Origin of the sequence: Nocardiopsis ansamitocini (assembly GCF_030268225.1) — a bacterium.
Classification (GTDB): domain Bacteria; phylum Actinomycetota; class Actinomycetes; order Streptosporangiales; family Streptosporangiaceae; genus Nocardiopsis_D; species Nocardiopsis_D ansamitocini.
Genome location: NZ_BSQG01000001.1, coordinates 1,400,990 through 1,458,660, shown reverse-complemented (window position 1 = coordinate 1,458,660; position 57,671 = coordinate 1,400,990). Strand labels below are relative to the sequence as shown.

Here is a 57,671-nt window from a genome sequence, read left to right as displayed (position 1 = left end):
CGCACCGCCCATCAGTTCGACGGTGTTCCTGGACCGCTTCCTGCGTGGCGTGGGTTTGAGGTCCACCGCGTTACCGGAGAACCAGCCCAGGTAACTGGCGAAGTAACCGGCTGCCGTCCCCTTGAAGTTGGCCTGGAGCGGATGGCAGAACATCGACGGCGGTTCGGGGACGTCCACCAGGTCGAACAGTTCGTCGGGGCTCGCGCCGGCCAGGATGTGGCGCACCGACTGGTCGTGGCTGTAGTCGATGGCGTCGAGGTAGGCGTCGAACTGCTCGCGGATCATGACCGCGCCCCGGGCCGGCGCGAAACGTGTGCCGACCAGGTGCTCGATGTCCATGCTCTGCAGGGAGTGGATCATCGTGCGCCATTCCCGGGTGGTCTGTTCCGGCGGTCCCTGTACACCGATCAGGTTGTCGAGGCCGGCGCACATGTCCGTGGACAGGACCGCCAGCCGGCTCTCGGCCAGGTACAGGCCGATTCCGCCCGCCTGGTCCTTGGTCGCGAAGAAGCGGATGCGCATCCCCGCCAGTTTGAGCTCCTGGCCGGGGCGCACGGTGACGGTCGGCTGCACGAGGGAGCCGCTGAACTCGCCGCGCAGGGTGCGGCTGAGTTCGGAGCCGCGGGTGGCGGTCTCCCGCAGGGAGGTCCCGTACTGCATGGCCGCGCGCAGCGCCAGTACCGGGGCCACCGCCCGCGCGTGCGTCGGAGTGGCCTCGTCCCATCCGCTGGGCGCGATGACCAGGACGTTGCTGGTCGGCAGTTCCGCCATCACCCCGTTGGTGCCCGAGCACTGGTCCTCGTGGCGCTCGCCGTAGATGATCGCCTTGACCGGCTTGCCGATCTCCTCGGCGACCGCCCGCGCGATCGATCGCCCCTGCCGGTGGCTTTCCCCGGTGCCGTAGAGCACCACGCCACTGGGCCCCTCCAACACGACGCACTTGAGCATCGGACCGTCGCCGATGCGCAGCATCCGGGCGGGGGTGTCGGCCACCGGTGCCATGCTCGGTTTCTCGCCGTCGTGCGGCGCCGTGGTCTCAAGGGCGCTGCGCACGGGCTCCGGGTAGGACAAGGGATAAGACAAGATTGCTCCCTGGCATTTTTCTGGTACCGCACGTCTCATTCGGTTCGACCCAACGGCTCTCCGGTTTGCCGGCGGCGGCCATGAACCATGACGGCCTGCGAAATCGTACGTGACTTACCATGCTGCGCGCTCAATGGTCACACGTGGCTCAAGTGCGGACAATGAATTTATAAATGGTTTGTCTGATCCGGTGCGGTTCCTTGTCGAATGTGGGGTTTCCGTATTCATTGATTGTTCTATTGAATTCGGAACAGCTGTCTTTTTGTGGCGGATCGGCCGTTGCGGCGCACCGGTGCCGGGGACGCGCCGCGGTTGCTTCCGAGGCGGGGCCACGGTTGCTCGGGCCCACTCGCGTGTCGGCCGGAAACAGCGGACAAGAGCACGGCGGCCGCCCTCGGCATCACTGGCGACAGCGGCGGCGGTGATCACCCGAGTCCTGCTCTGATGGCCGTCAGCAGTGCGCGCGACGCGGGGACGGACAGGGCCGCGCCTCGCAGGTCCTCGAACAGGCGCGTGTAATGGCTCACACTGTCCGGGTGGTCCACCGGTCCGCCGGAGAGCCGTGTCTCCAGATACAGGACTTCGCCGCGATCGGGGATGGTGAAGATCTTGAACCCCTCCGACAGCGCCGGATGCTGTTCGGTGTCCATGGGGATGATCTGGAGCACCACGTTGGATCGCGCGGACAGCCCTAGCAGGTGGTCCAGTTGACGGGCCATGACCGCACGGCCGCCGATGGGGCGCCGCAGCGCGTTCTCGTCCAGGACCAGGAGGTAACGCGTGCCCGGTTCGGTGAACAGGATGCTCTGGCGGTCCATCCGGACCCTCAGTTGCTCCGCGAGTTCCCTCTTCTGTCGGTCGGGGTACTCGGCGCGCAGGGTGACCAGGGCGTAGTCCTCGATCTGCGCCAGCCCGGCGACGGTCGAGAGCTGGTACTCCCGAATCTCCGAGGCGGCCTGCTCCAGCGTCAGCGAGCTGAGGGTCCAGCGCTGGGCCGCGGGCTGGGAGTGCAGCGCACCCCATAGCCGCAACAGCCGGCCATTGGTTATGAGCACGTCATCGATTCGCGCCAGGTGTTCCTTCTTAACGCCTTTCCTGCCCCGCTCGATATCGCTCATCATGGCCTGGGAGAGCGGGATCTCCCGGGCGAGCTGGGACTGGGTGAATCCGGCCAGCAGTCTGGCGCGCCGAACTTCGAGGCCGAGCTTCCGCTGGTTGGCGCGGGAAAGGATAGCCATAAAATCGCCTTTTGGTTGTAGGAGATCGCCTTTTCGGGGTTACAAAAAAGCCGCTCTGCTAATCGGCTTTTTCTATGGCGTAATCCTAAATGGGATTGGCAGTATCGAGGCGGAAAGAATTCTTGGTGGGGGTCGGGGTGGTCACGTTCGAGTGGTTCGTCGCCGCGATATCGGAGCCGTCCCGGCGGGGCGCTGCGGCCTTCGGCGCCGAAGCCCTTGCGAACACCGGTGCAGCGAATCCCGACCCGACACCCCGTCCTGCTTCCGCCCCCGAACCGTCGGTCCCGGGGGCGGCCCTACCACCGGCCCGGCATGGAGAACCGAAAAAGTGCTCGCCCAGTTCATCGGACTCGCCATCGTCCTGCCCGCTCTGCTGTGGCTCCTGGCCGCCGACACCGTCGAGCCAGGTCGGCCCGCACGCGCGCCGCAGCCGTCCAGACCGTCAGATACGGACCGCCCCGGGCCACGGCCGGGAGGCCGCGCCGCCGTTGCGGTTCCGGTGGCCGGGGCCGTCCCGAACGGTTCGGCGGCGGCTCTGCGAGCGCAGATCTACGCCTACACCGATTTCTCCAGTGGGCCCCGCCCCGGCCGGTGCTGGCGGCTCAGCTATACCGACACCCCGCAGCCGTTCACCCCCGAGCAGCGCCGCGCCCTGCCGGCAGCGGCCGGTGCGGGCCTCGACCGCTCAGCCGCAATTCCCGTTGCCGTCGGTTCGTGGCCCGACACCCCGGGGCCGATCGCCCGCCCGTTCCTGGTCACGGCCGGCGAAGAGGCGGCCTGACCCATGGCAGTTTTCTCAGCCCCTGTTCGAGCGCCTCGGTCTTTTGCCGGTCGCACGCAGGGTGTGGCCGGTATGGGGCAGTGGAGATTGGCCGTTTCGCCCGAGGGGTATTACGCATGTCGAAATCTTGACGTCAAGGGAAAAGGTTTCGGGGTGGAAGAAGACGAGAACGCCACCGACCCGGAGCCGTGCGGACAGAACACCAACACCGCGACCGGGAATTCCTTCGAGACGCTGGTCCAGGCGGGTACGGTCCACGGCGGCGTGCACTTTCACGCGGTCCCCGCAGGCGGATCCGGCTGGCTCCCCCCGCACCAACTACCCCTGGCGCCCCGCAGGTTCACCGACCGCTCCAGCGAACTCGACCAGTTGGTCGGTCGTCTCGCCGAGCGGACGGGCACCACCACCATCGTCGTCCTCGTCGGACCGGGCGGGATCGGCAAGACCTCCCTGGCCGTCCGCTTCCTGGACCGGGTGAGCGCCAGCCACCCCGACGGCGAACTGTACGCGGACCTCGCCCTCACCGAGGACCCCTCGCCCGTCCTCGACGGATTCCTGCGCGCCCTCGACGTCCCCCCTGACCGCATCCCCGTAGAGTTCGGGCAGCGCGCCGCGGACTTCCGCTCCCGTACCCGGTCCCGCAGCCTCGCCATCCTCGTCGAGAACGCCTCGTCGGCGGCCCAGGTCCGCGCGCTGCTGCCCGGTGAGGGGGCGCACCTCGTGGTCGTGGCCACCCGGTACAACCTCACCGGCCTTGCCGTGGACGGTGCGCACGTCCTGGACGTCCGCCCCCTCGACACCGAACACGCCGTCGAACTCCTGCGCGCCATGGCGGGCGGCACCTGGTCGCCCTCCGACGAGATGTTCGCGGCCGAGATCGCCGCCCTGTGCGGGAACCTCCCATTGGCGTTGGCAGCCGCCGCCGGGCACCTGCACCGCCGGAGATCCCCGGGCAGGGTCGCCCGCGAACTCGCCGACGAGCAGCGCCGCCTCTCCCACCTCAGCGTCCAGGAGGACCTGTCCGTGCGTAGCATCCTCGACACCTCCTACCGTGGCCTCCCCGAGCGGAGCGCACGCACCCTGCGCCTCCTCGGGCTGCACCCGGGCCCCGACTTCGACGTTCCGGCCGTAGCCGCCCTCATCGACACCGACCATTACACCGCCCAGGACGAGGTCGACCTCCTCGCCGGGGCGAGCCTGCTCCAGGAGGCCCCCGGCACCGACCGCTTCCGCCTCCACGACCTCGTCCGCCTCTTCGCCCGCGAGAAGACCGCCGCCGACCCCACCGAACGCGACGCCGCCCTGGACCGGATGTTCGCCCACTACCTGCACGCGGCTGCCGCTGCCGACCTGGCCCTGAACCCGGAGCGGTGGCACGTCGGTCCGGTCTACCGAGAATCCAGCCGCCTTTTCGCCGACTACCCCTACGATCACGCCTCCGCTCTCGATTGGTTCGACGCCGAGCTGTCCAACCTGGCCGCGATCATCCGATCCGCCCATGCCGGTGGTCGGCACTCGACCACCTGGCAGCTCTGCGAGACCCTGTGGGCTTTCTGCACACTGCGCAGGCCTTACGGAGTCTGGATCGAGACCCATGAAAGAGGTCTTGTGTCCGCTCAGGCTGCGGGGGACGCGCTCGGGGAGGCCCGAATGTATGGAGCCCTCACCGCCGCGCACGCCGGTCGGTACGAGTTCGCCGAAGCGGAGGACTACGCCCTCCGCGCTCTTGGCCTCTGGGAGGCCAACGCCCATGCACTCGGGACTGCTGCGGCCTGCGAACAACTTTCCACCATCCGACTCGTTCAAGGAGAGCCTCACCAAGCAGTCGAACTCTTGAAACGCGCCGAAGCGATTCAGACGGACAAGGGCAGCCCCTACGGAGTCGCCCTCATCCACCGCTACCTTGCCGAGGCACATGCGCGAACCGGTGACCACGAGACATCCTTGCGTCTCTTCGCGCGGTCCCTCGCCTATTTCCAGGACAGCGGCGACAATCCCTATCAGCACAGCCGGACCCTCAGCCGAATGGCGACCATACTGCTGGAAGTCGATCGGCCCGAGGCCGCCGACAGCGCTGCCCGGTCGGCATTGACCCAGGCTGTGCGAGCCGGCGCTGAGCAGCAACGAGCAGAAGCCCTTACGCTTCGCGGGCGCAGCGCCCTTGCGATGGGGGACGAGAGCCGGGCACGCGGCTACCTCGCAGAGGCGCTGGAACTGCTGGTCCGGCTTCTCGCACCCCAACGCGATGAGGTGCAGCGGCTAATCGAAAGCCTTGGACCTGAGCCGAGCCCGCCGCAGGACCGCCGACGTCAGTGAGAGGGAATCCATTCCCGCCACCTTTTCCCCGGCCACCAGTTGTTCATGGACCAAGAGTGCGGCGGACAGATGAAGTGCGCTGGGAAGCACAAGAAGAATCTCGCCTCCCGATCTCACCACAACACGGCACGTTCGCCCGAGGGAGAAGACCAGCAGCAGGCATCCGGGGTAGAGGGCGAAAAGCTCGTCGTGCACCGCGTGGGTCCGGATCAGGACCACGTCTGCGGAATTGAGCTCGCGGACGGTCGATTCATCCAGGACCGCCGTGCTGGTCAAAGGGTTCACGAGGGAATGCCTTCCTCTTCGGTGAGCGGGGGCAAGGGAACCGGCAGTGGGACGGCGGACGTGCGGGGAGCGGATCGCGGCTCCGGAAAATCCATCAACTCGTACATCGCCGAGCGCAGCAGGCGGATCGACTCTCCGGGGGCGGACGTCACCAGGGCCGAGAGCCGAGTGGGGAGGGAAGACGTCTTTTTCGTCAACGCGTTCACGACCTGTTCGCGGAGCGGAATATCGTCGCGCAGAGCGGGGGAGTGGTCGGCCAGCAGTTCGGGAGCAGAGCCGGGGAGGACGCGATCGCGGGGAAACGTTGCGGAGAGCACCCGTCTGCCTATCGCGCCGGCATAGACAGGAACAGATCCGTGGTCGGCGACGACCAGATCGGCGGCTATGACTGCACCGCGCCACCCCTCCTCAGAAGGGATGAGAAGCAGTCCGTCGCGTTGGGCGTCGGAGTGCCACGCGGTCAACTGACGTCTTCCATGCCAGGCGACGGCCCCGGAGTGTGTCACCAGCGCGATTCGGTAGCGATCGTGGGGCAGGTTCGCCAACAGCTGCGCGGGCAGGTCCGGACGGGACCCCAGAAGCGACGATCGTCGCAGGGTGGAGGACACGACGATCAGGCGCTGTCCTTCCGCCACGTCCAGAGCCCGACGGTATGCGACCCGGTGGGGCCGGCTTGCCACCAGCCGGTCCAGACAGGGGTCACCGACGACCCGGCAGAGTGGCCCGGCCTCAGGTACTTCGCGCTCGATGATCGCGCGGTGACGTTCGTGGGCGATCCCGATCAGCGAGGGGATCACTCTGCCTCCACTGGTGAGGTCGGCCCGGGTCGTCCCGTACACCGACGGCTCTACCAGCGGCCCAACGCCGCTGGGGCGTTCCTGGAGTTTTCCCGGACCATGCCCGTGCCCCACGACGAGGACCGGTGCGTGCAGCCGCTCCAATCCGCCTTTGCTTGCCGCCACCGCGAGGTCGAAGCGGAAAGCTTGTGCCTCGTTCCAAGGGATCGTGCGGGCACCGAGCCCGGCCAGGAGATCGCTGCCCGATTGCGCATATGCCGAGACAGGGGGGACGGTCCAGACGACCTGAACCCGATGGTCTTTTTCCACCGAGCCGATGAAGTCCAGAAGCCTGGTGCCTGCCGTTTGGTGGTGGACGACGGCCAGCACCAGACGCTGTGTGGGAAACGTGGACTGCGTATGCGCGTCCAGGGTGTTGTGAGGGCCGTTCTGCCATGAGGTTTCCACTGGTTGTCTCCTGGGTGTGAGATGCCCTTGGCCCGGTCCGCAGTGTCATCGCTTGGGGCCGGTGCCCGGTGTCCTGCCCTGTGGTCTGCCGTAGTCAAGGGCGGCAGGGAACACCCGAAGTGGAGTCGAAGGGAGACCGTGCCGGCAGGGAAGCCGTGGAGGCGTTTCTTACCAGTCGCGGCAGAGGTGCCTGCGCGACCACAGCGGGCCCGGGCGGCTCCGGGAGCGACATCAGGCGGTAGGCGGCCGCGCGGAGCAGCCCTGCGGACGCTCCGGGGGCGGACGTGAGTGCGGCAGCGTACCTGCCTGCCAGACAGGGGTCGTGGTTCTCGATCGCGGAGTCGATCTGCCTCTCCAACGCGACCTCCGTCCGAAGCCGTGGCGCGTTGTCGGCGACCAGGGTCGGCAGCGACCCCGGCATCAGTTCGTCGTCGGGAAAGGCTCCCAGGACCACCGGGCACCCCACAGACGCTCCGTAGACGGTCACGCTGCTGTGGTCGGCGATCATGACGTCGGCGGCGATCAGCGCCGCGTGCCAGCCCTGTTCGGCCGGCAGCAGCCCAAGGCCCGCGCGGCGGGCCGGGGCCAGCCATGCCAGGGTCTGCCGGTCGCCGTGAAATCCGCCGATCGCCGGGTGTTGAAGGGCGATCACCCGGTAGCGGTCACCGGGGAGTTCGGCGACCACCCTGCGGGGAAGCTCCGGATCGGTTCCGTACAGGCTGCGCCGCCCCCACGTGCTGGACACGACCACGAGCCGCCTGCCCGTACCCGCGCCGAGCGCGAGCCGGTAGTCATCGCGGCGTTCGAGGCTCGCCTGAAGCCGGTCGAAGACGGGGTCGCCGACGATGCGGGTCACGGCGGCGGCATCGGGAACCGCCTGGGCGATCAGTGCTCTCGAACGCTCGTGGGCCACCCCGATCAGGGCGGGAACGACACGTCCGGCGCTGGTGAGGGTGGAAGGGGTGGCTCCGTACAGCTCCCGCGGGGCATCGGGCCCGCGGTCGGCCCCGCCGATGCGTCGAACCATCTTGGCCGGACCGTGGCCGTGGTCGAGGGCGATGACGGGGGCGTTGACCTGTTCCAGTGAGCCGAGAGCCGCTGCGATCGCCACGTCGAACCTGGTCGCCTTGGCGATCGCCCAGGGGACGGTGCGCGCGCCGATCCGCCAGAGGAAGTCCAGGGCGGCCCGTGTCGATGCGCCTCCGGAAGGCACGGTCCACACGGTCTGCACGCGGTGGTCCTCCTCGATGATCGGTGCCACGTCGAGCAGCCGGGTGATCGCGGTCGGGTGGTGTGCCACGAAGAGCACTACACGCTCGGTCGGGAAGGTAGCGCGCAAGTCCAGAGTGGGGCCGTACGGGCCGGGGTCCCAGTTCTCCATCGAGTCCTCCAACGCTTCGCGGGGTTCGATACGAGGTTCGGCGAAGGCACATGCCAGGAGGCTTGCGTATGGCTTGGACCGGCTTGCAAGCCGCTTCGTGCCGGGTGCGCGCAATGCGCGTCCTGCTCAGGCGTCTGCTGGAACCCGGCGGTTGCCTGAGCAGGACGATGACCCGATGGAGGAGCCCGTATAGGTACTCGCCGCGTCTCTCAAGGAGCGGGTCCGGGCGCGCTCGATCAAAGACCTCGACGGATCGGAGGCGAACTCGTCGTCGGCCCCGGTCGCGATAAAATCGCGCTGGAGATGGGTGAGCACGGACAGCGTCGCGGACATGGCGCGGTCGCGGTGGAGGTGCCGATGCCGGACGGCTTGCCGAGAACTGGTTACCCGGCCCACCGATTCAGAGGGCGGGCTTCAGACGCCGACTGGATTCTCGCCCGGCACGGCTGCGGTGTCCGTCAGAGGAAAACGCCCGGGATCAAAAAAGGCCGCTCTTCAGGTCACGGAGGAAGGATATCCATGCCGTGAGCGGGTACTCGATGTGTCCGAGTCCGCGGTTCTGGGTGTCGCGCACCAAGACGGTTTCTCCCTCGGCTACCTCGGCACAGCTTCCGTTGGCCGTGCTGTAGCTGCTCTTGTGCCACTTCCGGTCACGCTGCATAGTCATCGAGTTTTTCCTTGACCTTCCTGATCAAATCTCGGCTCCCGCGAGTCGAAAACGCTGGTGAACACACTCACCGAACTTTCCGGTGTGCGCTGTCCCGAGCAGGTGGACGTCAAGCACGCGCAACAACGCTGGTCCGCCGTCCCCGACAACCCGGACCTGTTCGCAGGCGAGCACACGCTGCATACTGACCACTCTCACCCTCTCCGGTCGCTTTTGTCCGCCGTGGCCGACCTCAGGCGCCTTCCGCAAGCTCCGACGCCCGTGCTTGAACGACGGTAAGCGGAGGCGTGGACGAGGAGGCGGAGCCAGCGCCTTGATCATGGATGAGAGGCGACCGCATTCGCCTGTATCGCCTCTATTCGCCCTCTCTTTCGTTGGCTGAGCAGGGTATTCGTGTTCAATACCCGAAATATTCGTGGTTGGTGAGCGATGTGGGATCGCGCTCCGGCTATGGTGAACGATGGTGGATTTGCTCAAATGGGAAGGCTTTTTCAAGAAAAATTGCAGGTCAAGGTGATTGAGTGGCTGCTGGGTCCGGATGGGTTGCTGTGATTTTTGGTGATGATGGAGTTTCTAGGGAAAAAACTCGCTGATGGGGGTAAGATTTCAAAAATCACCCACCGGAAGGTCTTAAAATTATCCTGCCCATGTGGCAGTATTGGCCTCGGATGCTTCTGGTGCTTCTTGTGATAAAAATTGAAAAGGCTCACAATTTCTGTGAGCCCAGTCTATTTGAAATTACAGATTTCCCTTTTTGCGCCAGACCGTTCCGCTTCCCCCGAAGTCAGCGGGTGTATTTCCGATTTGATGCAGGGGTGAAAAAAAATCCATTTCGTTCCTTACTCGTATTAAGGACCGGAGTGGTAGGGGGCGTGGTGGTTGCCGTCACCGCGTCCCCGCTCCTAGTGTACAGCCGTTCGATGTGTAAACCGGCGGCAAGCGGATAATACCAGCTAAGGCTTCACCGGGCGCGAAAAGCCGTCAAATAGGAATCTTCTCTTCGCTATTTCGGCTTTTGGGGTGTTTTGTCACCGCTGGGATTTATGCTAGTGGCGCTGTAGGCTCAGTGAATCCTTGAGGAGGCGAAGTGTCCGTGCCTCCGGGAAGTTCAGCCCTTCACAGATCCTTGTTCCTTCTTCGATCAGGGATCGGGCCCGTTGCGTCTCGTCCCGTCCGATGAGAAAAAGACAGAACTCCAGCAGCACTTCGGCTTTGCCGGTCGGAGTCTCGGCGCTCCTGATCAGGTCCAACGCAGCTGTGAAGTATTCCTCTGCCTGCTCCGGCTCGGACAGCGCGGCGTAGGCTTTGCCGAAACCGCTGAGTATCCGCGCCTCCGCCTCGGGGTTGTTCGAGGGAGGGTTGATCCGTTGACAGGTGGTGAAGCCAGCCAGGGCTCTCTCGGCCTCGCCGGATTCCACCAGGGAATGAGCGATCCTGGTCAAGAAACGGATTTCCGAGCGGCGGTCGCCCGTAGCCCGGTGGATGGACACGGCGGTCTCACAGGAGCGGATCGCCCGTGTGTGCTCGCCGCGCTCCGCGTGCATGACCCCGATGTTCCCGTGCAGGGTTCCTTCTATTTGGCGGTCACCCAGCCGTTGAAACAACTCCAGCGACTCGGCCGCCAGTTGGATCGCCTCCCGATGGCGTCCAAGCGTCTTGAAACAGCTGGACAGGCTCACCTTTATGCCCGCGATCCCCTGGACGTCGTCCATCGCGTGGTAGAGGTCCAACGACTGGTTCAACTTTTCGACTGCGGACTCCGTACGCCCGGCCTCGTAGTGGAGGTTGCCGATGTGGTCGAGGCACGTGGCGTAACCCGTCTGCTCGTCGGAGGCCCGGTAAAGCCCCAGTGCGCGCTGGAGGTAGACCTGGGCTATCGCGAGTTTGTCCTGCCGCGCGTAGGCCATCCCGATCGTGTCCAGCGCCAGCGCCAGCCCGCTGCTGTCCGCCGTCCGTTCCCATATCGCCAGGCTCTGCTCGATCCGGGCCAGCGCCGCCGGGTGATCACCGGTCTGCATCAGGTTGCGGCCGAGGTCGATCAGGGCGTACGCCTTGTTCTCGGAGTGTGCGCGCTGCGTCCACACCTCCACCGCGCGCTCCTGGACGCGCACGGCCGTCCCCCAAGGGCCGTAGTTGTACAGGTAACCGGCCAGCAGGTGGCTGAGCCGCGCGCCGTACTCCGCCAGGTCCGGCTGCGCGTACGCCCAGTCGATGACGGCGAGCAGGGTCGAACGCGTCGAGGTCAGCCACGCGGCCGCCGCGGGGGAGTCGGTGAAGACCGGGAGAGTGGGGGAGCCCGAGGGTTCCGTCGGCATCCGCTTGCGGTCGGGGGACAGCCGACGATCCGCCGCCTCGCAGGCCCCCAGGTAGTAGTCGAGCACCCGGACACAAGCCGCCCGGGCCTGTTCTCCGTGGAGCGAAAGCCGGCCGCTCCGTTTCGCGAACGCCGTGATCAGCCCGTGCATCCGGTAGAGGCCGGGCTGGGTCTCGTGGATCAGGTGCAGGTCCACGAGTTCCTCGATCGCCTCCTCGCAGGAGTACTCGTCCGTCCCCGCGAGCGCGGCGGCGGCGGAAAGGCTGAACTCGCTCTCCGGGTGCAACCCGAACCGCAGGAAGGCGTCGCAGGTGGTGGGGGACAGGTCCTTGACGGCGAGCGTCAGCACCGCCCCCAGTTTCCGGTCCAGGTCGGGGAGACCGTGTACGTGGGTGGCGTTCTCCCGCAACCGTCGGCACAGACGCGGAAGAGTCCAGGTGGAGTGCGTGCGCAGCCAGTTACCGGTGAGGCGCAGCACCAGAGGGAGCCGGTGGCACAGTTCCACCACCTCGGCCAGGTCGGCGTCCGCATACCCAGGGTCGTGCCCCACCGTTTTCAGGAACAGGGCCTTGGCGTCCTCGGTGGACAGGGAGTCGAGGCTGACCTGCCGGGCGCCGTCCAGACCGGTCAGCCGGCTGCGGCTGGTGACGACCACCATGCAGCGCGGCGAACTGGGCAGGAGGGGGATGACCTGCTCGGCGGTGGCGGCATCGTCCAGGACGAGCAGGCCGCGCATGTCCGCCGTGCGGTCCCGCCACAGCGCGATGCGCTGCTCCAGAGTCGATGGCAGATGCTGAGCGGGGGAGCCGAGCATACTCAGCAGCTCTTGCAGGGCCTCCATCGGCTCCAGCCTCGGCGTGTCCTGGTAGCCGCGCAGGTGGAGATACATCTGCCGGTCCGGGAACCACCCCTTGATCCGGTGGGCGGCCCGCACCGCCAGAGCGGTCTTGCCCACCCCCGGCATACCGGTCACCACGTGGATGCCCCGGCGCCCCGTGGCGGCGCTGACCAGGGCCGAGATCTCGTTGGTCCGGTCGGTGAAGTCCGCGACGTAGGGCGGCAGGCTGTTGCGTGGCGCCTCGGGCACGGGCGGGGCGGGAGACGGCTCGGGCCGCGGGGCGGGTACGCCCGTGCCGGCCGGGAGCCCGGCCCCCGCTGTCCTCGGCGGTCGGTACGGATCGCCCCGCAGGATCGACTCGTACCTGCGCACCAGGTACGACGCGGGAGTGGTGCCCTGCTCCTCGCGCAACCGATGGCTGTGCGCGAAGAAGGCGGCGAGGGCCTCGGAGTTGCGGCCCGCCGCCTGGTAGGCCGCCATCAGACAGTCCAGCAGCGGCTCGTCGCCGGGAGACTCCGCGAGGAAACCGGTGAGGGCGTCGCTGTGGTCCTCGTCGGGACGGGCGTGCAGGGCCGTCTCCGCCCATGCGCTCCGCACCGACTGCAACGCCACGCGCATCGTCTCGCGCTGCCCCTGCGCCCATCGGCCCTGGACACCGGTGAGGGCTTCGCCGTCCCACAGCTCCAGCGCCTCGTCCAGTACGCCCAGCGCCACCCCGTATTCGCCCGCCGTCCGTAGATGGGTGGCCCTGGACTGCAGTTCCTTGAACCGGAACCAGTCGATGGACTCCGGGACGATCGGCAACCGGTAGACGCCGTTGTCCTGCGGGATCGGGTTCGGGCCGATCCCGAGCGGGTCCAGCTTCTTGCGAATACGGGAGATGTTGGCCTGGAGAGTGGTCCGGGCCGGCGGTTCGCCGTCCCACACCTGGTCGATCAGCACATCGGCGGTGACGCCCCGCCTGCTCCCCGCTGCCAGGCCCAGCGCCGCGACGATCGCGAGTTCCTTGCCGGCGCCCAGCTCGACGCGCCGCCCCCCGACGTGCATCCGTACCGCCCCGAGTACCCGCAGTTCCACCGGCCACTCCCGTATTCATGATGGAGAACAATTCTTGCACCGGGCTCGCGGATAAGGCCAGATTCGTAATCGGTTTCCAGAATGCGCCGACAAAGACAACGGTGAAGAATTCTTTGACCTGCGTGTATGTCGTTCCATTGGCAGCTTCCGGCCACCGTTTTCCGGATATTGCACTCCGGGGATTTCCTGATCGTGTGACGGATGGGATTGCATGTGCAAACGGTATGTACTTTCGCACGTGCAATTAGGTGAAATTTCCGTTTCCGGGAATCAGTGATCGCATTCCTTCGCGCACCGCTCGGCCCGCGTGCGAAGCCGGCGGTCGAGGCGTGGCCGAACCGCCCGTTCGGGGGAACCGGCCCGGCCGCGAGCCCCAGGTAACCCCAGGTGAACGGCAGCGGAGAGCTCGCCCGGACCCTGATAGCCCGCGGGCACGGGCTCATCGACGTCTACCGGCTGTGGAGCTACCCGGTGGTCCTGGGCCGGGGCCGGCGCCTCTTCCAGGAGGGCGCCGTGCCCGCGGCCCTGCACCTTGTGGCCACCACCGCCACCGGCACGGGCGTCGTGGTCACCACCTACCGGCCGGCGGGAGAGGTGCGGTCGGGGTCCTTCGTCCCGGGGCGGCGATGACCGCAGGCCCCGGCCGCACCGGCGTCCGGGGCGTCAACGCCAGCCGTAACGCTCCCTGAGGACGTCGGCGATCAGCCAGAACACCTTCTCCTCCACGACCGCGCCCTCACGGCGGATGTCGCTCTCGCCGAACTCGAAGAGGCGGTCCAGCCGGATATAGGACTCCCGGCCCTCACGGTCCCAGGCGCCACGGCCCAGCGCGAGCCAGTCCTGCTCCTCCCAGTGGTCGGGTTCCCGGCTGGAGAGCATCAGCCCGTGCAGCTCACCGCCTTTGCGCCCGACGACCAGAAGGGGGCGGTCCTTGCCGCGGCCGGGGTCTTCCTCGAAGGGAACCCAGGTCCACACGATCTCCCCGGTGTCGGCCTTCCCGTCCCGCTCGGGAGCGTAGGCCAGTTTGGTCGCGTTCTTGCCGGTGGGGACCTCGCGGACCTCCCCTTCGTGGGGGTGCGGAGGACGCTCGTCGGAGTCTCTGAAGTGATCGGTCACGCGTGCATCCTAGGACGCCGCGATCACCGCAAGAAGCCCTGCGTGCGCCGCGAATCCAGGGGCGCACGCTAGAGCGGCATCCGGTTCACCGCGTGGTCACCGCTTCCCCAGAGGTACTGCACCGCGTAGGCGCGCCAGGGCCGCCACGCCCGGGCATGCCGGGTCAGTGCGCCGGGCGTGTGCGGCAGCCCCAGCGACTTCGCCGCGGCCTTCACCCCGAGGTCGGTGGCGACGAACGCGTCCGGGTCGCCCATCGAGCGCATCGCGATCGTCTCCACCGTCCAGGGCCCCAGGCCCGGCAGCGCGCTCAGCCGGGCGCGGGCCAGATCGCGGTCCCCGCCCGGCCCGAGGTCGATCCCACCGCCGGCCAGCGCCTCGACGAGGGCCAGCACGGCCGCCCGACGGGCGCGGGGCAGCGCCAGCGATCGTGGATCCAGCTCCATCAGGGTCTCGGGCGTGGGAAAGAGGTGGGTCAGCCCGCCCCCGGGGTCGTCGATGGGCTCGCCGTACGCCGCGACCAGGCGCCCCGCATGGGTTCGGGCCGCCGCCGTGGACACCTGCTGTCCCAGGATCGCGCGCACCGCGAAGTCCACCGGATCCGTGCTCCGGGGAACCCTGCGCCCCGGGTCCTTGTCCACCAGCGGGGCCAGCACGGAATCCGCGCGCAGGAGCTCGTCCACCGCCACCGGGTCGGCGTCCAGGTCGAGCAACCGCCGGCACCGGCTGATCGCGGTGGACAGGTCCCGAAGGTCGCCCAGTTCCAGCCGGCAGGCGACATGGTCGGGCATTGGCCGCAGGGCGGCCACGCCCGTACCGTGCGGCAGCCGCAGCGCGCACCGGTAGGACCCGTCACGCCACTCCTCGACCCCCGGCACCGCCGTCGCGGCCAGGTGCCCGAACAGGTTGTCCGGGCACAGCGGGGCCCGGAACGGCAGCCGTAGCGACAGCGCCCCCACCGCCGGCGCGACCCCGCCCCGGCCCGCGCGCCGACGCAACTCGGTGGGGGAGAGCGCGAACACTTCGCGCACCGTCTCGTTGAACGTGCGGATGCTGGCGAACCCGGCGGCGAAGGCGACGTCGCCCATCGGCAGCGCGGTGGTCTCGATCAGCAATCGGGCGGTCTGCGCGCGCTGGGCCCGGGCCAGTGCCAGCGGTCCGGCCCCGAGCTCGGCCACCAGTTGACGCTCCACCTGGCGGGTGCTGTAGCCGAGCTCCGCAGCCAGACCGGGAACCCCCTTGCGGTCCACCACCCCGTCCGCGATCAGCCGCATCGCCCGGGCCACCAGGTCCGCGCGCTCGTCCCATTCGGGCGAGCCCGGGCTGGTGTCGGGGCGGCACCGCTTGCAGGCGCGGAACCCCGCCTGCTGGGCCGCCGCGGAACTGGGGTAGAAGCGCATGTTCTCGGCTTTGGGCGGGGCCACCGGGCAACTGGGCCGGCAGTAGATCCGGGTCGTGGTCACCGCGGTGAAGAACCACCCGTCGAAACGGGCGTCCTTGGACCGCACGGCTCGAACGCAGCGTTCCGTCTCTTGGTACACCCCTTCAGTATCGGCTGCCCGCACGGCCAGGACTGGCAAAAAAGCGACATCGCAGTCGAGGGGGACAACTGGTGGAGCCCCTCGCCACCAGCAAATTCCCCTGCTGCTCACGACAGGGGCCGCGGGCGCACACCGGACCCGCGAAAAACATTCGCGGAAAAACCTCGAATCCGTTGAACCGTTTTCGCCACCCCGTCCGTATGGACCGGTGAACACGGCGCCCGCACGGTGCCGGACATGTCGAAGAGGAGCAGACGATCATGAACAGCACGATGCGCCGACGCGCACTCACCGCCTCGGCCGCTTCGGCCGTGGTGCTCCTCGCGAGCTCTTGTGGCCTGGAATCCCTCGTCTCCGCCGGGGCCGACGCCATCCAGGAGGCGCAGCCGACCGGGTCCGGTCTGGTGACCGGGGTCAGCGGCCAGGTGTCGGCCGCCGACGCGGGCGAACTCGGCACGATCCTGGTCAACGGCGAGCAGGAGACCCTCTACCGTTTCGACAACGACACCGCCGACCCTTCGGCGTCCAACTGCGCCGGGGACTGCGCCGCGGCGTGGCCGCCGGTGCTGGCCGAGAACGCCAGCGCCGTGGACATCCCCGACCCCTCGCTGCTGGGCGAGGTCACCCGCGCCGACGGCACCAAGCAGTTGACGATCGCGGGCTGGCCGATGTACCTGTTCGCCAAGGACGAAGGCCCAGGAGACGTCAAGGGCCAGGGTGTCAACGGCGTGTGGTGGGCGGTCACCGGCGAGGGAGGCCGTGCCGGACAGTCCGAGGCCCCCCAGCAGCCCGAGGCGAGCCAGCCGGCCACCGGTGCGGTCTCGGCCGCCCAGGACTCCGCGCTGGGCGCGATCGTCAAGGACGCCGAGAACCGCACTTTGTACCGTTTCGACGACGACACCGCATGGCCGATGGTCTCCAACTGCGACGGTGAGTGCACCGAGACCTGGAAACCGGCCAAACCCGCCGACGCCGCCTCGGTCCAGGGCATCGCGCCGGAGCTGATCAGCACCCTGGTCCGCGCGGACGGTACCGAGCAGCTGGCGATCGACTGCTGGCCCGTCTACTGGTTCACCAAGGACACCGAGGCCGACCCGATCAGCGGGCACGGAGTCGGCGGCACCTGGTGGGCGATCACACCCGACGGGACCCGCGCCAACAACGGCCAGCCCCTCTCCTGACCCTCCCCTCCCCATTGCGGAACGGGTGGCCGGCGCACGGACCGACCACCCATCCGACATTCCCATCATCCGATGTAGAAGACTCCGTGTTCGTGCAGAACGCGGAGCCACGTCGCCCACGCGGTGCGGACTCCGGCGCCGCGGTGAAATTCTCGCGCTGGGTGTCCACGGCGTGTCGAGGTCCACTCCCGTCCTCTCCCCGCGACGAACCTCCTGTTGACGGGCATCGGTGCGATTCGCGCCGGCCTTCCATCGATCGCTGCGGCGTGCTCTTCGCCGCAGCGATCGGGCGTATCGGCTCGGCCGCGCCGATACGTTGGTGCGGCCCCCGCCGATTCTCCACGACGGTTCGATGAGAACAGGAGCTGATCCGTGCCTGGACGAAGACCCACCGCCAGCGGTGGCGAGGGGCGCAGGGGAGAACCGTTCGACGATCCCCCGATCGCCCCCATGGACCCCAGCGACCCCGAAGGCCCCGCCGACGGTGACGCGCTGATGGATCTGCTCTACCGCGAGTACGCCCGGCCGCTCACCGCTGTCACCGCCCGCCTCACCGGTGGCGATCGGCAATGGGCCGAGGACGTGGTCCAGGAGACGATGCTGCGCGCATGGCGCAACGCCGACCGGCTCGACCACCGCGGCTCGCTGCTGCCCTGGCTGATCACGGTCGCCAAGCGCGCCGTCATCGACGATCACCGCAGCCGCTCCGCGCGACCGCAGGAAACCGATGGGCAACTGGCGGAGAGCGCTCGGCCCGTTGTCGACGGAACCGACGAACTCGTCCGCTCGATGGTGGTCGGCGAGGCACTGGAAACCCTCTCGCCGGTCCACCGGCAAGCGGTGGTGGAGACCTACTTCAAGGACCGCACCGCCAAAGAGGCCGCAGACCGGCTCGGCCTGCCGGTTGGTACCGTCAAGTCACGGGTGCACTACGCGCTCAGATCGCTCCGGGCGACGTTCAAGGAGAGGGGCATCCACGCATGACTCTCCGCAACGAGTGCACCGATACGGCGGCCTATCTCATGGGCCTGCTCGACGAAGACGAACGCCACCGGTTCGAGGACCACCTCGAATCGTGCGAGCGTTGCGTCGACGAGATGATCGAACTCTCCGACACCGTGGTCCTGTTGGACGAGGCCCGTGGCGATGATGGGCCGGTGGTCGCCGCCGCGGTGGACGAACCGCACGGGACAGCCGTCGCGGCCCCTGCCGTGCGTCGCCCGCGTGTGTGGGTTCGCGCGGTCTTCGGTCTCGCGGCCGGCGTCCTGCTGTTCACCGCCGGCCTGGGAGCCGGTCTCGTGGTCGCCCCCGATCCGCCTCCCGAGGTCGCTGCGGAGGATCCCTTTGCCGAGGCCGAGCGGTTTGTCGCCACCGATGCGGCTACGGGGACCGAAGGAACCGTCGCCGTCCTGGACAAGGGATGGGGCAGCGACATCGCCCTGACCCTGGGCAATGTGCGAGGGCCACTGAACTGCGAGCTCGTTGTCGTCACCACCGCTGGCGAGGAGCGCTCCGTCGCCAGCTGGCAGGTTCCCCGGCCCGGGTACGGGATCGCCGGGGCGCCCGACCCGCTCCAGGTCAGAGCCGGCACCGATCTTTCACGCGACCAGATCGCGTCCTTCGAGGTCAGGACACTCGACGGTGCGACCCTGCTGACCGTCCCGGCGTGACCCGGTAACGCGGTGGGCCGTCCTCCCGGGGCGGCCCACCGCCCGTTCCGCCTAAGGCGACGCCGGCAGCGGTCATCCTTTTCGTCGTAAACGTCTCCTTGGGTGTCCGAGTCGATAAGAGTAGGGTTTCTTCGATCGGTGTCTATTGTTGGAAAAATCCGTTCCACGTGATTTTCTTATCTCCGTTGCTGTTTTTGTGCAGGCTGTAAAGCGATTTTTGTCGAGCCAGGTCAAAGGCTTTTTTGCTGATGGTGCGATTGGGTTGTGGGTTCCGGGGTGTCCTTTCCCTGTGTATGGCCGCACCGTGGTTGGTTGGAGTTTTCCGAAGTTGTCGTCGTATCGATTTTCGCGCCGCTGTCTTCGGGGATGGCGTTTAATGGGAGCCGTCGGGAAAATAGGCGGGCATCATCCGCTGTCCATAACTTTTACTGCAACCAGGGAATAGCTCAATGGCTCAAAGAGTTCAGGTAATGCTCATCGACGACCTCGACGGTGACGAGGCCCAGGAGACCGTCTCCTTCGGGATCGACGGCACCGGCTACGAGATCGACCTCAAGACCCAGAACGCGAGCAGGCTTCGTGACGCCCTCGCCCCCTTCGTGCACGCCGCCCGCAAGGTTCCCGCCAAGCCCGGGCGCATGGTCCGCGGCGCCAAATCGCGCAACGCGCCCACCCGCGAACACAGCGCCGACATCAGGTCCTGGGCGCAGGCCAACGACAAGCCGGTCAGCGACCGGGGCCGGATTCCCCAGACGATCGTGGACGAGTACAACGCGGCCCACGGATAAGCACGGCCGAGCCGACCGCCTGCCGGGTCGACGCGTCTCCTCTCCCCCATCGGTGCCGGCTCCAACGGGGGAAGCCGAGACGGCGCCAGTTGGACGAGCATCGCCCCGGCCCTCGGTGAGGGTACGGCGGCAGGCACAGGGGGCGTGGGCGCCTCGGCGTCCGCGGGCAGCCGGAACCGGGTGTGCCCGCCCGTCAGCAGGGCGGCGAGTCGGGCGAAGAGCACGGACCCGCAGGCCGTGGCGATGAGGCGGGAACGTGCTCGGCAAGTGCCCAAGGGACGGTGCTGGTTCTCCATCGCTCGGACGACGGAGAACCGGATCGTCCCTTCGGGGTACGGCAGCGCCTTGCGTGCTCCTGCGTTCCGCGGCCCCGGCGTCCTTCTCGCGCCACCGGTAGAGGGCGGCCCCGGTCAGGCGGGAGCGAGAGGGGCCAGTTCACGACTGAGCTTGAGGACCGCTTCGGCTGTTCGCGGGTTGTCGGCGTGGCGGAAGGGCCTCACCGGGCGGGCGTGGGGGCCCAGGACCAGGCCGGTCCGTCCGTCGAGCGAAGCGTCCGTGGCGGCGAGGATCGACGACCGGGCGGCCACCGAGGGGAGGCCCGAGGTGGAGTGTTCGAAAACCCTGCGCAACAGAGGCCACAGCAACCGCATACGGGGGGAGACGATCCTGGGCGACGCCATGGTGCCGTTGGTCATCTCGGTGGCGGCGCCGCCGGGGTCGGCCGCGAACACCGATATCCCGGTGCCCCGAAGACGCTCCGCCAGGTCCAGCGTGTAGGCGAGATTGGCGAGCTTCGCCCGGCCGTACCAGTGGAATCCGTAGTAGCCGCCGGAAGGTTCGACGGTGTCGAAGGACCGCCGGGCAGTCCGGACCGAGGCGGAGGTCACGTTCACGATTCGGCTCGGTGCCCCTTCCCGGAGGGGTTCCAGGAGCAGTTCGGTCAGCAGGTACGGCGAAATGTGGTTGACGGCGAACGTCGCCTCGATCCCGTCCGCCGTCTGTCGGTGGTCGGTGAACATCGCCCCGACATTGTTGACCAGAACGGTGAGTGCGCCCTCGGCAGCCAATCGGGCCGCGAGCGTTCGTACCGCGGGGAGCGAGGAGAGGTCGGCCGCCACGAACCCCGCCGCCCCGCCTGTTCCGGCGGCGTTGATCCGCTCGACCGCGTCTGCTCCGCGCGCGGCGTTCCTGCCGACCACGGTGACGGTGTAGCCCGCCGCGGCCAACCCCGTCGCGGTCTCCAGGCCGATTCCCCCGGTCCCCGCCGTCACCACCGCACGCTGCTCCATAGCGCCACCCTTCGTCGCCCCGTGTCCAATTAAGCGGATTTCTATCCGCTTAGCGGTTCGCAGCCTACCTCAATCGGATAGCTATCCGTTTATTGGGTGCGGTGTGCCGGTCCAAGGGCATGCGCGATCGCGTAGACGGCCGAGGGGATCGGGGCGCTGCCTTAACGCGGGGGGCGTATGCCTTCGAGGAGGATGTCGAGGTAGACCTCGGTGCGGTCGGGGGCGCCTGTGCCGGACCGGACCGCGTGTTCGACGCCGCACAGCAGCCGGCGGATATCGTCCGCCTCGATGTCACGGCGGATGGCGTCCGTGCTGCGCGCCCGGTCGAGCAGTTCTGTGACGGCATGGTCGAAATCGGACTTCATCACCGAGGTCGTCGTCTCGGCGTCACGGGCGGATTCGAGCACGGCCGCGAACCCGACGTCGGCCAGGGCGTGCCCCAGGGCGAAGCGCAACAGACGCTGGAGGCCGACGAGCGCGTCCTGCTCGGCCGCCGCCTCCTGGGCGGCATCGACGAGCTCTTGGAAGCGTTCGGCCGACAGTGCTTCCATCAGCGCGTGCCGGTTGGGGAAGTGCCGGTACACCGTCCCCACGCCCACGCCGGCGAGCCGGGCGATCGTGTTCAACTGGAGAGAGCCGTCGCCCTCGGCCATTTGTCGGCGGGCCGCCCGCAGCACCAGTGCACGGTTGCGTGCGGCGTCCGCACGCAAGGTGCTCCCCGATCCGGCGTCCGATTTCACGGGCCCAAGCCTAACGGAGCAACGGTTCCGGGCTGCGGGGCCGCCGACCGGCCCCCGGTGCCGTAGGGGGCCGAGGAGGGCGTCGCCGCGTCGAGTGGTCCGGCCGTCGGTGAACGCCGGTGATTGTTCTCCGTGGCGCCGCGCACGGCGGGCCGCGGGCCGATGCCGCCCGTGGGCGAGACCGCGTCCGCTCCGGTACGGGGCCAGGGGCGCTGGGTGGGCGATGGGGGCCTGTGGGGCGGCCGGGGGCACCGGTGCAACGGCTCGGTGCGGCCGGTGCGCGAAAGCCCCGTGGTGGGCCTGTTTGACCCGAGGCGCGTGGGGAGGGAAGGGACACATCTCGGAAACTGTTTTTGGGCGTTGTATGTCCGCTCCGCAAGGAAGCGCGGAGAACGGCGCGGTCGATGGGCCGTGCCGTCCCGCATGGCGGGGGCGTGCCCGACTCGTGGCCGCGGCGGCGGAAACAGTGCGTCCTGAACTGGGGAGTCGTCCGTGGCGTTGCGGCGGTTCCCCGGCCGCCGCACCGGCGCCGACGACGAACCGGTCCGGGGAGCGGTGGTGGATGCCGATGTCGAGTTGGGGGAACCGGCCGGCCGTATGCGGTTCGATAATGCGACAGAGGCGGGGGCGCTTTCGCGTCCCCCGCCTCGTTTTGCCTGGTCAGGTAGTGTGGCCCCAGCAGGATTCGAACCTGCGACACCCGCTTTAGGAGAGCGGTGCTCTATCCCCTGAGCTATGAGGCCCTGCCTTATGCGACTCAAGACTAACCGACTCGGGCGGACGGTGCGTCAGGAATGTCGGGCGGAGAAGTCACTGGCGGGGCGTGCGCGGGTGGTTAGGGTGAGTACGCTTCTACCCGACCGGGTTGTCATGGCGGCGGGGTGACCTCCGCCACACATTGTCCATGTTCGGTGCGTATTCGATGTGCGCCTCTGCGGCCGCGATTCGAGCGCTGATCACCAGGTCCCCCGTGAGCAGGTGTTTTGCCGGAGCCCGTCGGCCGGCCCGTACGGGTCGAAAGAGCGGCTCCCCTTGATCATGTGTGTTCCGTATCGCTAGCACGTCAAGCTGCAGACGTGTAGTACGTTGCGATTCGGCCACGCGAACTACCGAAAAGGCAGCCGGAGGAGTCACGTGCTGTTCGTTCTCGATTCCACGCGGTGCCGTGCCCGCGTAGCGAGAAACGGGGCCACGTCCGTCTCACGGAGTCGATTCCGTCCTCGGACGCTGCTCACGGTGCTCTGCACCATCGTCCTCGCCGTTTTGCTGGGCCCGGTCGGGCAGGGCGCGATCATGCCGCCGCCCGCCCACGCCGACAACGACCTCGACTCCCTCAAGGAGCAGGCCGAGCAGGCCAAGGAAGAGCTGGAGCAGGCCACCGAGGACTACACCCAGCGGGAGACCAAGCTGGAGGAGGCGCAGGAAGATCTGGTCAAGACGCTGCACAAGCTCCAGCAGACCGAGGTCAAACTGGCCGAGATGCGCGCCCCGCTCACCGAACTCGCCTCCACCCTCTACAAGCAGCCCGACGTCGGAGTCATGGGCCTCATGACCTCGGGAAGCTTCGACGAGGACCTCCAGGCGGAGTCCCATGTCCTCAAGCTCTCGCAGAACCAGGAAGCACTGCTGGAGGAGGCCAACTCCCTCAGGGAGGACCAGGGCGAGCTGACCGGGTCGGCCCAGGAGCTGCAATCGCAGACCCAACTGGAACGCGTCGAACTCAAGCAGCAACTGGACGCCCTGCGCGCCAAGTCCGAGGAGGACACCGAACGGCTCGTCAAGGAACTGGAGGACCGCGGCCTGTCCGTGGACGCCTACATGGCCGGTGTCGAATGCGACCCGGCCGCCGGGTCCGCCGCCTCGGGTTACCCCAACGGCCTGCTCCCGCAGGAGGCGCTGTGCAAGCTGCACGTCGACGACCATTTCCTGCGTGCCGACGCCGCCATCGCCTTCCTGGAGATGAACGAGGCGTTCACCGAGCATTTCGGCAACGAGCTATGCGTGACCAGCTCCTACCGGGACCTGCCCAACCAGAACCGCGTCTACGCCCAACAGCCGCCCGGTTTCGCGGCCGTTCCCGGAACCAGCAACCACGGGCTCGGCCAGGCCGTCGACCTGTGCGGCGGGGTGCAGAACCAGGGGTCGGCGCCGTTCAACTGGCTGGAGAGCAACTCGCGCCAGTTCGGCTGGTTCCATCCGCAGTGGGCCTACTCCAGTCCGTTCGAACCATGGCACTGGGAGTACGACCCTTCGGTCACGGGCTGACCGGCACTACGGCCACCCGGGACAAGACGCCCGGGCGCTGCGGACCGGCCGCGCCATGAAGCCCGAGCAGTGGCCCACCCCGTCACGAGGGTGGGCCACTGCTCGGCCCCGGAAGGCCGGGCGACGATGATCGGTCAGACCGTCTCCGGGACCACCTCGGTCGTGCAGTGCGCGCACCGGATGGCCTTCTTGTTGATCTCGCTGAAGCAGGAGGGGCATTCGCGGGTGGTGGCCTCCTCGGCCTTCACGAAGCGCTCCAGGAGCTTGGCGACGGGCATCACCACGAAGAAGTACAGGATCGCCGCGGTGAGCAGGAACGAGATCAGCGCGTCGACGAAGGCCCCGTAGGCGAACACGCTGCCGTTGACCGTGAAGGTCAGCCGGGAGAACTCGGGGACACCGCCGAACACCCCGAGCAGAGGAGTGATGAAGCCTTCGGTGAACGCCGTGATCAGGTTGCTGAAGACGGCGCCGATGACCACCGCGACCGCCAGCTGTACCAGGTTGCCCTGGAGAAGAAATTTCTTGAATCCGCTCAGCATCGTTGTGTTCTCCTTTTCCTGACGGGCGCCTCGACCGGTTCGGGGCGTCGTCCGGTGGGCGCCCGTGTTCTCGTTGTCGATGCCACCGGCTCGCGACCGTTCGCCGATGGCATTGGGGCGGGCGACGCAAGGGTCGGGGGCGCCGCTCAGCCGCGAATCGTGATCGACAGGGGACCGGTCGCCGCGTGCCCGGCGAGTTCCCGGGCCTCGTCCTCGGTCACCGCGATCAGCAGGAGTGCGCCCTGCTCCGCGGCAGCCGCCTCCGGAACCGCGATCACCGGACGGTCGGTGACCACCGTCCGGGCCGGACGGGCGGGTTCCGCGAAGAACTCTACGGAAATCGGGTCGGTCGTGGCAGCCAGAACATCGATTCGGTTTCCGGGAACCAGCAGTGCCACCGCGCCGGGATCGGCGACACGAACCGGAGCCGCGACCATGTCCGCGGCCAGCCCCACCGAGGGAGGCGCGGCCAACCGGACGTCGGTCAACACCTCGCCGGCGCGCACAGGGGATCGCAGGGCACCGCCCGCGACGGGGTGGTCGGGGCCGAGCGCGCCCTCGGGGACCGTGGCGGCCGGCAGCGCACGCACCACGGTGTCCGAGGCGGCGAGCGGTTCCACCGCGCTGAGATCGCGGGCAGCGACTCGAACGTCCACCAGGGCGGGAGCCGGCGGGCGCAGCACCAGCACCACCCCGGCCACGGCCAGAGCCGCGCATCCGGCACCCAGAACACGCCGGCCGGGGCGCCGCCACCGTCGCCGCCACGGGCGCACACCATCCCTCATGGGGACGACGCTAGGCCACCGCGCCGGAAGCGATCGAGGTTGTCCACAGGGGCCGCCCGCTCCCGCGGGAGCAAGGGGCGCGTGGCTCCGGCGCCTCGCCCGCCTCCACGTCGTCCACGTCCGCCCCCACGCAGTGAGGGTCGTCTCGTGGACACGAGACGACCCTCACAGGACGTATTCGGCGGACCCAGCCGGGTGAGGCGGGCCGCAGACCGGGAGAACGCGGCTGCTAAGCGGCGGGCGACGGCGCCGCGGGGGCGGTGCCGGTGCTGCTGCTGGACGAGGAAGAGCTACTCGACGACTCGCTCTTGGCGGCGCTCTTGGTCTCCGAACCACCGGAGGAACCGCTGGGAAGCGACGAGCTGTTGGAGCTGGAACCGCTGTCGGTGCGGTAGAAACCCGAGCCCTTGAAGACGATGCCCACGGCGGAGTACACCTTGCGCAACCTGCCCTGGCAGGTGGGGCAGATCGTCAGAGCGTCGTCGCTGAAGCTCTGTACGACCTCCAGCTCGGCATCACACTCGGTGCATGCGTACTGGTACGTAGGCACAGGTCCTCCTTGCTGGCACTCTCGCCGGTCGACTGCTAGATGATACGCGCTCAGGCAGCTGTATCGCGACATCGGGGTGCTGCCCGACCGTGTAACGCGGCACGGTCCCGTCCTGTTCCACCGCGCCGCGCAGGCCCGGCAACGGTGCCGCACCACAAGGAACCCGCTCCCGGCCGACCCCGTGCGATGGCCTCAACCGTCCCGAAACAGCCGGACACCGCCGCCCGGCGTCACCACGCCCCCCACCGGTCGGTCGTGGTCCTCTGTGGGCACCGTGTCGAGGACTTCGCTGTCGTAGACCACCGCCAGGGTCGGCGTCCGCGGCCCCACCCGGCCCAGGGCCCGGTCGTAGCACCCCGCTCCCCGCCCGAGCCGAAAGCCCGCCCGGTCCACCGCGAGCGCTGGGCAGAGCACCGCGGCCACGTCGCGCACCGCGTCCATCCCCAAGCGGGGCCCGGTCGGCTCCAGCAGCCCGTGCCCGGCCGGCGCAAGTGATCCGACGCCCGTGTACTCGGCCCAGTCCAGCTCGCCGTCGGCCAGGAACAGCGGCAGCAGGACCCGGACCCCGTGCAACCGCAGTCGTGCGACGAGCGGATGCGTGTCGGGTTCGGTGCCCACCGAGTAGTACGCCGCGACCGTCTCGCCGGCGGTGAACCGCGGCAGCAGGGCGTCCCGTACAGAGGGCCCCGCTGCCCCCCGAGCCGCTTCCCCCAGTGCACGACGCGCCTTCAACAGGCGTCCGCGCAGCTCCCGCTTGCTCTCTTCCCCGTCGTTCATGGCACAAAAGTCTCCCAGCCACCGCGATCCGTCGCCAGGAGCCCACCCGGACGGGTGAACGCAGACCGTCGGTAAGTCTGCGTGTCCGGGAAAAAGCGGAGAAGAGCAGGTCAGCATTTGTCCTCGACACATTTGCGACACGGTCGTGCCCTAGGGTTCCGACATGGCTGACACACACCACCCCGCTACGGCCGTCACGAAGGCGGTCGTACCGGCCGCTGGCCTGGGCACCCGCTTCCTGCCTGCGACCAAGGCCACCCCCAAGGAGATGCTGCCGATCGTCGACAAGCCGGCGATCCAGTACGTCGTCGAAGAGGCCGTCGCGGCCGGACTCGACGACGTACTGATGATCACCGGCCGCAGCAAACGCTCCATCGAGGACCATTTCGACCGCGCCTACGAGCTGGAAGAGGCGCTGAGGGTCAAGAACGACACCGAGCGCCTCAACGCCGTGCGCGAGTCCAGCGACCTCGCCCAGGTGCACTACGTACGCCAGGGCGAACCGCGCGGCCTCGGACACGCAGTGCTCTGTGCCGCCGCGCACGTGGGAAACGAGCCCTTCGCGGTGCTCCTGGGCGACGACCTCATCGGAACCCGTGACGCCCTGCTCAAACGCATGATCGATGTGCGCGAGACCTACGGCGGCAGCGTGATCGCGCTGATGGAGGTCGAGCCCGAACAGGTCTCGCTCTACGGCTGCGCCGCGATCAGCCCCACCGCGGACCACGATGTCGTCACGGTCACCGACCTCGTCGAGAAGCCCCCGGCCGACCAGGCCCCCAGCCGCTGGGCCGTCATCGGCCGCTACATCTGCGATCCTGCCGTCTTCGACGTCCTGGGCACGACCCCGCCCGGGCGCGGCGGGGAGATCCAGCTGACCGACGCCCTGCGCGAACTCGCCCAGCGCGGGCCCGACAACGGTGGCCCCGTGCACGGCGTGCTGTTCCGCGGTCAGCGCTACGACACCGGAAACAAGATCGATTACCTTCGCACTGTGGTGGAATTCGCATGTGACCGCCCCGATCTGGCCGAGGAGTTCCTTCCCTGGCTTCGCAGTTTCGTGGCGGAACGCGATCTCGGCCCCGCGTAGTCCGGCGTGCGGGCCACGGGGACCAACGGCAGGGGAGTGGATGAAAAGCGTCGAACAGCACGTCAGCGACATCGTGAAACTGGTGGCCGCGCCCGAGCCGATCGAGCTGGACCTGCTGCGCGCACACGGTTCGGTGCTCGCGGAGACGGTCTTTGCCACGGTCTCGCTGCCCCAGTTCGACAACTCGTCCATGGACGGTTACGCCGTGCGGGCCCAGGACGTCGCCGACGCGTCGCCCCAGAAGCCCGTGCGTCTCACCGTGGTGGCCGACATCCCGGCCGGCGATCCGGGGGCCACCGCCATCCCTCCGGGGAGGGCCGCGCGCATCATGACCGGCGCGCCCATGCCGGTGGGTGCCGACACGGTGGTCCCGGTGGAATGGACCGACGGCGGCGTGGCCAACGTCGCCATCCACCAAGCCCCCCGCCGGGGCAACGCGATCCGCAGGGCGGGCAGTGACGTCGAGGCGGGGACCGCGGTCCTCACAGCCGGTGCGCGGATCGGTTCGGCCGAGATGGCGGTCCTCTCCGCTGTCGGCCGCCGCTCCGCGCTGGTCTATCCGCGCCCCCGCGTGGTCGTACTGTCCACCGGCGAGGAGCTGGTCGAACCCGGACGACCCCTCGGCCCGGGCCAGATCTGGGAGTCCAACAGCTTCATGCTGACCGCCGCGGCCATCGAGGCGGGCTGCGCAGGCTATCGCCAGGGATTCATCGGCGACGAGCCCGCCGCGGTACTGGACACCCTCGACGACGTGCTCTCCCAGGCCGACATCATCGTCACCACCGGGGGCGTCAGCATGGGCGCCTACGACGTGGTCAAGGAGGTGCTCGCCCGCCTCGGTACCGTCCGCTTCGAGAAGGTCGCCGTGCAGCCGGGGATGCCCCAGGGCTTCGGAACGGTGGGGGACTCCAACACCCCCATCATCACCCTCCCCGGCAACCCGGTCAGCGCCTACGTGTCCTTCCATCTTTTCGTGCTGCCCGCGCTGCACAAGATGCGCGGCCTGCCCGAGGAACCACTGCCCTCGGTGAGCGCCCGGTTGTTGGAGCCGGTCACCTCCCCGGAGGGACGCCGTTCCTATCTGCGTGCGGTGCTGGACTACGACGAACCCGGCGCGGCCACCGCCTACACGGCAGCGCCCGCCTCCCGGCAGAGCTCGCACCAGCTCTCCGCGCTGGCCGAGACCAACGCACTCGTGGTCGTCCCCGAGTCCGTCACGCGGCTGCCGGAGGGCTCGGTCGTCGAGGTAATCAAACTCCCGTCCCGGTAGCGCACCCAAACTCCCAGCGACCCGATTCGAGAAAGCGCGTACCCATGTCCAACCCCCATCCCAGCGGTTTCACCCATCTGGACGCCTCCGGCGCCGCGCGCATGGTCGACGTGTCGGCCAAGGAGGTCACGGCCCGGACCGCGACCGCGACCGGCCGTGTCCTGCTCTCGGCGGAAGCCGTGGCGGCGCTGCGCGGTGGGCGGGTGCCCAAGGGCGATGCGCTCGCGGTGGCCCGCCTGGCCGGAATCCAGGGGGCCAAGCGGACCCCCGACCTCGTACCGCTGTGCCACCCGATCGCTGTGCACGGCGTGGACGTCGGGTTGGACGTCGCCGACGACGCCGTGCACATCAGCGCCACGGTGCGTACCGCCGACCGCACCGGAGTCGAGATGGAGGCGCTGACCAGCGTGATGACAGCGGCGCTCGGGCTCGTGGACATGGTCAAGGCCATCGATCCCGAGGCGGTCGTCACCGATGTCCGGGTCGAGGAGAAGACCGGCGGAAAGACCGGTCACTGGCGTCGGTCGGCATGAGCGGGCACGGACACGGCCACCGGGTCGCCGTCATCACGGCCTCCAACCGGGCGGCGGCAGGGGTGTACGAGGACAGGTCGGGCCGGTTGCTGGCCGATCTGCTCGCGGTCGCGGGTTTCACCGTCGGCGGACCGTGGGTCGTGCCCGACGGCGCCCCGGTGGCCGGCGCGCTGCGCCGCGCCCTGGCCGAGGGGTACGACGCGGCGGTCACCACCGGTGGCACCGGGCTCACCCCCACTGACGCGACCCCGGATGTGACCCGCCCGCTGTTGGAATACGAGATTCCGGGCCTGGCCGAGGCGCTGCGCACGGCAGGCCGCGACAAGGGGGTCCCCACCGCGGTGCTCTCCCGTGGTTTGGCCGGGGTCGCCCGGGGGGAGGCCGGACGCATGCTCGTCGTCAATTTGCCGGGTTCCTCCGGCGGGGTCCGTGACGGGATGGCGGTGCTGGAGCCGGTTCTGCGCCATGCGATCGACCAGATCCGTGGTGGGGACCACACCGGTTCGCCCTCGGCCTGAGATTTTCGCGCTCCGCCTTCAAGATCGTCCGTGATCGGAGGATGATGAGGGGCAACGGTGTGGCGAAGGGAAAGCGGTGAATCGGATGCGTGGCTGGCCGGTGTCGCTCTCAGAGGGGCGTGTCGGGCTGCGGCCGCTACGGCTGCGTGATGCTGCGGCATTGCGCGACTCCAGGGCCCGCAACGCCGAGTGGTTGCGCCCGTGGGAGCCGACACATCCGGAGATGCCGTTGCAGAACGTCGGCCTCACGCCGTACCTGGCCATGGCCCAGGCCATCCGCCGGGAAGCCCGTCAGGGAGTGGCCCTGCCGTGGGTGATCACCTACGAGGGGCGTTTCGCGGGGCAGCTCACCGTAGGCGCGATCGTGTGGGGGTCGGCCCGCTCGGCCCAGGTCGGGTACTGGATCGACAGCGCCTGCGCCGGCCTCGGCGTCACCCCCACGGCGGTCGCGCTGGCCGTCGACCACTGCTTCTTCACCGTGGGGCTGCACCGGGTCGAGGCCAACATCCGCCCGGAGAACCACAAGAGCCGCAGAGTGGTGGAGAAACTCGGGTTTCGCGAAGAGGGGCTGCGCAAGCGCCAGCTGCACATCGACGGGGCCTGGCGGGACCACCTGTGCTTCGCGCTGACGGTCGAGGACGTTCCTTATGGCTTGCTTGCGCAGTGGCGCGCGGTGCGCGCAGCGGGGGAGGACGGGACGCAGCTGCCCGGAGGCGGCGCCAGGGGCACTGCGCCGGGTGCGACCGGGTCGAGGCCCGAACTCACCTGACCGGGGCGGGAACGGCCGCGCGGACTGGAACCGGGAAGGCCCTCGCGTTGCCGAAGAGGTGCCACCATGGTGTTGTTCGCGAGATAATCGCCAGGACCGCATGGTGCGCCGGTCTTGAACGAGAATGCTTTATTACCCTCCGCTTTATTGTCACTACTTTGTGTTTATGTCGGTTTGGCCACTGTTTCCCCAATGGAGGACCTGGTCGAGGAAAAGGACGGGGACGGATCTCGCGACACTCCGACCCTAATACTGCGCATTCAGTGACACCGGGTCGTACGGTGCGGAACGTAGGCGCATCAACGATACGAACGCGTACATGCGACACATGGGGGAAGCAGGATGACAAGCGGGACGACTCGGACTTCGAGTATCGAACCGTAGCTTCCGGACAGATCACCCTTCGGGTGATCGTGCTCATGGTTCCGGGGCGGGAGATCGTATCGCGGAGGTGTCCGCGAACATTCAGTGGTCGGCGGCGCAAGGAGGGGTGATGGGTAGCTCTCCTCTGTATTTGGCCATCGTGGTCGTGTGGATCCTGGTCCTCGTCCCGATGCTGCTGCGCCGCGATGCCGCCGACCCCTCCGCGGGCCGCTTCCGACGCAACAGCGCCAAGGGCGACGACGTCGACGACGTCAGCCTCGTCGACGAGGACGACCCCGACGAGGTCGGTGACGTCGACGACACAGTCCATCTGGCCGACCACGAACCGGTGGACGAGTCCGCGGCCGAGCCCGAACTCCCTCGCAGACAGGACGCGGTACCCGCCGCGCGCGACGGCTCTGCCGCCGACCACGGTGCCGCTCTCGACGATGAAGACGGCGAGGACGAGGACGACGCCCCGCCGGCCGTGCACGCCGGGCCCGTGCCCCGTCTGAGCCGTGCCCGGGTCATCGCACGCCGCCGGCGCCGCACCAGTGGACTCACCCTGCTCCTGGTCGCCACCGTGGTCGCAGTGGCCTTGGGGTTGGGGCCCTGGTGGGTTCTGCTGCCGCCCGTCATGCTCCTTTTCGGCCACCTCGCCCTATTGCGCGAAGCCGCCAAAGTCGACGCCGAGCGGCGGGCCGTCGAGATGGTTCGCCGTCGGCGCAGGGAGGCGGCGGGCCGCATGGCGGCCGAGGCGGAGGCGGCGAGAGAAGCCGAGATCATCGAGTTGGCAAGCCGCCGCAACCAGGTCTACGACCAGTACGCCGACGCGCACCTGAGAGCGGCCGGGGACTGACCGGTGCGCGGACCGGTCCTTGCCGCGGAGCCCGGACGTCCGCCATCGGTGCAGGGTGGCCGTTCGATCCCGACGGTACCCCCCTTTTTTCTTCGAGTTGGCGAGGGCAGGGCGGGCGGGGAGGCCGACGCCCCGCCCTGCCCGCCGTTCGCGTGAGAGGCGGGCGCGCGAAGGCGGGCGCAGCCCCGCCGCCGAACACCGGCGCGATACCGCTGTGGCCGATTCGAAGTAGCGTCGCGCAGCTGATATTGTTCAAGTGTCCGGCCAGGGGCTATAGCGCAGTCCGGTAGCGCACCTCGTTCGCATCGAGGGGGTCTGGGGTTCAAATCCCCATAGCTCCACAGTCAGATGGATAAGGCCCGGTTCGCTTAGGTGAACCGGGCCTTATCCGTTCTGCCGCCCTCCCCGAATGCCCTTCGTCCTCGGGAGGGTGAGTCCCCGAGGCGCTCCCCGTGCCGGTGCTGGTCCGGACTGCTGTCCACCACGCGGTTCGGGTAGGACCGCCTCCGGTCGTCGACGGTCGTCGGGACCGATCCGGGCTCCCTTCGCGAACTCGTCCAGTTCTGTGAGTGCACCATTGAACGATCCAGGTCACGCATGGCACAGAGGCGGAAGCAGGGGCAGCAATTTGCGATATGGATCCCTTCAGTTACATATCTCAATATGATGTCAATTGTTGTAAATGGGGCTATGTGGGTATTGTGCGCTCCGTGACTGATACGTCATCTTGTGACGCGGGGACGGACTCGCGTTATGACCGAAGGGTGCGTTGTGCTCAAGAAGATCTGCGCAGTAGCTGCCATCTCGGCTGCGACTGTATTCGGAGCAGCCGGTGCGGCGTCGGCCGACACGGTCGGCACTGAGCTCAAGGCCGGCTGGAGCTGGTACAGCGTCGCCGGGACCTCGACCGATATCGCCAGTTGGGTCCTCGACGTCAGCGGACTGCAGGGTGACACGCCGGGCTGGAGCTGGTACCGCCTCTAGCGGTTCCAGGGGGAGTGAACCTCGCGCGCCGGTGTTCTGATCCGTTGTCCGGCGGACCGGAACACCGGTAAGCGGTTGCGGTAGGGAAATTGACGCGTTATTGATCGTGTTCCCCGCCGCGCGCCTCCTTACTTTGAGTAGCCTTTCGGTCGCATAGTGGATTTGAATTCCTCTTCGCGGCCTCTGGAGGCAGCCCATGTCCTATCGGGGAACTGCTTCCTCTCCCCTCGCGGAATCAGCCAGCCGCCGCACTTTCCTCCAGTTGACCGGAGTCAGTTCAGCCGCTTTTCTCCTGGGAATCGGAGCCTGCCCCGCCCCCGTGTCCGCGGCCGAGAGCCTGCCCGCCGACCCCTTCACCCTCGGGGTCGCGTCAGGGGACCCGCTTCCCGACGGAGTGGTGTTGTGGACCCGGCTCGCGCCCACCCCGCTGGACCCCGAGGGCCGCGGAGGAATGCCCGAGCGAGACTTCGCGGTCTCCTACGAGGTGGCCACCGACGAGCGGTTCAGCACGATCGTGCGCCGCGGCACGGCCGTCGCGACCCCAGAACTAGGCCATTCCGTCCACCCCGAGGTCAAGGGACTCGAACCCGGGCGCGTCTACCACTACCGGTTCCGGGTGGGCAAACACGTAAGCCGGGCGGGGCGCACCCGGACCGCGCCCGCAGCCGCCATCGCGCCCCAGAAACTCGCCTTCGCCTCGGCCTCCTGCCAGGCCTGGTACGAGGGCTATTACACGGCCTATCGTCACATGGTCGCCGACGAACTGGACGCGATCTTCTTCCTCGGCGACTACGTCTACGAATACGCGATCCGCGCCGGTGCCAACCTCAAGCGCCCGGTCGCACTGGGCAGCGAGCACGCAGTCAAGGTCCGCACCCTCGCCCAATACCGGCTGCGCTACTCCCTCACCAAGACCGATCCCGACCTCCAGGCCGCACACGCGGCGGCGGCCTGGATCGTCACCTGGGACGACCACGAGGTCGAGAACAACTACGCCGGTGGAGTCAGCCAGTACAAGATCACGGAGAAAGAGTTCCTCACCCAACGCGCAGCCGCCTACCAGGCGTTCTACGAAAACCTCCCGCTGCGCTCGGTCAACACCCCCAACGGACCCTCCGCGCGGCTCTACCGCACCGTGAGTTTCGGTCGGCTCGCCGACATCCACGCCCTGGACACCCGCCAGTACCGCAACACCTACCCCGACACCAATGCCTCCGGCGTCGCGCAGGAACGGCACAATCCCGACCGTTCCATCCTGGGAGCGGCCCAGGAGCAGTGGCTGACCGAAGCCCTGCACTCCTCACGGGCGAACTGGAACATTCTCGCCAACCAGGTGCTGATGGCCCAGCTCGACATGGGCGGAGCGGACGACCACCTCTACTTCTACGACCGCTGGGACGGATTCACCGCCTCGCGCGACCGGCTGGTCGCGGCAGTGCTCGACGCCCAACCGCCCAACTTCGCGGTGCTCACCGGCGATCTGCATCGCAGCACCGTGGCCGAGCTGAGGACCGACTACGACGACCCCGACGCATCGGTGATCGGGGTCGAACTCGCCTGCACCTCGATCTCCTCGGGCACCGACGGCGCGGCCACCGACACGCTCGCCGCCAACTGGTTGAGCAACGAGCACATCCGGCTCTACAACGCCCAACGCGGCTACCTGCGTTTCGACCTCGACAAAGAGGGCCTGCACGCCGACTACCGGGTGCTGCCCTACGTGAGCAAGGAGAACGCCCCCGTGTCCACCCTGACCAGGTTCACCGTCCCCCACGGCGAGCCGGGAGTCGCGCAGCAGTCACCGCTGCTGTAGACCGGGAGGAACCCTGCGACACCCGGCGGTACGGGGCCCTGCGGGGCGGCGTGGAAACGGTCGCGCACGCACCCCCGGGCTCTGTGCCCGGGGTGTTTCCGACGGGACCCCGGCGCAGCCCCGAGAGCCGCAGCGGTCGCCGTCCCGATTCCGGATGCCGACCCGTTCGACGACGCCACGTCATCGGCGAACCCCTCCAACTTTTGGTTGCCGATTCGTCACTTTCCGTCCGCATCAGGGATGCGCGGAGGCGAAACGATACGACCACCCACTAGAGCTTGGAGCAGAGCGTGCCCCTCCCCCGAATCCGACCCCCGTGGCCAACGGCGGCGGTAGCGGCCCTCGTCATCGGCGCTGGTATCGCCCCTGCGGCGCCTGCGGCTGCTGCCCCGTCCCCGATCGTCATCAGCGAAGTGTACGGGGGAGGTGGCAACAGTGGCGCGACCCTGCGTGCCGACTTCGTCGAACTCGGCAACTCCGGATCCACCGCTGCCGCCCTCGACGGCTGGAGTGTGCAGTACCTCCCGGCCAGGCCCGGCGCCAACTCCACCGTCCAGGTCACCCCACTCAGCGGATCGGTCCCCGCCGGTGGAAACTATCTCGTCGCGCAGGCGACCGGCAGCGGAGGCAGCACGGACCTGCCCACCCCCGATGCCACGGGAACCACCACCATGTCAGCCACCCAGGGCATCGTCGCGCTCGTGGCCGGAACCGAGCCGATCACCTGCCGTACCGCCGCAGACTGTGCCGGCCACGAATCCATCGTCGACCTGATCGGCTGGGGCGATGCGGCCGTCTACGAGACCGCACCCGCCGCGGCCACCACCAACCCGGTCTCAACGGCGCGTTCGGCAGCCTTCGGCGACACCGACGACAACTCCGCCGACTTCACCGCCAAAGAGCCCACTCCCGTCAACTCCGCGGGGCAGACCGCAGGAGAGGAACCGGGGGAGGAGGGCCCGCAGGAACCCGGTGAACTGCGCATCCACGACATCCAGGGAACCACCCGCGTCTCCCCGCACGCCGGCCGGGCGGTCGAAGGGGTGCCGGGGATCGTCACCGCGATCAACCCGTTCGGCTCGGCCCGCGGCTTCTGGTTCCAGGACCCCGAACCCGATCGCGACCCTCGCACCAGCGAAGCCCTGTTCGTGTTCACCGGATCGACCACCCCCGACGTCCAGTCGGGGGACGACGTCCTGGTCAGCGGCACCGTCGCGGAATTCCGTGCGGGCGGGGCAACCACCCCCAACCAGACCGTCACCCAGCTGAACGGCGCCGTGTGGACGGTGCTGTCCTCCGGCAACGCCCTCCCCGACCCGGTGCGACTGGCCCGCCACAGTGTTCCCGAGCGCATCGCCCCCGAAGGCGCGGACATCACCGGTCTGACGCTCGACCCCAAGCGGTATGCCCTGGACTACTGGGCCGCCAACGAGCACATGCTGGTCAGCGTCACCGATGCGCGAGTCGTCGGTGCCACCGACGCCTACAACGCCCTGTGGGTGACCACCAAGCCCCGGCAGAGCCCCTCGCCGCGGGGCGGCACCGTCTACGGCTCCTACTCCACTCCCAACACCGGCAGACTCAAGATCGAATCGCTGGTCCCCTTCGCCGAACGCCCCTTCCCCAAGGCCAATGTCGGGGACGAGCTCGCCGGTGTCACCTCCGGCCCCCTCTCCTACAGCCAGTTCGGCGGCTACCTGATCAAGGCGACCACCCTCGGCGAGCACATCGACAACGGTCTGGAGCGCGAGTCCACCGCACCTCAACGCGACGACGAACTGTCGGTGGCCACCTACAACGTCGAGAACCTCTCGCCCCAGGACTCCGACGCCAAGTTCGACCGACTCGCCGACGGCATCGTCGCCAACCTCGGTTCGCCCGACATCATCGGCCTGGAGGAGATCCAGGACAACAGCGGTCCCACCGACGACGGCACCGTCGCCGCCGACATGACGCTCGACCGCCTCGCCCAAGCCGTCAAGGACGCGGGCGGTCCCGGATACCACTGGCGCGAGATCAGCCCCCAGGACAAGGCCGACGGCGGCCAGCCCGGCGGCAACATCCGCAATGCCTTCCTGTTCGACCCCACACGGGTCGAGTTCACCGACATTCCCGGCGGTGACGCCACCACCCCCGTGCGCGTCCTCGGCGGGGGCCGCGACGAGGTCGCACTCAGCGTCTCCCCAGGACGCATCAGCCCCATCGACGAGGCATGGGCGAGCAGCCGCAAACCGCTGGTGGGGCAGTTCCGATTCCAGGACCGCTCCGTCTTCGTGGTCACCAACCACTTCAACTCCAAAGGCGGGGACCAGCCCCTGCACGGAATCAGCCAGCCCCCGGTCCGGTCCTCGGAGACCCAACGCCACGCCCAGGCCCGCCTCGTGCGCGACTTCACCGACAGTCTGCTCAAGGCCGATCCCAGCGCGAACGTTCTGGTTATCGGCGACCTCAACGACTTCCGTTTCTCCACCACCCTGACCACGCTGACCCAGCGCAGGGGCCTCTACGCCCCCATCGACGACCTGCCCCGCAAACAGCGCTACAACTACGTCTACGACGGCAACTCCCAGGCGTTGGACCACATCCTCACCTCACCCGCCCTCAAGAACCGTGTCAGCTACGACATCGTCCGGGTCAACGCCGAATTCCACGACCAGGTCAGCGACCACGACCCGCAGATCGTCCGTTTCCGCCCACTGACCGGCGACCCCCGGATCGACGCCCGGGAAGACCGGATCCACCACCCCTAGCGGGTTCGCCTTGACAACCGTCTGACCCCGGCCTGACGGAAGCGTCAGATGTTCGTGCGCATCCCCGCTACTCAGGGTTGACCGCTGCTCCATCGGGTCATGCTCATAAATACAAAGACGGTGCGGGCGAGACCGGGTGCCCGGGGCGCCGATCGGATCGAACGGTCGGCGCCCTCGGGCGCTGTGAACAGGGGCGGACGTGGCGGACAGGACCGACCGGCCGGACGGGCAGGACGAAGGCGGTTACTACCGGTTCGATGATCCTGACGGACGGTTGACCCAGCCGCCGCCCGAATCGACCGTTCCGACTCCGGCCCGGCCGCAGCCGGCAGCCGAAGAACCTCCCGCACGCTTCAAACGCCAGACCCCGGCCAAGGTCAAACCCATCGCCCCGGAACGCCCGGGACGCCCCTGGGGACTGGCGGTGGGCAGCGTCGTCTACGCACTGGTCTCGGCCAGCCTGGCGGGCTTCCTGCCCGTGGGCACACGCGTCGCCGGACACGTACTGTTCTGGCTGGTAATCGCAGTGTCGCTGCTGGTCAGCCTCCAGCGCGAGCGCGCCAACGAATGGGATCCGGCTCCGCGCTGGCCATGGGCGGTCTCCCTCATCGGAGCCACCCTCACCGTCGAACTACTGGTGGCGCTCTTCGCTCCGTCGGCCATCATCATCGGTTCGGTGGTGGTGTTGTCGGCCGGACTGCTGATCCTGCTCATGCTCGGGTGAAGCGTTTCGCGGAGCGCTCGGCCCTACCCAGAAGCGCCGGAGCGATCCGGACCGCCGACACCGCTGCGTCCTGCGAAGGTCCCGGTCAGGTGGCTTCCCTGTCGAAGGGAGGCCGTCGGCCGTTCAGCTGGGCCGCCGCTCCCGGCTTCGGCTGCTCGTCATCGTCGTCGTCCCAGAAGTGCTTCTGTACGAACCGCTTGGGGTTGAGGTCCTGGACGTCGAAGTCCTTGTACTCGGGCCCCAGGCCCGCCTGGATGTCGCTCTTGGCGTTGTCGGCGAGTCTGCGCAACTGGCGCAGTACCCGACCGGCCTGCGCCGCTGCCTTCGGAAGCTGCTCCGGGCCGAAGACCAGGAGCGCGATCACCCCGAGGACGAGGAACTCGCCCGCCCCGATGTTGAACATCCGTTTCCCTTCGGCGAACCGACAGCCCTACCGGATAGCAGGTTAACCCGTCGCACCCGGACCGCTCACCTCAAGGTCCGGACACGCGGCGCGTGCCCTGTGCGGGCGCTCGCCCAGCACCAGCAGCGCGACGAGCAACACCCCGGCCCCCAACAGCCATCCCCCGATCGACTCGGTCGCCCAGTGATAGTCGAGCACGGTCATCATCGCGCCCACCGCGGCAACCGGGACGATCGCCCACCACACTGCGATGCGGGCCTTTCGCGGGTCGGGCCGCGCACCGCACGGACCGAACAGCAGCAGAGCCAACAAAGGGTACGTCAGGGCGGCGTTCGCGGAATGCCCTGAAGGGAAGGAGACGTAACCGTCGAAGGCCACCGCCCCCAGGCTCACGAACGAGACCGCCCAGTCCACGACGTTGCCCAGCCCCGGTGACACCACGTCCACCCCGACCACCGGTGGGGTCCGGCCCACCGCGACCTTCAACAGTGTCCCCATGACCGCCAGCGACGCCAGACCCGTGAGAGTGGCCAGTAGCGGCCGAGGCCCGCGCTGGTGCCACGTCGCCCACAGCGCGGCGCCCAACAGCAGCGGAACGGTCACCGCCCGCTGGCCGAGACGGGCCACCAGCACGGCGAGCTCCATGAGCCAGCCCTCCGGCTGGCGCGCGTCCAGGTGGACGTGCAGCGGCCAGTCCAGTGCGGTCACCGGCCCCTGGACGACGACCTGCCAGGTCAGCAGCGCAAGCGCCACCGTGACCACGAACAGCCATCCCGCCAGCCGAAGGGGTCCGGTCCGGGCGGTATCGGCGTCCGCCTTCTGCGTCGTCGCCACGGTGCGGCCTCCTCAGCTGGTCCGGGCGGGTTTCAGCTTAGGCGTCACGTCGGGTCCGGGGTGTCGGGAGGCCGCCGAAGGCCGCGCGTTAAGGTTGCCAGGGCTCGGGGCGAAACCAAAAAATGGCGTGGCAGCAGGGGGATCAGTGAAAAACCGGTGGCTGCGAGGGCACGCGGAAGCACTCGTGGACGCGCAGTGGTTCCAGAACACCGTCATAGCGGTGATCGTGCTCAACGGCATAGCCCTGGGGCTGGAGACCTACGAGGAGCAGTTCGCGGCGGTCGACGGCTACTTCCTGTTCGCCGAGTACGCGTTCGTCGGTTTCTTCGTCGTCGAACTCCTGCTCAAGATCTACGCGCGCGGTCTGGCGTTTTTCAAGGACGGCTGGAACTGGTTCGACCTCCTGGTGGTCGGTGTCGCGGTGATCCCCGCGTCCGAGGGCTTCTCGGTCCTGCGGCTGCTGCGCATCCTGCGCCTGCTCCGCCTGATCAGCGTCATCCCGCACATGCGCAACGTCGTCAACGCGCTGTTTCGCTCGGTGCCCGGCCTGGGCACCGTCATCGGCCTGCTGTTCGTGATCATGTACACCGCCGCCATCATGGGCGAGAAACTGTTCGAGGACATCTCCCCCCAGTACTTCGGCAACCTGGGCACGACCCTCTACACGCTGTTCATGCTGCTCACAACGGAGAACTGGCCCGACATCTCCGACACGGTGATCGAGGAGTCCCCCTACGCCTGGATCTTCTTCGTCCTCTTCATCGTGATCAGCGCCTTCATCGTCCTCAACCTGATCATCGGTGTCATCGTCACCTCGATGGAGACCGAAGTCAGCGCCGAGCGGTGGGAGGAAGACCAGGAACTGGAGCTGCAGCAGCACCAGGCGGTCATGAAACGACTGGAGGAACTGGGAAAACAGGTGAACCAGCTGTCCGAACAGGTTCGGGAGATGGGCGGTCGACCGGTGGACCGGGACGCGGAACCCGAACCGGGCGGTCAGGGAGCCGTCGGTCAGGACGACCCGGGCGAGGACGCCCCGGCGGTGAGGACCGCGGAGCGTGAGGATTGATCGCGGCCGGGGGAACGGACAGCGAAAAGCCCCCCGCCCGATAAAAGGACGAAGGGCTTCGAAGCCAGATACCTAGAGCGCACGCACGTCGGACGCCTGGGGACCCTTGGGGCCTTGGGTGATTTCGAACTCGACCGCCTGGTCTTCCTCCAGGTTCCGGAAGCCGGCACCCGCGATCGCCGAGTAGTGAACGAACACGTCCGGGCCGCCGCCTTCAACGGCGATAAACCCGAAACCCTTCTCAGAGTTGAACCACTTCACGGTGCCCTGAGCCATTTGCTCTCCCTTTGGGGAAGTACGAGCGAGACCGCACCCTGCTGGTCTCGGGTCGCTGGGCGCCCGCCCCGGGAGGCTTCCCGGTACGGATGACAAGCGCCCTTGTGAAGTTCCGCGAGGCGCCTGGGCCATCAATGGAAACAACAACCGCAACCAGGGCATGACACTACCAGCAGGGTCCTGGGATTGTAGAGAGTTTTCGGCCGGTAAATTCATCGTGGAAGTCCGATTACGCGGCGGTGGCGCACTCACCATTCGGTCCCGCAAAGAAGGGCCGGCGACAAGTGCGCCCCCGTTTACTCGGCGCCGCCGTTTCCGTAGATCCAGGTGGTGAACCACATTCGATCCGCCCATTCCTGATACGGGATGACCTGAGCGCTCAACACCGGGTACAGGTAGGCGAAGTTGGCGATGATCAGCAGCATCACCACGCCGTAGACCACCCCGCCCACGACTCGGGTCCGAAGCGAGAACCGCGGATGGTTGGCGTCGGGCCCCATCAACAGACCCAGCGTCAGTACGAGCGCCAGCACCAGGAACGGCAGCATCGGCAGCGCGTAGAACACGAACATGGTCCGCTCCGGGTAGGCGAACCACGGAAGCCACCCCGCCGCCACCCCCAGCAGGACCGCGCCCGCGCGCCAGTCCCGGTAGGTCACCCACCAGCCCAGCAGCACCAGGCAGGCGACGATGGACAACCACCACACCGCGGGCGTGCCGATGCTCAGGATCGCGCTGGAACAGGAGCTGGCCCCGCACCCCGTGGCGTCACCGTCGTAGTAGAAGGCCACCGGGGTGCGCATGACCAGCCACTCCCACGGCTTCGAGGCGTAGTCGTGGGGCGCGGACAGGTCGTTGTGGAACCCGAGGATCTGGCTGTGGTACTCCCACAGGCTGCGCAGCGGGTTGACCACCGTCAGCGCCCAATCGGGCAGCCGGGACCACACCCCGCCGGTGTGACTGTCGGCCCAGTCACGGCCCCACCCGCCCGACGTGAGCAGCCAGCCGCTCCACGTCGCCACATAGCCGATGGCCGCGACTCCCACAACCTGGAAAAACGCCGGGATCGCATCGATGCGCAGCCAGCGTCCCCCCGCTCGCCGTTGCCCCACGCTACGGCGGGCCCCGTAGTCCCACGCCACCGTGAGCAGGCCGAAAGCGGCCACGAAGAACAGCGCCGACCACTTGGTCCCGCAGGCAAGCCCCAGACACACGCCCGCGGCGATCCGCCACCAACGCATACCCAGCCAGCGCACCACGATCCGATCCGCCGAGCGGGCCGCCGCAGCCCGGCGCGCGGTCGCCCGAGCCAGCCAGGCGGTCGCCCGCGGCCACGGCTTGGCGCCGGCCTCGCCGACCCGATCAGGATCAGGGTAGGCGCCGGGAGGCTGTTCGGTGCCGCTGCTCTCCAAACCGGACGCGCCGGCCGGTACGGACACCGTGGCCGAGGCGGGGGCGGCCCGAAGGGCCAAGCGCTCCGCGAACACAGCCGCCCTGTCCCACACCCCCATCGCCAGACGACTGGCCGACACCCGGCCCTCTTCGGTCGCCGCGGCCAACCGGGCCCGGGTGCGGTCCCGGTCGATGATCAGACAGGCGAATCCCGCCAGGACCCAGAAGGTGAGGAACATGTCCACCATGGCGATCCGGCTCATGGTGAAGTGCAGGCCGTCCAGCGCCATGATCAGGCCCGCCGAGCAGCCCAGTAGCACCGACCGCGTCATCCGCGTCGCGATGCGCACCAGCAGCAGCACCGACAACGCACCCACCAGGGCCGCGGCGAAGCGCCAGCCGAACGGCGTCATGATGTCGCCGAACGGCATCGCCCCCCACAGGCTGTCGCCCGCAGCGATCATCCACTTGCTCAGGGGCGGGTGCACGATGAAGTCGCCACCGCCGGTCCAGATCTCCTGGGTTCCCTGTGCCAGCAGCGCGTCGGCGTTCTCCACGCTCTCGTGTTCGAAGCCGAACTCGCGCAGCCCGAAAGCGTCCTTGACGTAGTAGGTCTCGTCGAAATAGATCTCCGCCGGATTGCCCAGTCGCATGAAGCGCAGCGCGCCGGCGAACACCGTCACGACCAGCGCGGCCACCCAGCCCAACCAGGCGGGGGCGGGCATCGCCGGGACCAGCCGGCCGCGAAGCGACGGAGAGGACGACGGAGAGGACGGAGAACTGTTGGGGAGGGCTGTGATGGTCATGCGTTTCATGGCGAGTACGTCCCTGGGACGAGTGGGGTCCGCTCCGGGGAGACGCCGACTCCTTTCCGTTGGCCTGGCCCGCGTGCGGTGACCGCGGAGCCGTTCAGGTGCCGCGGCCCACCCTCACACGGGGCGAGCGAAACCTGATAACGCCTGGTGAACTGGGATGGAACCGGACGACCTGGCCAGACCGACCGGGGTTTTCGGCGGTTGCGCCGTGCGCGCCGGAAGACGGGCCCCTATGGCACGCCTCGCCCGACGGGCGATGACGCCGACCCGGCCATACTAGAGCGAAAAGGGGCGGGAGGCGGGCAGCGCGATTCGGATCCAGTCGATCCGTTTCCCCATCACCGGACGACGCCCCACGAACCAGAGGCGTGCAAAGGACTGATCAGGTGACCGAGCAAGAAAACGGAAGCGGACCGGGGACGCTGATCCTTGCGGGGCTTCCCATCGGGCACCGCGAGGACACGCCGCCGCGACTGCGTGCGGCGCTGGAGAGCACCGGCATCATCGCGGCCGAGGACACGCGCAGGCTCCGTCAGTTCGCGTCGAGACTGGGCGTCCGCCTGGGAGGCGAGGACGGCGCACGCGTCGTGTCCTACTACGACGCCAACGAGCGCCGCCGCGCCGAGGAACTACTGGTCGAGTTGGAGGCCGGCCACGACGTGCTCGTGGTCACCGACGCCGGTATGCCCGGCGTCTCCGACCCCGGCTACCGCCTGGTGACCGCGTGTGTCGCCGCGGACGTCCCGGTCACGGTCATCCCCGGCCCCTCCGCGGTCACCACCGCGCTGGTGCTGTCGGGGCTGCCCACCGACCGGTTCTGCTTCGAGGGCTTCCCCCCTCGCAAGGGCCTGGCGACCCACTTCGCGGGCCTCGCCGAGGAACGCCGCACCATGGTCTTCTTCGAGTCCCCGCACCGGGTGGCGGCGACCCTCGCCGCGATGGCCGGGGCATTCGGCGCCGACCGGCGCGGTGCGGTCTGCCGGGAGCTCACCAAGACCTATGAGGAGGTGCGCCGCGGCGGGCTCGCCGACCTGGCCGAGTGGGCGGCAGGAGAGGTCCGCGGCGAGATCACCCTCGTGGTTGAAGGAGCCGGCGCGCCGGAGGTGAGCCGCGAGCCCGCCGACCTCGCCGCGGCGGTCGCCGAGCGGGAGGCCGCCGGCGTGCCGCGCAAGCAGGCCATCCAGGAGGTCGCCAAACGCTTGGGGCTGCCCAAGCGCGAGGTCTACGACGCCGCGCACGGGGTGGGTTAGCGGCCCACCCCTGTTGACGCCGCGGCAGCGACGCCGCGGGGGCGGGACCCGTTGGTACGGGCCCCGCCCCCGCGGGATGGCGCAAGAGACGGGCGAGCCGGTCAGACGACCGCGCCGTCGCTCTCCTCGCGCGCCTCGCGCAGCTCCTTGCGCTGCTTGGTCTTCTTCTCCTTGACCACGTGCGGCGGCGCGGTCCGGTCGTACTTCTGCAACCAGATCGCCAGCGGAGTCCCCACGAAGACCGTGGAGAACATGCCCGAAACCAGACCCACCAGCATCGCGATCGAGAAGTCCGTCAGCGACGAACCACCGAAGATCGCCAGTGTGGCCAGGATGAAGATGCCACCGATACCGGAGTTCACCGTTCGCGGCAGCGTGTGCAGGATCGCCTGGTTGGCGATCGCGGAGAACTTCGACTTCTGGTCATGGGCCCACTCGTCACGGACCCGGTCGAACACCACCACCGAGTCGTTCACCGAGAAACCGATGACACTGAGGATCGCGGCGAGGAACACGCCGTCGATGGGCTTGCCCAGCCACGCGAACAGGCCGATGACCACCACGATGTCGAAGGCCAGCGCGATCATCGTCGCCAGACCGAAGGACCAGCGGAACCGCCAGGCCAGGTAGCCCATCTGGAGCACCAGCGCCGCGATCAAGGCGAAGATCGCCTTGTTGCGCAGCTCGTTGCCCATGCTCGGGCCGATCTTCTCGTCGCTGAGCCGCTCGACCGTTCCGGTTCCGGAATCGGTCTCCTCGTTGACCTGGTCCTCAAGGGAGTCCTGGATGCGCTGGGCCTCGGCGTCGGTCACCTGCCCGGTGCGCACCGCGATGCCACCGTCACCCGACTCCTGCACGACCGCCTCGGGGAACCCTGCGTCGGCCACCACCTGGCGGGCGGTGTCCACGCTCACCGGGGCGCTGACGGCGAACTCCATGACCCGGCCGCCGGTGAACTCGACGCCGTAGTTGGGCGAACGCACGACCAGGCCCACGACCGCCACGACCGCCACGAGACCGCTGACACCCAGCCACAGGGCACTGCGCTTCATGAGGTCGGGGTTGCGCTTGACCAGCCAGGTGCGCACCCCGCTGAAGTTGGCGATACCGCTGCTGGCGGGGTACTTGCGCACGATCGACGGAATGATCGCCAGGGCCACGACGAACACGATCAGCACGATCGCCAGCATCGGCGCCACGTCGGTCAGCGCGAGCCCGCTGAACAGCGGGATCAGGGCCAACAGCGGCACCAGCGCCAAGATCCAGTAGTGCTTGCGCGGGTTGGACCGCGCCACCACCCACTCCATCAGCACGCGCGCGATGAGCAGCGCCGAGACCATCGAGGCGATGGTGCCCAGGCCCAGCGTGACGCCGAAGCCCTGGACGTTGCCCGAGGCGAGGAAGAACAGCAGCGCCGCGGCGATGAGCGTGGTGATGTTGGTGTCCAGCACCGCGCTCCACGCCTTCTGCGTACCCACGACGAACGCCTTGTGCAGGCTCGGCGGGATCGCACGGCGGCGGCGACGGGTCAACACACCCGCCTCGGACTCCTCCTGCTCCTTGTCGGTGGCGTCGCTCATACCGGCCAGCTTGTTGGACGCGTACACCTTCTGCTGGCGCTGGTACTCCTCACGCGCCCGTTCGAAGATCAGCACGTTGGCGTCGATGGCCATACCGATCGCCAGGACGAAGCCCGCCAGACCCGGCAGGGTCAGCGTCGCGCCGAGCGCCACCATCGCCGCGTAGGCGATGAGGGTGTAGCAGATCAGCGCCAGCGACGCCAGGAAGCCCGCGAAGCGGTAGGCGACGCAGATGTAGAGCGCGGTCAGCAGGATGCCGATGCCGCCCGCGATGAAGCTGGCCTGGATGGCCTCCGCACCCAGGGTCGGGCCGACCGTCTGGCGCTGCACCTCGGTGACCGGGAGCGGAAGCGAGCCGCCCTCGATCAGCGTGGCCAGTTCCTGCGACGACTCCTGCTGTTCCGGCAGCGGCATGCCGTCGGGGTTGCTGATCGAGGTCGTGCCCGTGGTGTAGCCGACCCCGCAGGTGGCGTCCTGGACGACGGGGGCGGAGATGACCTTGTTGTCCAGGACGATCGCGATGCGGCGCTTGGCGTCGCCCTGGTCGAAGCAGGCGGCGTCACCGCTCAGCTTGGCCCACGCCTCCCGGCCGTCGGACCTGAAGGACAGGTTGGTGACCCACGCGTCCTGGAACTGGGTCAGTGCCGCGGAGGCGCTGGCCACCTGGTCGCCCTGGATGACGGCCTTGCCCAGCTGAAGCTGGTTGCCCTGCTCGTCGGGCAGGGTCAGCGCGACGTCGGCCGGGTTCTCCGCCGGCTGGTCGCCGCCCGCGCCGGGAGCGCCGCCCTGGTTGCCCAGGAGCGCCTCCAGGTCCTCGGGGCTCATCCCCTCGGGGGCACCGTCCGCGGGAGCCTCGCCGTCCGCCGCGGGGGCGTTGGACTCGTCCGCGGGGGCGTTGGCGCTGTCCCCGCCGAGCCCGCCCAGGCCGCCGCCCGCGCCGCCGCCCTGGGACATCCCCAGCACCGGGTGGAAGGTCAGCTGCGCGGTCTGGCCGATGATCTCGGCAGCCTCGGTCGGGTCCTGCACACCGGGGAGCTCCACGATGACGCGGTTCTCGCCCGAGCGCGACATCGTCGCCTCGCTGACCCCCAGGGCGTCGATGCGGTTGCGCAGAACCTCGACGACCTTGTCGGTGTTCTCGGCGTTGGCCTCGGTGCCGTCGTCGCCGTCCTGGGTCTCCAGGATGATCTGGGTACCACCACTGAGGTCGAGCCCCAGTTTCGGTGGCATGAACCACCCGGCGGCCAGCGCGCCGAGCACGATGAAAAGGGACAGGAAGCCGCGTATGACACGCGCTCCGGATCCCTGGGAACTGGACAAGACACATACCTCTCAGGACATGAAGGATGCAACGAACCGGCGAACGCCGGTACTGACTGGGGCTTCAGGCGCGCTCGGGAACCGGAGGCGCGCGTCCCTGAGGGAGGTCCGGGACGTTCCCGGGATCGGGGGCCGCCGTCTCGTCGCGCGGCTCGACCCGCGACCAACCGCCTTGGGGGCGGGGAAAGCCCACCGCGGCGGGGACGTAGCCGTCGGGCACGTCCCGCGGGACCGACCGCTGGTCGCCGCTCCACTTCGCCAACGCGATCGAGATCGACGCGGAATCGTGGGCGGGGCTCACCGCGGCATGAGGCCAGTAACCCGCCGAATGAAACCCCTGAAGGGCTTCCGGCGGGCGCTCGACAGCAGCCGCGGGCAGCACCGGGGCGCACAGCAGCATCAGCATCGCGGCCACCAGGGTGGCCAGAGCACGCGAAACCGTGAAGACCACCTTCCTTCGGGTCGCGAGGCATGGCCTTACGGCCACACACACTATCCGCGCATGCTCACGAATAGGTCGTGCGCGCAGACGCAAAACACAGAATCGCCCGCCGCGATCGGGCCGAAGCCACCCGGGCATGGGCCTAGGCTTGGTCCATGTCGTTGAAACGCCACATTCTGACTGCGGTGGCCTGGCCTTATGCCAATGGTCCACGCCACATCGGGCACGTTTCCGGGTTCGGGGTCCCCTCCGACGTCTTCGCACGCTTCCAGCGAATGTCCGGCCACGACGTGCTCATGGTCAGCGGCACCGACGAGCACGGCACCCCGATCCAGGTGCTCGCCGACCAAGAGGGCGTGACGGCCCGCGAACTGGCTGACCGCTACAACAGGATCATCGCCGAGGACCTCGTCGGCCTCGGGCTCTCCTACGACCTGTTCACCCGCACCACCACGGCCAACCACTACGCGGTCGTGCAGGAGCTGTTCACCGGTCTGCACAAGAACGGCTACATCTTCTCCAAGGTCACCAAGGGAGCGATCTCGCCGTCCACCGGACGCACGCTGCCCGACCGCTACGTCGAGGGCACCTGCCCCATCTGCGGTTACGACGGTGCACGCGGCGACCAGTGCGACAACTGCGGCAACCAGCTCGACCCGATTGACCTGATCGACCCCCGTTCCAAGATCAACGGCGAGACCCCCGACTTCGTGGACACCGAGCACTTCATGCTCGACCTGTCCGCCTTCGCCGCCATCCTCGGCGACTGGCTGAAGACGAAGGAGGGCCAGTGGCGTCCCAACGTCCTGAAGTTCTCGCTGAACCTCCTCGACGACCTCCAGCCCCGGGCCATAACCCGCGACCTCGACTGGGGCGTGCCCATTCCGCTGGAGGGCTGGAGCGAGCAGGCCAACAAGCGGCTCTACGTCTGGTTCGACGCTGTGGTCGGCTACCTGTCGGCGTCCATCGAATGGGCCAAGCGCTCCGGTGACCCCGAGGCGTGGCGCAAATGGTGGCAGGACGGCGAAGCCGAGTCCTTCTACTTCATGGGCAAGGACAACATCGTCTTCCACTCCGAGATCTGGCCCGCCATGCTGCTGGGCTACAGCGGCAAGGGGGACAAGGGCGGCGAGCCCGGAGCGCTGGGCGCGCTCAACCTGCCCACCGAGGTCGTCTCCAGCGAGTTCCTGACCATGGAGGGCCGCAAGTTCTCCTCCTCGCGCCGCGTCGTCATCTACGTACGCGACTTCCTGGAGCGCTACGACGCCGACGCCCTGCGGTACTACATCACCGCGGCCGGGCCCGAGACGCACGACACCGACTTCACCTGGGCGGAGTTCGTCCGCCGCACCAACGACGAGCTGGTCGCGGCCTGGGGCAACCTGGTCAACCGTTCCATCTCCATGGCGGCCAAGAACCTGGGGGAGATCCCGGAGGCCGGCACGCTCACCGATGAGGACCGCGCGGTCCTGGACGCCTCCAAGGCCGCGTTCGCGGTCGTGGGGGAGCGGCTGAACCGGTCCCAGTTCAAGTCGGCCGTCCAGGAAGCCATGCGTACCGTCGCCGAGGCCAACAAGTACATCTCAGACCAGGCCCCGTGGCAGTTGAAGAAGACCGACCCGGAACGGATGAAGACGGTCCTGCATGTCGCACTGCAACTGGTCAGCGACGCCAAGACCCTGCTCACCCCGATCCTGCCGGCCTCCTCCAACAAGGTCCACGCGATGCTCGGCGGCACCGGCGAATGGTCCTCCATGCCCCGACTGGAAGAGGTCACCGACTCCATCGGTGGTGAGGACGGGGTGTCCACCTACCCGGTCATCACCGGTGACTACGCCGGCGACGCCGCCCGTTGGGAGTCGGTCCCGATCGTGCCCGGCACCCCGCTCAACGCGCCCACCCCGCTGTTCCGCAAGCTCGACCCGTCCATCGTCGACGAGGAGCTGGCCCGACTGGAGGAGAAGGCCGCGGAGTAGTCCGCGTCTCGTGCACCGCGGTCGCCCCGGTCCTCCTGGAGGACCGGGGCGACCGCGTTTTGCGGGGAGGTACTCCGACCGGGCCGGGAGGGCCGCCAGACAACGGGTGAGGGCGCCGTGTCCGCGACGTCCATAGACTTGCCTTCCGTGAGCAAGAGCAAGAACCAGCGCGCCCAACGCGACCGCGCCCGCGACGAGATCCCGCCCCCGCCCGAGCCGCTGCGGGTGGCCGTGGCCGATTCCCACACCCACATGGACATGCAGGGCGGCGACGTCGCCGCGATCGTGGCCAAGGCCGCCTCGGTCGGAGTCACCCCGCTGGTGCAGGTCGGCTGCGACCTCGCCGGATCGCGCTGGGCGGCCCGGGTCGCCGCCGAGCACGACACCGTGTGGGCGGCGGTGGCCCTGCACCCCAACGAGGCGCCGCGCATCGTGCACGGTCTCGACGAGGCCGACGCCACCGAGTGGGACCCGGCGCGCCCAGCGGGAGGCACCGCGGCCCTGGAGGAAGCCCTCGCGGAGATCGACGCCCTGGCGGCCCTGGAACAGGTCCGCGCGGTCGGGGAGACCGGGATGGACCGGTTCCGTACCGGCCCCGAGGGCATCGCCGCCCAAGAGGAGTCGTTCCGGGCGCACATCGCCATCGCCAAACGGCACGGCAAGGCCGTCATGATCCACGACCGCGACGCCCACGACGACGTGCTGCGCGTACTGGAGGAGGAGGGGGCACCCGAACGCGTCGTCTTCCACTGCTTCTCCGGCGACGCCGAGATGGCGAAGGTCTGTGCCGACCGCGGCTACTTCATGAGCTTCGCGGGGAACGTCACCTTCGCCAGCGCCCAGCACCTGCGCGACGCCGCGGCGGTTGCCCCCGCCGAGCTGATCCTGGTGGAGACGGACGCCCCCTTCCTCACCCCCAAGCCCTACCGGGGACGCCCCAACGCCCCCTACCTGATCCCGCACACCCTGCGTGCGGTTGCCCGGGCCAAGGGCATGGCCGACGACGAACTGGCCGAGGCGGTCGCCGCGAACGCCCGCCGCGCGTTCGCGCTCTAGAGTTCCACGCCCCAGTCCGCCAGGGTGTCGTCCAGAGTCGGAGCCGCGAAGCCGGGGGCGCGGGTGACGGTTCCCGGGGTGCGGCTGAACCGGGGGGCCGGCCCCGGGTACAGCACCTCGCCCTCGCGCAGCACCGAGCCGCGGGCCCGTACGTGCGGGTGGTCGACGGCCTCGGCCATGCTCAGAACCGGTTGCACGCAGGCATCGGTGCCGGCGAAGGCCGCGTCCCACTCGTCGCGGGAGCGGGTCGCGAGCACCGCGGCGAAGCGCTCCCGCAGCGTCGGCCACCCCGAGCGGTCCCACTGGTCGGGAAGGCCGGCGGGGTCCAGGCCCAGGACACCGAGGAAGGCCGCGTAGAACCGGGGCTCGATGCAGCCCACCGACAGGTGGCCGCCGTCCGCGCACGCGTAGACGTCGTACCAGGGCGCTCCGGTGTCGAGGTAGTTGTCGCCGCGCTCGTCGGTCCACGAGCCGTTCGCCCGCTCCTCGTAGGCCATCGACATCAAGAACGCGCTGCCGTCCACCATGGCCGCGTCCACCACCTGTCCCAGGCCCGAGCGCTGGCGTTCCAGCAGGGCGCTGAGGATACCGGTGACGACGAACATGGTCCCGCCGCCGAAGTCGCCCACGAGGTTCGCCGGAGGAACGGGCGCCTCGTCCTTGCGCCCGAAGGTGTGCAGGGCGCCGTTGAGCGAGATGTAGTTCATGTCGTGGCCTGCGCGACGGGAGAGGGGGCCGTCCTGTCCCCAGCCGGTCATGCGGGCGTAGACGAGGCCGGGATTGGCGGCGAGGCAGGTGTCGGGCCCCAGGCCCAAGCGTTCCATGACCCCGGGGCGGAAACCTTCGAGGAGGACGTCGGCCGCGGCGACGATCGCGCGGGTGGCTGCCGCCCCCGCCTCGCTCTTGAGGTCCACCCCCATGACCGGGCGTCCGCTGCTCATGTGCGGCCGTTCCCCGCCCGCCGCGGTCTCCTGTGCGACGGCGACGCGGTCCAGCCTGACCACGCTCGCCCCGAGATCGGCCAAGAGCATGGCGGCCATCGGGCCCGGACCGATTCCGGCGAACTCCACGACTCGGATTCCGTTGAGCGGGCCCACAGATGCAACCTCCGGCGACGATCGGGCACAGAACATGATTCGGTTTCAATTCTGACCGGCCCACCGGTGGTCCGCTACCCGCCTCGGTGCCGTTTCGATCACGGAATACCGGGAGGAACGTCATAAACGCACGTCAAGGAAAGAGAATTCGGATAGGGCCAAAGCGGAAATCCGGTCGCTGTGATAATTTTCGAAGGTCGCTTCTTCGGCATCTCTCCTCGTAACCCCCGCGCCCCGGCCTTTCCGGCCCGCCGCCCCTTGTTACGTCCCCCCCCGGCGCCGAGGCCCTCCCCGGCCCAGTCATCACGAAGGTCTTGAACATCGTGCGTATCCGGTCCTCAGGCCCCAGCGGCCGCCGTGGTCACCGCGGCACGTCCACATCCGCCGAACCACGCCCCGCCCCGGCCGCGGCCTCACGGCGCCGTCGCAAGTCCGGCGCCGGTCGCCCCAACCCCCTGGCAGCCTGGCGCAACAGCCGCGGAGTCGTCATCGGCGCGGTCCTGGCCGCCGTTCTGCTGCTGGCCGGCGGCGGGACGGCATTCGCCATGGACAAGCGCATCACGCTCACCGTCGACGGTGAGAGCCGAACCGTGCACACCTTCGGCGGCACCGTCCAGGAAATCCTCGACGACGAGGGCATCACCCTCAGCGAGCGCGATGCCGTCGCCCCTGCCCTCGCCACTTCCCTGGGTGCCGGGGCGGAGGTGATGGTCCGAACCGGGCGCGAGTTCACCCTTGCCGTCGACGGGGAGGACCCGGCCGCCCACTGGGTCACCGCGCTCACCGTCGGAGAGGCCCTTGACCAGATCGGTATGGGGGCCCAAGCCCTCTCCCTGTCCGAGGAACGTTCCGCCGAGGTGCCCGTCGCCGGGCTCTCCGTCGAAGCCCGCAGCGCCCGCCACCTCGTGCTGCTGCGCGACCGCGTCCGCCTGGAGGTCGACACCAACGCCGAGACGATCGGCGAGGTCATCGAGGCCAGCGGGATCGAACTCGGCGAGCACGACATCGTCGAACCCGCCCTGGAGGAGGAGCCCCTCAACGGGATGGTCGTCAAGATCACCCACCTGACGGGCGGGGTCCAGACCAAGGAGGTCCCCATCGAGGCCGAGACGGAGGAGCGGGAGAACCCCGAACTGCCCAAGGACGAGAAGAAGGTCGTCACCGAGCCCGAGGACGGCGTCAAGGAGATCACCTACGCCACCGTCCTCAAGGAGGGCGAGGAAACCGACCACGTGCTCTCGGAGAAGGTCACCAAGGAGCCCGTCAACGGCGTCACCGAGATCGGCACCAAGGAACCCGAGGTCAACCCCAACGTCGGCGGCCCCGCCGACAGTCTCAACTGGGCGGGCCTCGCCCAGTGCGAGTCCACCGGTAACGCCGGCGCCGTCAACCCCGCCGGCTACTACGGCCTCTACCAGTTCTCCCTGCCCACCTGGAGTTCCACCGGAGGCACGGGCCTGCCCAGCGAGGCAAGCCCCGACGAACAGACCATGCGGGCCAAGAAGCTCTACGACATGGTCGGCGGCAACTGGCAGAGCCAGTGGCCCGAATGCGGCGTCCACCTGTTCGACTGACCGCGGCCCGGAGCCGGGCCTGGCGGGGACACCCGTCGGGCTCGGCCACAATGGGCAGGTGACCGATTCCGACAGCGCCGAAGCCCGCCTGCTCACCCCCGTCGATGTGCGGCGTCTCGCCGAGCGCCTCGGCGTCCGCCCCACCAAGACACTCGGCCAGAACTTCGTGATCGACGCCGGCACCGTGCGTCGCATCGTCCGCGTCTCGGGAGTGGGCTCCGACGACGTCGTCGTGGAGGTCGGCCCCGGTCTGGGCTCCTTGACCCTGGCCCTCCTGCCGCACGTGCGCCGGGTCACCGCGGTGGAGATCGACACCGCCCTCGCCGCGGCACTGCCCGCCACCGTCGCCGCGCACGCGCCCGGTCTCGCGGACCGGCTCGACGTGGTCACCGCCGACGCCCTGCGCGTGACCGAACTCCCCGGTCCCGCCCCCACCGCGCTCGTGGCCAACCTGCCCTACAACATCGCCGTCCCCGTCGTCCTGCACCTGTTGGAGCTACTGCCCTCGCTGGAGCGCGGCCTGGTCATGGTGCAGTCGGAGGTCGCCGACCGGCTCGCCGCCGGGCCGGGCAGCCGCACCTACGGATCGCCCTCGGCCAAAGCCGCCTGGTACGCCGACGTGCGCAGGGCCGGTGCCATCGGGCGCAACGTGTTCTGGCCGGCCCCCAACGTCGACTCCGGTCTGGTGGAACTGGTGCGCCGTCCCGCCCCCACGACCACGGCCACCCGCCAGGAGGTGTTCGCGGTCGTGGACGCCGCCTTCGCCCAGCGCCGCAAGACCCTCCGTGCGGCCCTGGCCGGCTGGGCGGGCTCGGCCCCCGCCGCCGAGACGGCGCTGCGCGCCGCGGGTGTGGACCACCGCACCAGGGGGGAGGCGTTGGACATCACGGCCTTCGCCCGGATCGCCGAGCAGCGCGCCTGACCCGCCCGCCACGAGGTCCCGCCGTCCCGGCCGGGCCCCGCGACCGGCAGGATGATCAGGCCGGGCGGTTCTCCTGCACGAGAACGCGCGCACCAGAGGCGTCCGGGGTGCTGCGCAGGACCAGCCATTCGGGTTCGACGTCGTTGGGCACGGAGAAGACCACCGTGCCCTCGACCCGGCTGTCGGGCAGGATCGGCTTCCACAGCCCCTGATCGCGCTCGTCGTGCAGCGGAGACTCGGCGCGGAGCTCCCGGAACTCGCCCTGGCCCAGCGACTGCAGTTCCGGACTGAACTCCAGGACCCTCGACGACCGGTTGGCGACCGTCAGCTCGAAAACGCAGTACCGGGCCCCCTGCTCGATCCGGATGCGCTGACCCGTGGGGTTCTCGCACACCATCGGCCCGGTGGCGAAGTCCGCGACCCCGTCGCTGAACACCTCGCCGCCCAGTCCGTCGGGATCGTCCGCGCCGGCCGAGGCGTCAGGGGACGTCGACGCCTCGGGAGCCGTCTGCGACTGCTGGTTGTCGGGGACGTCGTCCTTGGAGTCCCACCAGTCGAGCCGTTCCGACGCCAGCACCGTGACCACGCTCAGCACCGCGACCAGCAGCACCACCCCGATGACCGCGGCGATCACCACGAACCGTCCGCGTCGCCGGTCGGGGCGCATGGGGTTGTGCGGCGGCTGGGGGACCGGCGGGACGTAGGGCTGGGACTGCGGATGCGAGCCGGTGGGGCCGGGCCGCTGCGGAGCGGGGTACTGCCCGGTGTGGTGCGGCGGCGACTGGAACTGGCCGGTGCGGTGCGGCGAAGGGGGCATTCCCGGAGCCCCGGGCCGCGCCCCTTGGGGAGCGGACTGGGGATGCTGGGCGGGCGGGCCCTGCTGCATCGGTGCGGAGCGCCCCTGCGCGGGATAGGGCTGCTGGGGCATGGGTCCGCCCTGCGGCGGGGGAGCCTGCTGGGGGTGGCGCATACCGGTGAGCGTCTGGTGGCCGCCCTGGTGGGGCGGTCCATAGCCGGGCGGGGGGAGGTTGGGCCGCCAGGACTCGTGCAGCGCGTGGCTGACCATGGCGTTGGCGTCGTTGGTGTCGTTGTCGTCGGAACCGCCGCCGGCCAGCTCCAGCAGCAGCTCCTGAGCGGTGGGCCGACGCTCCGGCTCCTTGGCCAGGGCCCGCGCAACCAGGCGGTCCAGCGGGCTGTCGAGGTCGCCGATGACGGGCTCGGCGAACAGCATCCGCTTGCCCAGCGTCATCGCGTCGCCGTTGCCGAAGGGGTGTGTGCCGTTGCCCGCGAAGGCCACCAGGCACCCCCACGCGAAGATGTCGGCCGCGGTGGTGACCTTCTCCTCCAGCAACTGCTCGGGGGCCATCCAGCCGGGACTGCCCATCACGATGCCGGTCTGGGTGTGGTTGGTGACGGTGTTGAGAGCGCGGGCGATGCCGAAGTCGATGACACGCGGTCCCGACAGCGACAGCAGGACATTGGCCGGCTTGAGGTCCCGGTGCACCAGGCCCGCCTTGTGGATGGCGGCCAACGCAGCGGCCACGCCCAGGGCGAAGCCGTGCAGGGTGCTGGAGTCCAGCGACCCGTGCGTGGAGATGTGCTCGGCCAGAGCAGTGCCGGCGATGTACTCGGTGACCATGTACGGCCGGTTCTCGAACGTGCCGTGGTCCAGCACCTTGGCCGTGCAGAAGGACGCCACCCGGCGGGCGTTCTCCATCTCGTCACGGAAACGGGCGCGCGTCGCCTCGTCGAACGCCAACTCCGGACGAATCACCTTGATGGCGACATGCGTGCTCTTCTCAGCGGTACGGCCCAGATAGACCGTTCCCATCCCTCCACTGCCCAGACGTCCGGCCAGCACGTAGGGACCGATGGTGGCCGGATCTCCGGCTGCCAACGGTTCCAGATTCTTCGGGAGCCCATCCGACGGCAAGCGACCCTCCCCGACGGTGTCCAAACTCCGCCTGGCCCCAAAGGTAGCGGGCATTGTGTCCTGATACCCAACCGAACGGGCCACCGAGTCCTGAATGTGGTTACGAAAGTGGTTCCAGCGGAGCGCGACACGCTGTCGGCCCGCCCACCATCCTGGGTGCCGCGGGTGAGCCGCACAAGTGCCCCTCGGTTCAGAGGGGGCGCAAGGAGGTGGGTTTCCTTTACGATCTAGGACTCGTGACCGCAATGACCGCCGTAACCGTCCAGGTACCCGCGAAGGTGAACCTCCAGCTAGCGGTGGGGCCAGCACGAGACGACGGGTACCACGATCTCGTCAACGTCTTCCACGCTGTCTCGCTCTTCGACGAGGTTACCGTCATGCCGGGGGCCTCTGGTGCGCACCCCGGCTCCGCCACGCTGAGTATCGACGGTGCGATCGACTCCCACACCGCCCGGGTCCCCCTGGACCCCACCAACCTCGCGGCCCGCGCCGCCTCCCTCCTCGCACGTGAGGTGACCTCCGCCGGGCCGGTGCACATCCACCTGCGCAAGGCCATCCCCGTGGCGGGCGGAATGGCCGGCGGCAGCGCCGACGCGGCCGGCGCCCTTGTGGCGTGCAACACATTGTGGGGAGGTCGGGTCGCCCCCGAGCGGCTCGCGGAGATCGCCGCGCACCTGGGCAGCGACGTTCCGTTCCCGCTCCTGGGCGGTACCGCAGTGGGCACCGGCCGCGGCGAAATCCTGACGCCGGCCGTTGCGGAAGGCCTCTTCCACTGGGTGTTCGCACTCTCCGAAGCCGGCCTCTCCACGGCCACCGTCTTCGCCGAGTACGACCGTCTGCGTCCCGACGCCCCTGTTCCCGCCCTGGACACCGCCCTCATGACGGCCCTGGCGGCAGGGGACGCGCCCGCCCTGGGGGCGGCCCTGACCAACGACCTCCAGCGCGCCGCATTCGCCTTGCGCCCCGACCTGCGCCACACCATCGACGCGGGCCGGGCGGCCGGCGCACTGGGCGCCATCGTGTCGGGTTCCGGTCCCACGTGCGCCTTCCTCGCCCGTTCCGCAGGGCACGCCCAGGAACTGGCGAGGGCGCTGCGCGCGTTGCCCGAGTGTGCCGGGACGGTCACCGCGCACGGTCCGGTCCCCGGAGCGACCATCCTGGAAGCAACACCCGCGTCGATCTGAGGGGATTGTCTCGCATGTTGTTCGGATGGCCGTGGTGGCTGATGGGGCTGTGGCTGGTCGTCCTTCCGCTGTGCTTCCTGTTCCTGGCGCGACCGCAGTTCCTCGTCCACCGCTTGGAGCGCCGCGACGCGGAGGACCGGGCGGCCCAGGACGACCCGGCCGCCGCCTCCTACGACCCGGGACGCCCGCTGGCCGCGATCCGGATGCTCAGCGGGATCGTGGTCCTGGCCGTGGTCATGGCCAGCGTCATCATGGTGCCCACCGTGCTGGAGAGCCGCGGGCCCAAACTCGCGGGCACCACCCAGGCCGTCGACGTCGTGCCCCGCCCCGCCGCCGAGGAATACCAGCAGCCGGTGTCCTTCGAGGCCTACCTCGTCGAGGACGGCACCATCCAGGTCATGTGGGAGGCA

Annotated in this window: 48 protein-coding genes and 2 tRNA genes (2 of these 50 running past the window's edge); 27 read left to right on the top strand and 23 right to left on the bottom strand. The window is 68.7% G+C overall.

What is annotated here, in order from left to right; genetic code table 11:
- Both QSJ59_RS06510 and QSJ59_RS06505 read right to left on the bottom strand, forming a co-directional pair.
- Window positions 1-1,083, bottom strand: partial view of an alkyl sulfatase dimerization domain-containing protein gene (locus QSJ59_RS06510; RefSeq protein ID WP_285757811.1) — the 5' portion only. Its footprint begins 594 nt before the window's first position; the window shows 1,083 of its 1,677 coding nt (coding positions 1-1,083); the start codon lies at window positions 1,081-1,083; its stop codon lies beyond the left edge, outside the window.
- Between the two features lie 425 nt (window positions 1,084-1,508).
- The gene (locus QSJ59_RS06505) at window positions 1,509-2,321 is read right to left on the bottom strand and encodes a helix-turn-helix domain-containing protein (RefSeq protein ID WP_285757810.1); all 813 of its coding nucleotides are present in this window, start codon (window positions 2,319-2,321) and stop codon (window positions 1,509-1,511) included.
- Window positions 2,322-2,649: 328 nt separating this feature from the next.
- Here QSJ59_RS06505 and QSJ59_RS06500 point away from each other — a divergent pair, with 328 nt between their 5' ends.
- Complete coding sequence (locus QSJ59_RS06500; RefSeq protein ID WP_285757808.1) at window positions 2,650-3,102, top strand: hypothetical protein; 453 nt, start codon at window positions 2,650-2,652, stop codon at window positions 3,100-3,102.
- A 153-nt stretch (window positions 3,103-3,255) separates the two neighbouring features.
- Complete coding sequence (locus QSJ59_RS06495; RefSeq protein WP_285757806.1) at window positions 3,256-5,418, top strand: hypothetical protein; 2,163 nt, start codon at window positions 3,256-3,258, stop codon at window positions 5,416-5,418.
- 281 nt (window positions 5,419-5,699) lie between these two features.
- On the opposite strand, the gene QSJ59_RS06490 is transcribed toward QSJ59_RS06495, so the two are convergent.
- From QSJ59_RS06490 to QSJ59_RS06475, 4 genes are all read right to left on the bottom strand, one after another.
- Window positions 5,700-6,947, bottom strand: a complete 1,248-nt coding sequence (locus QSJ59_RS06490) for a hypothetical protein (protein WP_285757805.1) — start codon at window positions 6,945-6,947, stop codon at window positions 5,700-5,702.
- Between the two features lie 94 nt (window positions 6,948-7,041).
- A complete protein-coding gene (locus QSJ59_RS06485) occupies window positions 7,042-8,328 on the bottom strand; it encodes a hypothetical protein (protein WP_285757803.1) in 1,287 nt (428 codons plus the stop codon).
- A gap of 478 nt (window positions 8,329-8,806) precedes the next feature.
- Window positions 8,807-8,995: a DUF397 domain-containing protein gene (locus QSJ59_RS06480; protein WP_285757801.1), complete on the bottom strand. Its 189-nt coding sequence runs from the start codon at window positions 8,993-8,995 to the stop codon at window positions 8,807-8,809.
- 1,046 nt (window positions 8,996-10,041) lie between these two features.
- Window positions 10,042-13,224 (bottom strand): AfsR/SARP family transcriptional regulator, encoded by a 3,183-nt coding sequence (locus tag QSJ59_RS06475; RefSeq protein WP_285757799.1) that lies wholly within the window; start codon window positions 13,222-13,224, stop codon window positions 10,042-10,044.
- 387 nt (window positions 13,225-13,611) lie between these two features.
- Between QSJ59_RS06475 and QSJ59_RS06470 the strand changes: the two genes are divergently transcribed.
- A complete protein-coding gene (locus QSJ59_RS06470) occupies window positions 13,612-13,854 on the top strand; it encodes a dihydrofolate reductase family protein (protein ID WP_285757797.1) in 243 nt (80 codons plus the stop codon).
- Between the two features lie 33 nt (window positions 13,855-13,887).
- Here QSJ59_RS06470 and QSJ59_RS06465 read toward each other — a convergent pair whose 3' ends face one another.
- Both QSJ59_RS06465 and QSJ59_RS06460 read right to left on the bottom strand, forming a co-directional pair.
- The gene (locus QSJ59_RS06465; RefSeq protein ID WP_285757795.1) at window positions 13,888-14,340 is read right to left on the bottom strand and encodes a type II toxin-antitoxin system PemK/MazF family toxin; all 453 of its coding nucleotides are present in this window, start codon (window positions 14,338-14,340) and stop codon (window positions 13,888-13,890) included.
- Between the two features lie 68 nt (window positions 14,341-14,408).
- Window positions 14,409-15,878, bottom strand: coding sequence for a DNA-3-methyladenine glycosylase 2 (locus QSJ59_RS06460; protein WP_285757793.1), 1,470 nt, complete (start codon window positions 15,876-15,878; stop codon window positions 14,409-14,411).
- Between the two features lie 260 nt (window positions 15,879-16,138).
- Between QSJ59_RS06460 and QSJ59_RS06455 the strand changes: the two genes are divergently transcribed.
- From QSJ59_RS06455 to QSJ59_RS06440, 4 genes are all read left to right on the top strand, one after another.
- The gene (locus tag QSJ59_RS06455; RefSeq protein WP_285757791.1) at window positions 16,139-17,059 is read left to right on the top strand and encodes an SCO0930 family lipoprotein; all 921 of its coding nucleotides are present in this window, start codon (window positions 16,139-16,141) and stop codon (window positions 17,057-17,059) included.
- 372 nt (window positions 17,060-17,431) lie between these two features.
- Window positions 17,432-18,043 carry a sigma-70 family RNA polymerase sigma factor gene (locus tag QSJ59_RS06450; RefSeq protein WP_285757789.1) on the top strand — a complete coding sequence of 204 codons (612 nt, stop codon included), beginning with the start codon at window positions 17,432-17,434 and terminating at the stop codon, window positions 18,041-18,043.
- The gene (locus QSJ59_RS06445; RefSeq protein ID WP_285757788.1) at window positions 18,040-18,729 is read left to right on the top strand and encodes an anti-sigma factor family protein; all 690 of its coding nucleotides are present in this window, start codon (window positions 18,040-18,042) and stop codon (window positions 18,727-18,729) included. The genes QSJ59_RS06450 and QSJ59_RS06445 overlap by 4 nt, the downstream gene beginning before the upstream one ends.
- A 449-nt stretch (window positions 18,730-19,178) precedes the next feature.
- The gene (locus QSJ59_RS06440; protein WP_285757787.1) at window positions 19,179-19,517 is read left to right on the top strand and encodes a histone-like nucleoid-structuring protein Lsr2; all 339 of its coding nucleotides are present in this window, start codon (window positions 19,179-19,181) and stop codon (window positions 19,515-19,517) included.
- 410 nt (window positions 19,518-19,927) lie between these two features.
- Here the strand turns inward: QSJ59_RS06440 and QSJ59_RS06435 are convergent, their stop codons facing one another.
- The 3 genes from QSJ59_RS06435 to QSJ59_RS06425 form a co-directional block, all read right to left on the bottom strand.
- Window positions 19,928-20,806 carry an SDR family NAD(P)-dependent oxidoreductase gene (locus QSJ59_RS06435; protein ID WP_285757785.1) on the bottom strand — a complete coding sequence of 293 codons (879 nt, stop codon included), beginning with the start codon at window positions 20,804-20,806 and terminating at the stop codon, window positions 19,928-19,930.
- Window positions 20,807-20,967: 161 nt separating this feature from the next.
- Window positions 20,968-21,546, bottom strand: coding sequence for a TetR/AcrR family transcriptional regulator (locus QSJ59_RS06430; protein WP_285757783.1), 579 nt, complete (start codon window positions 21,544-21,546; stop codon window positions 20,968-20,970).
- A gap of 670 nt (window positions 21,547-22,216) precedes the next feature.
- Window positions 22,217-22,289 (bottom strand) — tRNA-Arg (locus tag QSJ59_RS06425).
- 493 nt (window positions 22,290-22,782) lie between these two features.
- Here QSJ59_RS06425 and QSJ59_RS06420 point away from each other — a divergent pair.
- Window positions 22,783-23,811 (top strand): D-alanyl-D-alanine carboxypeptidase family protein, encoded by a 1,029-nt coding sequence (locus tag QSJ59_RS06420; RefSeq protein ID WP_432707425.1) that lies wholly within the window; start codon window positions 22,783-22,785, stop codon window positions 23,809-23,811.
- A gap of 134 nt (window positions 23,812-23,945) precedes the next feature.
- Here the strand turns inward: QSJ59_RS06420 and mscL are convergent, their stop codons facing one another.
- The 4 genes from mscL to QSJ59_RS06400 all read right to left on the bottom strand — a co-directional run bounded on the left by mscL (window position 23,946) and on the right by QSJ59_RS06400 (window position 26,465).
- Entirely contained in the window at window positions 23,946-24,350 is a 405-nt protein-coding gene (mscL, locus tag QSJ59_RS06415; RefSeq protein WP_285757941.1) for a large conductance mechanosensitive channel protein MscL, read from the bottom strand.
- Between the two features lie 149 nt (window positions 24,351-24,499).
- The gene (locus QSJ59_RS06410; protein WP_285757781.1) at window positions 24,500-25,138 is read right to left on the bottom strand and encodes an SAF domain-containing protein; all 639 of its coding nucleotides are present in this window, start codon (window positions 25,136-25,138) and stop codon (window positions 24,500-24,502) included.
- Between the two features lie 229 nt (window positions 25,139-25,367).
- A complete protein-coding gene (locus tag QSJ59_RS06405; RefSeq protein ID WP_285757780.1) occupies window positions 25,368-25,688 on the bottom strand; it encodes an FmdB family zinc ribbon protein in 321 nt (106 codons plus the stop codon).
- A 192-nt stretch (window positions 25,689-25,880) separates the two neighbouring features.
- Complete coding sequence (locus QSJ59_RS06400; protein ID WP_285757779.1) at window positions 25,881-26,465, bottom strand: 5-formyltetrahydrofolate cyclo-ligase; 585 nt, start codon at window positions 26,463-26,465, stop codon at window positions 25,881-25,883.
- Window positions 26,466-26,628: 163 nt separating this feature from the next.
- Here QSJ59_RS06400 and galU point away from each other — a divergent pair, with 163 nt between their 5' ends.
- The 11 genes from galU (at window position 26,629) to QSJ59_RS06345 (ending at window position 38,138) form a co-directional block, all read left to right on the top strand.
- Window positions 26,629-27,555, top strand: a complete 927-nt coding sequence (gene galU / locus QSJ59_RS06395) for a UTP--glucose-1-phosphate uridylyltransferase GalU (protein ID WP_285757778.1) — start codon at window positions 26,629-26,631, stop codon at window positions 27,553-27,555.
- Between the two features lie 40 nt (window positions 27,556-27,595).
- Window positions 27,596-28,825 carry a molybdotransferase-like divisome protein Glp gene (gene glp, locus QSJ59_RS06390; protein ID WP_285757776.1) on the top strand — a complete coding sequence of 410 codons (1,230 nt, stop codon included), beginning with the start codon at window positions 27,596-27,598 and terminating at the stop codon, window positions 28,823-28,825.
- A 44-nt stretch (window positions 28,826-28,869) separates the two neighbouring features.
- Window positions 28,870-29,358 carry a cyclic pyranopterin monophosphate synthase MoaC gene (moaC, locus tag QSJ59_RS06385; RefSeq protein WP_285757774.1) on the top strand — a complete coding sequence of 163 codons (489 nt, stop codon included), beginning with the start codon at window positions 28,870-28,872 and terminating at the stop codon, window positions 29,356-29,358.
- On the top strand, window positions 29,355-29,876 hold the full coding sequence (locus tag QSJ59_RS06380) for a MogA/MoaB family molybdenum cofactor biosynthesis protein (protein WP_285757773.1): 522 nt from the start codon (window positions 29,355-29,357) through the stop codon (window positions 29,874-29,876). The genes moaC and QSJ59_RS06380 overlap by 4 nt, the downstream gene beginning before the upstream one ends.
- A 76-nt stretch (window positions 29,877-29,952) precedes the next feature.
- Complete coding sequence (locus tag QSJ59_RS06375) at window positions 29,953-30,645, top strand: GNAT family N-acetyltransferase (protein ID WP_432707424.1); 693 nt, start codon at window positions 29,953-29,955, stop codon at window positions 30,643-30,645.
- A 493-nt stretch (window positions 30,646-31,138) separates the two neighbouring features.
- On the top strand, window positions 31,139-31,867 hold the full coding sequence (gene sepX, locus QSJ59_RS06370; RefSeq protein ID WP_285757772.1) for a divisome protein SepX/GlpR: 729 nt from the start codon (window positions 31,139-31,141) through the stop codon (window positions 31,865-31,867).
- Between the two features lie 267 nt (window positions 31,868-32,134).
- Window positions 32,135-32,208: transfer RNA gene (locus tag QSJ59_RS06365), tRNA-Ala, on the top strand.
- 412 nt (window positions 32,209-32,620) lie between these two features.
- Window positions 32,621-32,851 carry a hypothetical protein gene (locus QSJ59_RS06360; protein ID WP_285757770.1) on the top strand — a complete coding sequence of 77 codons (231 nt, stop codon included), beginning with the start codon at window positions 32,621-32,623 and terminating at the stop codon, window positions 32,849-32,851.
- Window positions 32,852-33,113: 262 nt separating this feature from the next.
- Window positions 33,114-34,664 carry an alkaline phosphatase D family protein gene (locus QSJ59_RS06355; RefSeq protein WP_285757769.1) on the top strand — a complete coding sequence of 517 codons (1,551 nt, stop codon included), beginning with the start codon at window positions 33,114-33,116 and terminating at the stop codon, window positions 34,662-34,664.
- A 290-nt stretch (window positions 34,665-34,954) separates the two neighbouring features.
- Complete coding sequence (locus QSJ59_RS06350) at window positions 34,955-37,414, top strand: DUF8508 domain-containing protein (RefSeq protein WP_285757767.1); 2,460 nt, start codon at window positions 34,955-34,957, stop codon at window positions 37,412-37,414.
- A 199-nt stretch (window positions 37,415-37,613) separates the two neighbouring features.
- Window positions 37,614-38,138, top strand: coding sequence for a transcriptional regulator (locus QSJ59_RS06345; RefSeq protein ID WP_285757765.1), 525 nt, complete (start codon window positions 37,614-37,616; stop codon window positions 38,136-38,138).
- A gap of 85 nt (window positions 38,139-38,223) precedes the next feature.
- Here QSJ59_RS06345 and QSJ59_RS06340 read toward each other — a convergent pair whose 3' ends face one another.
- Window positions 38,224-38,541 (bottom strand): sec-independent translocase, encoded by a 318-nt coding sequence (locus QSJ59_RS06340; protein WP_285757763.1) that lies wholly within the window; start codon window positions 38,539-38,541, stop codon window positions 38,224-38,226.
- Window positions 38,542-38,583: 42 nt separating this feature from the next.
- The gene (locus tag QSJ59_RS06335; RefSeq protein ID WP_285757761.1) at window positions 38,584-39,375 is read right to left on the bottom strand and encodes a phosphatase PAP2 family protein; all 792 of its coding nucleotides are present in this window, start codon (window positions 39,373-39,375) and stop codon (window positions 38,584-38,586) included.
- 184 nt (window positions 39,376-39,559) lie between these two features.
- Here QSJ59_RS06335 and QSJ59_RS06330 point away from each other — a divergent pair, with 184 nt between their 5' ends.
- On the top strand, window positions 39,560-40,444 hold the full coding sequence (locus QSJ59_RS06330) for an ion transporter (RefSeq protein WP_285757759.1): 885 nt from the start codon (window positions 39,560-39,562) through the stop codon (window positions 40,442-40,444).
- A gap of 72 nt (window positions 40,445-40,516) precedes the next feature.
- Here the strand turns inward: QSJ59_RS06330 and QSJ59_RS06325 are convergent, their stop codons facing one another.
- Window positions 40,517-40,720 carry a cold-shock protein gene (locus QSJ59_RS06325; protein ID WP_285757757.1) on the bottom strand — a complete coding sequence of 68 codons (204 nt, stop codon included), beginning with the start codon at window positions 40,718-40,720 and terminating at the stop codon, window positions 40,517-40,519.
- A gap of 296 nt (window positions 40,721-41,016) precedes the next feature.
- Window positions 41,017-42,918 (bottom strand): dolichyl-phosphate-mannose--protein mannosyltransferase, encoded by a 1,902-nt coding sequence (locus tag QSJ59_RS06320; RefSeq protein WP_285757755.1) that lies wholly within the window; start codon window positions 42,916-42,918, stop codon window positions 41,017-41,019.
- 395 nt (window positions 42,919-43,313) lie between these two features.
- Here QSJ59_RS06320 and rsmI point away from each other — a divergent pair, with 395 nt between their 5' ends.
- On the top strand, window positions 43,314-44,177 hold the full coding sequence (rsmI, locus tag QSJ59_RS06315) for a 16S rRNA (cytidine(1402)-2'-O)-methyltransferase (protein ID WP_285757754.1): 864 nt from the start codon (window positions 43,314-43,316) through the stop codon (window positions 44,175-44,177).
- A 101-nt stretch (window positions 44,178-44,278) separates the two neighbouring features.
- Here rsmI and secD read toward each other — a convergent pair whose 3' ends face one another.
- A complete protein-coding gene (gene secD / locus QSJ59_RS06310) occupies window positions 44,279-47,077 on the bottom strand; it encodes a protein translocase subunit SecD (RefSeq protein WP_285757753.1) in 2,799 nt (932 codons plus the stop codon).
- 64 nt (window positions 47,078-47,141) lie between these two features.
- Window positions 47,142-47,528 (bottom strand): hypothetical protein, encoded by a 387-nt coding sequence (locus tag QSJ59_RS06305; RefSeq protein ID WP_285757752.1) that lies wholly within the window; start codon window positions 47,526-47,528, stop codon window positions 47,142-47,144.
- A gap of 146 nt (window positions 47,529-47,674) precedes the next feature.
- Between QSJ59_RS06305 and metG the strand changes: the two genes are divergently transcribed.
- Together metG and QSJ59_RS06295 are read left to right on the top strand one after the other, a co-directional pair.
- Window positions 47,675-49,495, top strand: coding sequence for a methionine--tRNA ligase (metG, locus tag QSJ59_RS06300; protein WP_285757751.1), 1,821 nt, complete (start codon window positions 47,675-47,677; stop codon window positions 49,493-49,495).
- Window positions 49,496-49,642: 147 nt separating this feature from the next.
- Window positions 49,643-50,551 (top strand): TatD family hydrolase, encoded by a 909-nt coding sequence (locus QSJ59_RS06295; RefSeq protein WP_285757750.1) that lies wholly within the window; start codon window positions 49,643-49,645, stop codon window positions 50,549-50,551.
- Here QSJ59_RS06295 and QSJ59_RS06290 read toward each other — a convergent pair.
- Entirely contained in the window at window positions 50,548-51,648 is a 1,101-nt protein-coding gene (locus tag QSJ59_RS06290; RefSeq protein ID WP_285757749.1) for a CaiB/BaiF CoA transferase family protein, read from the bottom strand. The genes QSJ59_RS06295 and QSJ59_RS06290 overlap by 4 nt on opposite strands.
- A gap of 323 nt (window positions 51,649-51,971) precedes the next feature.
- Here QSJ59_RS06290 and QSJ59_RS06285 point away from each other — a divergent pair, with 323 nt between their 5' ends.
- Window positions 51,972-53,222, top strand: coding sequence for a resuscitation-promoting factor (locus QSJ59_RS06285; RefSeq protein ID WP_285757746.1), 1,251 nt, complete (start codon window positions 51,972-51,974; stop codon window positions 53,220-53,222).
- A gap of 58 nt (window positions 53,223-53,280) precedes the next feature.
- On the top strand, window positions 53,281-54,144 hold the full coding sequence (rsmA, locus tag QSJ59_RS06280) for a 16S rRNA (adenine(1518)-N(6)/adenine(1519)-N(6))-dimethyltransferase RsmA (RefSeq protein ID WP_285757745.1): 864 nt from the start codon (window positions 53,281-53,283) through the stop codon (window positions 54,142-54,144).
- A 55-nt stretch (window positions 54,145-54,199) separates the two neighbouring features.
- Here the strand turns inward: rsmA and QSJ59_RS06275 are convergent, their stop codons facing one another.
- On the bottom strand, window positions 54,200-56,077 hold the full coding sequence (locus tag QSJ59_RS06275) for a serine/threonine-protein kinase (protein ID WP_285757744.1): 1,878 nt from the start codon (window positions 56,075-56,077) through the stop codon (window positions 54,200-54,202).
- Window positions 56,078-56,322: 245 nt separating this feature from the next.
- Between QSJ59_RS06275 and QSJ59_RS06270 the strand changes: the two genes are divergently transcribed.
- The gene (locus tag QSJ59_RS06270) at window positions 56,323-57,261 is read left to right on the top strand and encodes a 4-(cytidine 5'-diphospho)-2-C-methyl-D-erythritol kinase (RefSeq protein WP_285757938.1); all 939 of its coding nucleotides are present in this window, start codon (window positions 56,323-56,325) and stop codon (window positions 57,259-57,261) included.
- 14 nt (window positions 57,262-57,275) lie between these two features.
- Window positions 57,276-57,671, top strand: the 5' portion of a protein-coding gene (locus QSJ59_RS06265; RefSeq protein WP_285757743.1) for a hypothetical protein. The gene runs 264 nt beyond the window's last position; only the first 396 of its 660 coding nucleotides appear in the window; it begins with the start codon at window positions 57,276-57,278; its stop codon lies beyond the right edge, outside the window.

Bases quoted from the DNA above. Each gene is read 5' to 3' on its own strand.
- QSJ59_RS06505 (WP_285757810.1), bottom strand. From the start codon at position 2,321: ATGGCTATCCTTTCCCGCGCCAACCAGCGGAAGCTCGGCCTCGAAGTT.
- QSJ59_RS06485 (WP_285757803.1), bottom strand. From the start codon at position 8,328: ATGGAGAACTGGGACCCCGGCCCGTACGGCCCCACTCTGGACTTGCGC.
- QSJ59_RS06480 (WP_285757801.1), bottom strand. From the start codon at position 8,995: ATGACTATGCAGCGTGACCGGAAGTGGCACAAGAGCAGCTACAGCACG.
- QSJ59_RS06455 (WP_285757791.1), top strand. From the start codon at position 16,139: ATGAACAGCACGATGCGCCGACGCGCACTCACCGCCTCGGCCGCTTCG.
- QSJ59_RS06445 (WP_285757788.1), top strand. From the start codon at position 18,040: ATGACTCTCCGCAACGAGTGCACCGATACGGCGGCCTATCTCATGGGC.
- QSJ59_RS06440 (WP_285757787.1), top strand. From the start codon at position 19,179: ATGGCTCAAAGAGTTCAGGTAATGCTCATCGACGACCTCGACGGTGAC.
- QSJ59_RS06435 (WP_285757785.1), bottom strand. From the start codon at position 20,806: ATGGAGCAGCGTGCGGTGGTGACGGCGGGGACCGGGGGAATCGGCCTG.
- QSJ59_RS06410 (WP_285757781.1), bottom strand. From the start codon at position 25,138: ATGAGGGATGGTGTGCGCCCGTGGCGGCGACGGTGGCGGCGCCCCGGC.
- QSJ59_RS06400 (WP_285757779.1), bottom strand. From the start codon at position 26,465: ATGAACGACGGGGAAGAGAGCAAGCGGGAGCTGCGCGGACGCCTGTTG.
- galU (WP_285757778.1), top strand. From the start codon at position 26,629: ATGGCTGACACACACCACCCCGCTACGGCCGTCACGAAGGCGGTCGTA.
- glp (WP_285757776.1), top strand. From the start codon at position 27,596: ATGAAAAGCGTCGAACAGCACGTCAGCGACATCGTGAAACTGGTGGCC.
- moaC (WP_285757774.1), top strand. From the start codon at position 28,870: ATGTCCAACCCCCATCCCAGCGGTTTCACCCATCTGGACGCCTCCGGC.
- QSJ59_RS06380 (WP_285757773.1), top strand. From the start codon at position 29,355: ATGAGCGGGCACGGACACGGCCACCGGGTCGCCGTCATCACGGCCTCC.
- sepX (WP_285757772.1), top strand. From the start codon at position 31,139: ATGGGTAGCTCTCCTCTGTATTTGGCCATCGTGGTCGTGTGGATCCTG.
- QSJ59_RS06360 (WP_285757770.1), top strand. From the start codon at position 32,621: ATGACCGAAGGGTGCGTTGTGCTCAAGAAGATCTGCGCAGTAGCTGCC.
- QSJ59_RS06340 (WP_285757763.1), bottom strand. From the start codon at position 38,541: ATGTTCAACATCGGGGCGGGCGAGTTCCTCGTCCTCGGGGTGATCGCG.
- QSJ59_RS06325 (WP_285757757.1), bottom strand. From the start codon at position 40,720: ATGGCTCAGGGCACCGTGAAGTGGTTCAACTCTGAGAAGGGTTTCGGG.
- QSJ59_RS06320 (WP_285757755.1), bottom strand. From the start codon at position 42,918: ATGACCATCACAGCCCTCCCCAACAGTTCTCCGTCCTCTCCGTCGTCC.
- metG (WP_285757751.1), top strand. From the start codon at position 47,675: ATGTCGTTGAAACGCCACATTCTGACTGCGGTGGCCTGGCCTTATGCC.
- QSJ59_RS06270 (WP_285757938.1), top strand. From the start codon at position 56,323: ATGACCGCCGTAACCGTCCAGGTACCCGCGAAGGTGAACCTCCAGCTA.